General features: G+C 43.1%; 43 protein-coding genes, 2 pseudogenes and 2 riboswitches. Of the genes and pseudogenes, 12 read left to right on the top strand and 33 right to left on the bottom strand.

The genetic code is table 11. The features are described 5' to 3' along the window. Window positions 1-256 precede the first annotated feature (256 nt). Together scpC and H525_RS0120045 are read right to left on the bottom strand one after the other, a co-directional pair. Window positions 257-1,789: a succinyl-CoA:acetate CoA-transferase ScpC gene (gene scpC / locus H525_RS0120050; protein ID WP_027417660.1), complete on the bottom strand. Its 1,533-nt coding sequence runs from the start codon at window positions 1,787-1,789 to the stop codon at window positions 257-259. Window positions 1,790-2,218: 429 nt separating this feature from the next. Beyond that, on the bottom strand, window positions 2,219-2,890 hold the full coding sequence (locus H525_RS0120045; RefSeq protein WP_027417659.1) for a LytTR family DNA-binding domain-containing protein: 672 nt from the start codon (window positions 2,888-2,890) through the stop codon (window positions 2,219-2,221). Window positions 2,891-3,097: 207 nt separating this feature from the next. Between H525_RS0120045 and H525_RS24935 the strand changes: the two genes are divergently transcribed. After that, window positions 3,098-3,688, top strand: a complete 591-nt coding sequence (locus tag H525_RS24935; RefSeq protein ID WP_051331186.1) for a GerMN domain-containing protein — start codon at window positions 3,098-3,100, stop codon at window positions 3,686-3,688. Between the two features lie 71 nt (window positions 3,689-3,759). Here the strand turns inward: H525_RS24935 and H525_RS0120035 are convergent, their stop codons facing one another. Beyond that, window positions 3,760-4,866 (bottom strand): YheC/YheD family endospore coat-associated protein, encoded by a 1,107-nt coding sequence (locus tag H525_RS0120035; protein WP_027417658.1) that lies wholly within the window; start codon window positions 4,864-4,866, stop codon window positions 3,760-3,762. 264 nt (window positions 4,867-5,130) lie between these two features. On the opposite strand from H525_RS0120035, the gene H525_RS0120030 reads away from it, so the two are divergent. Then, complete coding sequence (locus tag H525_RS0120030) at window positions 5,131-6,684, top strand: ABC-F family ATP-binding cassette domain-containing protein (protein ID WP_027417657.1); 1,554 nt, start codon at window positions 5,131-5,133, stop codon at window positions 6,682-6,684. Between the two features lie 40 nt (window positions 6,685-6,724). On the opposite strand, the gene H525_RS27650 is transcribed toward H525_RS0120030, so the two are convergent. From H525_RS27650 to cidR, 3 genes are all read right to left on the bottom strand, one after another. Then, a complete protein-coding gene (locus H525_RS27650; RefSeq protein WP_155837469.1) occupies window positions 6,725-6,892 on the bottom strand; it encodes a hypothetical protein in 168 nt (55 codons plus the stop codon). Between the two features lie 200 nt (window positions 6,893-7,092). Continuing rightward, window positions 7,093-7,695: an acetate uptake transporter gene (locus tag H525_RS24930; protein ID WP_035102115.1), complete on the bottom strand. Its 603-nt coding sequence runs from the start codon at window positions 7,693-7,695 to the stop codon at window positions 7,093-7,095. A 474-nt stretch (window positions 7,696-8,169) separates the two neighbouring features. Further along, window positions 8,170-9,069: a cidABC operon transcriptional activator CidR gene (cidR, locus tag H525_RS0120015; protein WP_027417656.1), complete on the bottom strand. Its 900-nt coding sequence runs from the start codon at window positions 9,067-9,069 to the stop codon at window positions 8,170-8,172. Between the two features lie 111 nt (window positions 9,070-9,180). Between cidR and H525_RS0120010 the strand changes: the two genes are divergently transcribed. From H525_RS0120010 to dpaL, 3 genes are all read left to right on the top strand, one after another. Then, window positions 9,181-9,549, top strand: coding sequence for a CidA/LrgA family protein (locus H525_RS0120010; protein ID WP_027417655.1), 369 nt, complete (start codon window positions 9,181-9,183; stop codon window positions 9,547-9,549). Further along, window positions 9,549-10,232, top strand: coding sequence for a CidB/LrgB family autolysis modulator (locus H525_RS0120005; RefSeq protein ID WP_027417654.1), 684 nt, complete (start codon window positions 9,549-9,551; stop codon window positions 10,230-10,232). Before H525_RS0120010 ends, H525_RS0120005 begins: the two co-directional genes overlap by 1 nt. Window positions 10,233-10,354: 122 nt before the next feature. Continuing rightward, a complete protein-coding gene (gene dpaL, locus H525_RS0120000) occupies window positions 10,355-11,578 on the top strand; it encodes a diaminopropionate ammonia-lyase (protein ID WP_027417653.1) in 1,224 nt (407 codons plus the stop codon). A gap of 7 nt (window positions 11,579-11,585) precedes the next feature. On the opposite strand, the gene H525_RS24925 is transcribed toward dpaL, so the two are convergent. The 3 genes and pseudogenes from H525_RS24925 to H525_RS26750 form a co-directional block, all read right to left on the bottom strand. Next, window positions 11,586-11,972 (bottom strand): DNA-3-methyladenine glycosylase family protein, encoded by a 387-nt coding sequence (locus tag H525_RS24925; protein ID WP_051331185.1) that lies wholly within the window; start codon window positions 11,970-11,972, stop codon window positions 11,586-11,588. Further along, window positions 11,962-12,423: a YfmQ family protein gene (locus tag H525_RS0119990; RefSeq protein ID WP_027417652.1), complete on the bottom strand. Its 462-nt coding sequence runs from the start codon at window positions 12,421-12,423 to the stop codon at window positions 11,962-11,964. Before H525_RS0119990 ends, H525_RS24925 begins: the two co-directional genes overlap by 11 nt. Continuing rightward, a pseudogene (locus H525_RS26750) lies at window positions 12,323-12,822 on the bottom strand (DUF1572 family protein). The gene H525_RS0119990 and the pseudogene H525_RS26750 overlap by 101 nt, the downstream one beginning before the upstream one ends. Before the next feature lie 199 nt (window positions 12,823-13,021). Next, window positions 13,022-13,164: riboswitch (FMN riboswitch) on the top strand. A 7-nt stretch (window positions 13,165-13,171) separates the two neighbouring features. On the opposite strand from H525_RS26750, the gene H525_RS0119980 reads away from it, so the two are divergent. Beyond that, complete coding sequence (locus H525_RS0119980; RefSeq protein ID WP_027417651.1) at window positions 13,172-13,762, top strand: ECF transporter S component; 591 nt, start codon at window positions 13,172-13,174, stop codon at window positions 13,760-13,762. 586 nt (window positions 13,763-14,348) lie between these two features. Here the strand turns inward: H525_RS0119980 and cbpB are convergent. The 9 genes from cbpB to H525_RS0119935 form a co-directional block, all read right to left on the bottom strand. After that, a complete protein-coding gene (cbpB, locus tag H525_RS0119975; RefSeq protein WP_035102109.1) occupies window positions 14,349-14,783 on the bottom strand; it encodes a cyclic-di-AMP-binding protein CbpB in 435 nt (144 codons plus the stop codon). 71 nt (window positions 14,784-14,854) lie between these two features. After that, complete coding sequence (mscL, locus tag H525_RS0119970) at window positions 14,855-15,334, bottom strand: large conductance mechanosensitive channel protein MscL (RefSeq protein WP_027417649.1); 480 nt, start codon at window positions 15,332-15,334, stop codon at window positions 14,855-14,857. Between the two features lie 267 nt (window positions 15,335-15,601). Continuing rightward, window positions 15,602-16,654, bottom strand: a complete 1,053-nt coding sequence (locus H525_RS0119965; RefSeq protein WP_035102140.1) for a BMP family lipoprotein — start codon at window positions 16,652-16,654, stop codon at window positions 15,602-15,604. A 146-nt stretch (window positions 16,655-16,800) separates the two neighbouring features. After that, entirely contained in the window at window positions 16,801-19,359 is a 2,559-nt protein-coding gene (locus H525_RS29100; protein WP_425387763.1) for an FtsK/SpoIIIE family DNA translocase, read from the bottom strand. A gap of 263 nt (window positions 19,360-19,622) precedes the next feature. After that, a complete protein-coding gene (locus H525_RS0119955; RefSeq protein ID WP_027417646.1) occupies window positions 19,623-19,958 on the bottom strand; it encodes a L,D-transpeptidase in 336 nt (111 codons plus the stop codon). A gap of 138 nt (window positions 19,959-20,096) precedes the next feature. Continuing rightward, a complete protein-coding gene (locus H525_RS0119950; protein WP_027417645.1) occupies window positions 20,097-20,426 on the bottom strand; it encodes a DUF4383 domain-containing protein in 330 nt (109 codons plus the stop codon). Window positions 20,427-20,460: 34 nt separating this feature from the next. Further along, window positions 20,461-20,808 (bottom strand): phage protein Gp36 family protein, encoded by a 348-nt coding sequence (locus tag H525_RS0119945; protein WP_027417644.1) that lies wholly within the window; start codon window positions 20,806-20,808, stop codon window positions 20,461-20,463. A 92-nt stretch (window positions 20,809-20,900) separates the two neighbouring features. Then, window positions 20,901-21,128, bottom strand: coding sequence for a YlzJ-like family protein (locus H525_RS0119940; protein WP_027417643.1), 228 nt, complete (start codon window positions 21,126-21,128; stop codon window positions 20,901-20,903). Then, window positions 21,125-21,919 (bottom strand): ClpP family protease, encoded by a 795-nt coding sequence (locus tag H525_RS0119935; protein ID WP_027417642.1) that lies wholly within the window; start codon window positions 21,917-21,919, stop codon window positions 21,125-21,127. The genes H525_RS0119940 and H525_RS0119935 overlap by 4 nt, the downstream gene beginning before the upstream one ends. A 272-nt stretch (window positions 21,920-22,191) precedes the next feature. Between H525_RS0119935 and H525_RS0119930 the strand changes: the two genes are divergently transcribed. Next, a complete protein-coding gene (locus tag H525_RS0119930) occupies window positions 22,192-22,764 on the top strand; it encodes a beta-class carbonic anhydrase (protein WP_027417641.1) in 573 nt (190 codons plus the stop codon). A 199-nt stretch (window positions 22,765-22,963) separates the two neighbouring features. Beyond that, a complete protein-coding gene (locus H525_RS0119925) occupies window positions 22,964-23,215 on the top strand; it encodes a hypothetical protein (RefSeq protein ID WP_027417640.1) in 252 nt (83 codons plus the stop codon). Between the two features lie 9 nt (window positions 23,216-23,224). On the opposite strand, the gene H525_RS0119920 is transcribed toward H525_RS0119925, so the two are convergent. Continuing rightward, on the bottom strand, window positions 23,225-23,767 hold the full coding sequence (locus tag H525_RS0119920; RefSeq protein ID WP_027417639.1) for a hypothetical protein: 543 nt from the start codon (window positions 23,765-23,767) through the stop codon (window positions 23,225-23,227). A gap of 470 nt (window positions 23,768-24,237) precedes the next feature. On the opposite strand from H525_RS0119920, the gene H525_RS0119910 reads away from it, so the two are divergent. Continuing rightward, window positions 24,238-24,717 (top strand): GNAT family N-acetyltransferase, encoded by a 480-nt coding sequence (locus H525_RS0119910; protein WP_027417637.1) that lies wholly within the window; start codon window positions 24,238-24,240, stop codon window positions 24,715-24,717. A 215-nt stretch (window positions 24,718-24,932) separates the two neighbouring features. On the opposite strand, the gene H525_RS29765 is transcribed toward H525_RS0119910, so the two are convergent. The 4 genes from H525_RS29765 to H525_RS24915 all read right to left on the bottom strand — a co-directional run bounded on the left by H525_RS29765 (window position 24,933) and on the right by H525_RS24915 (window position 28,398). Continuing rightward, on the bottom strand, window positions 24,933-25,070 hold the full coding sequence (locus H525_RS29765) for a hypothetical protein (protein ID WP_155837467.1): 138 nt from the start codon (window positions 25,068-25,070) through the stop codon (window positions 24,933-24,935). Window positions 25,071-25,254: 184 nt separating this feature from the next. After that, on the bottom strand, window positions 25,255-25,965 hold the full coding sequence (locus H525_RS0119905; protein WP_162142521.1) for a copper amine oxidase N-terminal domain-containing protein: 711 nt from the start codon (window positions 25,963-25,965) through the stop codon (window positions 25,255-25,257). A gap of 102 nt (window positions 25,966-26,067) precedes the next feature. After that, window positions 26,068-26,814: a YdcF family protein gene (locus tag H525_RS0119900; protein WP_027417635.1), complete on the bottom strand. Its 747-nt coding sequence runs from the start codon at window positions 26,812-26,814 to the stop codon at window positions 26,068-26,070. A 207-nt stretch (window positions 26,815-27,021) separates the two neighbouring features. Beyond that, complete coding sequence (locus H525_RS24915) at window positions 27,022-28,398, bottom strand: copper amine oxidase N-terminal domain-containing protein (RefSeq protein WP_051331184.1); 1,377 nt, start codon at window positions 28,396-28,398, stop codon at window positions 27,022-27,024. Window positions 28,399-28,624: 226 nt separating this feature from the next. Here H525_RS24915 and H525_RS29760 point away from each other — a divergent pair, with 226 nt between their 5' ends. Then, window positions 28,625-28,957 (top strand): hypothetical protein, encoded by a 333-nt coding sequence (locus H525_RS29760; RefSeq protein ID WP_425387760.1) that lies wholly within the window; start codon window positions 28,625-28,627, stop codon window positions 28,955-28,957. A gap of 35 nt (window positions 28,958-28,992) precedes the next feature. Here the strand turns inward: H525_RS29760 and H525_RS0119885 are convergent, their stop codons facing one another. Together H525_RS0119885 and H525_RS0119880 are read right to left on the bottom strand one after the other, a co-directional pair. Next, complete coding sequence (locus H525_RS0119885) at window positions 28,993-30,306, bottom strand: ABC transporter ATP-binding protein (protein ID WP_027417633.1); 1,314 nt, start codon at window positions 30,304-30,306, stop codon at window positions 28,993-28,995. Window positions 30,307-30,318: 12 nt separating this feature from the next. Next, entirely contained in the window at window positions 30,319-32,049 is a 1,731-nt protein-coding gene (locus H525_RS0119880) for an ABC transporter permease (protein ID WP_211237046.1), read from the bottom strand. 197 nt (window positions 32,050-32,246) lie between these two features. After that, window positions 32,247-32,413: riboswitch (M-box (ykoK) riboswitch) on the bottom strand. A gap of 189 nt (window positions 32,414-32,602) precedes the next feature. Between H525_RS0119880 and H525_RS0119875 the strand changes: the two genes are divergently transcribed. Next, entirely contained in the window at window positions 32,603-33,214 is a 612-nt protein-coding gene (locus H525_RS0119875) for a manganese efflux pump (protein ID WP_027417631.1), read from the top strand. 325 nt (window positions 33,215-33,539) lie between these two features. Beyond that, window positions 33,540-34,418, top strand: a complete 879-nt coding sequence (locus tag H525_RS24910; RefSeq protein WP_081413527.1) for a polysaccharide deacetylase family protein — start codon at window positions 33,540-33,542, stop codon at window positions 34,416-34,418. Window positions 34,419-34,501: 83 nt separating this feature from the next. Here H525_RS24910 and H525_RS0119865 read toward each other — a convergent pair whose 3' ends face one another. From H525_RS0119865 to H525_RS24900, 8 genes and pseudogenes are all read right to left on the bottom strand, one after another. After that, window positions 34,502-35,809 (bottom strand): Nramp family divalent metal transporter, encoded by a 1,308-nt coding sequence (locus H525_RS0119865; RefSeq protein WP_027417630.1) that lies wholly within the window; start codon window positions 35,807-35,809, stop codon window positions 34,502-34,504. A 524-nt stretch (window positions 35,810-36,333) separates the two neighbouring features. Further along, window positions 36,334-36,471, bottom strand: a pseudogene (locus H525_RS26745) (transposase); the annotation flags it as partial. 141 nt (window positions 36,472-36,612) lie between these two features. Beyond that, window positions 36,613-38,001, bottom strand: a complete 1,389-nt coding sequence (locus H525_RS24905; protein ID WP_051331181.1) for an aspartate ammonia-lyase — start codon at window positions 37,999-38,001, stop codon at window positions 36,613-36,615. Between the two features lie 16 nt (window positions 38,002-38,017). Next, a complete protein-coding gene (locus H525_RS0119855) occupies window positions 38,018-40,078 on the bottom strand; it encodes a methyl-accepting chemotaxis protein (RefSeq protein ID WP_035102107.1) in 2,061 nt (686 codons plus the stop codon). Window positions 40,079-40,081: 3 nt separating this feature from the next. Continuing rightward, a complete protein-coding gene (locus H525_RS0119850; RefSeq protein ID WP_027417628.1) occupies window positions 40,082-40,609 on the bottom strand; it encodes a DUF2179 domain-containing protein in 528 nt (175 codons plus the stop codon). A gap of 35 nt (window positions 40,610-40,644) precedes the next feature. After that, window positions 40,645-41,763, bottom strand: coding sequence for a Zn-dependent alcohol dehydrogenase (locus tag H525_RS0119845; protein WP_027417627.1), 1,119 nt, complete (start codon window positions 41,761-41,763; stop codon window positions 40,645-40,647). Window positions 41,764-41,777: 14 nt separating this feature from the next. Next, complete coding sequence (locus H525_RS0119840) at window positions 41,778-43,277, bottom strand: aldehyde dehydrogenase family protein (protein ID WP_027417626.1); 1,500 nt, start codon at window positions 43,275-43,277, stop codon at window positions 41,778-41,780. 2 nt (window positions 43,278-43,279) lie between these two features. Further along, a complete protein-coding gene (locus tag H525_RS24900; protein ID WP_035102105.1) occupies window positions 43,280-44,569 on the bottom strand; it encodes a lyase family protein in 1,290 nt (429 codons plus the stop codon). Between the last annotated feature and the right edge of the window lie 372 nt (window positions 44,570-44,941).

Below are 44,941 nucleotides of genomic sequence, written 5' to 3'. Positions count from 1 at the left end.
AACTTCTCCGCTCAACAAGCTGGCGGGTTTGCTGGCGCTGCTGGGGCTACTGGTGGCCAAGCCATCTTCCAGCCTGGATTCGCCGGTACAAACGCACAACAGGTAAGACAGGATATCGCTAATGAAGTTGGATTCGCCGGACAAGGCGGTTTTACTCAATAAACGAGCACGCCGCAAATAAAAACGTCCTTTAGGATACACTAAAGGACGTTTTTTGATCGTGTGGCACATTACTATTTTACCGCGAACTCTGCTCTTAAACGTGAACCGTGGTTTTTTTGTCAGCATACTGTTCGTCAAGCATAGTGCCATTTTCCGCAAATCTCACATGCCAGGAAAGCGCTTTTTCAATAACATGAGGCGTCTGCCCGCCCCGTTTGCAGGCTTCTTCAAAATAAGCGCGCAGCTGCGGACGGTACATTGGATGCACGCAATTATCAATCATTCGTTCCGCCCGTTCCCTTGGTGCAAGTCCCCGCAAGTCAGCAATTCCCTGTTCGGTTACAATGACATCCACATCATGCTCCGTATGGTCTACGTGAGAAACAAATGGGACAATGCTGGAGATTAACCCGTTCTTCGCCGTTGACTTCGTTACAAAAATCCCCAAACGCGCGTTGCGGGCGAAATCGCCTGAACCCCCAATTCCGTTCATCATTTTCGTTCCCATTACATGAGTTGAATTCACATTGCCATAGATATCTACTTCAAGCGCCGTATTAATAGCGATAAGTCCAAGGCGGCGCACAATTTCCGGATGATTCGAAATTTCCTGCGGGCGTAGAATAATGTAATCCCGGTACTTATCAAAATTATTTAATACTTTATCGATTTTATCGGGCGACAGCGTAATCGAACAGCAGGACGCGAAACGTACTTTGCCAGCATCAATTAAATCAAATACGGCATCCTGCAGCACTTCAGAATACACTTCAAGATCGGTGAATTCGGAATCAAGGAACCCGTGGAATACAGCATTGGCAACCGACCCTACGCCTGATTGCATAGGAGCCAAGTTTTTCGAAAGGCGCCCTGCTTCTACCTCTTTGCGCAGGAAGCCAATCAGGTGCTGGGCCATAACGGCCGTCTCCTCATCGGGTTTCACAATTTTTGAAGTAATGTCACGCTTATCGGTGAAGACAATTCCTTTAATTTTTTCTATTGGAATGGGGAGATAAGGCGTTCCAATACGCTGATCCACCTTCGTTAATGGGATCGGCTGGCGCTCGCCTTGCAGGCCCGGATCATACAAATCATGAACCCCTTCCAACGCTTCCGGCTGGGCAAGATTAAGTTCAACAATAACTTCTTTGGCCTTTTGAACAAAGCTATATGAATTTCCAACAGATGTACTAGGAATAATATAGCCTTCCTCCGTTATTGCAACCGCTTCCACAATTGCTATATCAATACTGAGAACGTCGGACCGAATCAGTTCCGCTGTGTGCGACAAATGCTGGTCGACAAAAAGCACTTCCCCTTCGTTAATCTTATCCCTCATTCTTTTCTCGGATTGAAAAGGCAACCGTTTATGGACAATCCCCGCTTCCGCCATAATTCCGTCTACATCCGAGTTAATGGAGGCACCTGTATATACGTTGATTTTAAAAGGATGGATGTTTTCTCTTTTTACACGTTCAACGAGTGCCCGTGGAACTACCTTTGCATCGCCAGCCTGAGTAAATCCGCTCAGACCCACTGTCATCCCATGTTTAATCCACGTCGATGCTTCTTCCGCTGTCACAATCCGCTGACGTAAATTTTCATTTCGTAAACGTCTCTCTACCATGTAAGCCTCCTGTGTTTCGATTTGCTCGAAATCTTTGTATAATTGTAATTAAACAATAGCAAGCTTGATAGAATAACGCCTTAAATTCGCTTTAAAACAGAAAAATTGTCGATAAAGCAGCATTTTTGTCAGGTAAGCCCTTACATAAGTTAACTAAAAACCTACTCACAGTATCCCTTTTTCCTCATAATTTATCCCTGGTAAGCCCTTACATAGGTTAACTAAAAACCTACTCACAGTATCCCTTTTTCCTCATAATTTATCCCTGGTAAGCCCTTACATAGGTTAACTAAAAAACTCGCCAAGCGGCATCACTTGGCGAGTTTTTGGTCTTTTCTTATTTTCTCCATCATCGGCGGGCGGAACGTAAAACAGTAAGTCGATTGCCATGGCCCACCACTGCTTAGTTTTTTACGTTCGGCCGTTCGCTTAAAACCCCATGAGGCGGCGAAATAAACTGGCGTACTTCTGGCTTACAGGTACCCGGCTTCGATTCGCATCTTTCATCACCAGGACGAAGGTAGAGTGAAAATCCGGCTGAATTTCCGCAATGGCATTCACATTTACCACATAGGCGCGGTGACAGCGGATGAATTGCTCCTGCGGCAGCATTTTCTCCAGCTCAAGCAGGGTGTACTTATTCATGTAGATACCACTATCGGTACATAAAAGCGTCTTGCCTTTTTCCGATTCAATGAAATGGATGTTCGTCAGCGGAATCGGAATCCAACGGTCTTCCGCTTTCCCTATTAAGAAATTATGCTTGGGAAGCTTCCCACCTTCTACTGCGTTAAAAGGCGGGAAAATGGTAGTAATACAGCATTCCGCATCCCCATCCTGTAAAATAGGTGTGCTCATCCCATAATAAGGCGTTCCAAACAACCGTTCATCTATATATTCAGCAACCTTTTGCCTATTATGAATCGCTTGGAAACTGATACTTCCTTCTTTAAGTCTATCGCCGGGACGAATCTTAAGGTCTATGCTTTTGCTTGGTTTGTAATAAACAAACTGTGATTTGTCTGCAATGGCAATGGAAGCTTCCTGCGGGAACACTTGACTGATAGTCTGTACGATTTTTAAAATGGATGATTGCTCCACCTTTTATTCTCCTCCTACACTTCTCTCCTTATTTTATCATATCAGGTGTTTTGCGTAAGAAAAATATTTTTGGCTGGCAGAGCATCTAATTCTTACCGGAAGCGTCTAATTAAGTGAAGAGAGGATAATAGGACTTATGAAGGTTTATAATGGTAACGGATTATGTAAGAATAAAGAGTAATCTTGTAAAAGGAGAGGACAAAAAACATGCGTTTATCCCGACTACTGTACTTCCTACTACTGGCTTTTTTGTTAATAACAGGGTGTTCTAACGCACCTGCAGCAAATAGTGGCGTTCAATCCCAACAGAACAATCCCGCTCCTGCACCGGTTCAGAAAGAGAATACACAGGCTAATACACAACCAACTTCAGTCCAATCGAAAGAAGTCGCGCTGATTTTCAGCGATGATAACCTTATGGAGCAATATAAAGAAATGCGTACTATCAAGTCCGCGCATGAAGAGGATCTGCCGATGGAAGCACTGAAGGAGTGGCAGAAGGGGCCAAAAAACAACAAGCTGATTGGATTGCTACCGGCTGACGTGGAAATCCAGTCGGTTAAAAAAGATGGAGACAATGCCGTCGTCAGTTTTTCATCGAATATAAAGAAAGCAAATCTTGGTTCAACCGGCGAAGAAATGTTATTGCAGCAGGTTTCGACGATTCTTTCTCAATTTGGCTATAAGCAAACAAAATTTCTGATCGATGGTAAAGAAGTGGATTCTATTCTGGGGCACGAAGATACTTCCAAACCGGTTAATCCCCTTTCCCTTGACCAAATTAAAGAAATGAAGTAGAAATTCTTGTGTTAAAAAGGACCCGCCGTAATGGAAAGTGAGCACTCTTTTCTTCGGCCGGTCCTTTTTATTCACGTTTGGTTATCTTCCGGTACGTCCAGATTTTCCATCAGATATTTTGCATACCCCATTGGGTTCGCATACGTCTCTTTCCATTCTTTAAGCATACGCCCGTTTCTGAACGCGTAGCGCTGGTCACGGCCGTTGCATTCAATAAAATAAGGAAATCCTTCTTTGGTAATGCCGATATCGAGTCCTACATCTGCCAGGTGCGGCAAATGCCCACTAAGGTAATCCGCGATCCGGACGGAAAGTTTCGCAATGTCCTCCCGGACCTTATCGGGATCCAGCGCCGGGTATTCCCTTAGCAGGTAAGGAACTTTATAAACCTTGCCTCCCTGGGCGACATTGCTGAGAAAATGACCGCTCCGGGCTACTTTGCCGACCATCCCGGTAACGTGCCAGTCACCTTCTTCATTTTTTTGCACAGAAACACGAATATCAAATGGACGTCCCTGGTAGGTGGCAAGCTGCAGTTCCTCCTGGATAAGAAAGGACCGCTTAAGAAAAGCCTGTTTAATCCGATTGGGAATTTTTTCTTTAAAAGATAGTGTACGCCACTTTTTCCGTCCATTTTCGATACTGGCGTACGTGAGAACCCACAGATCATCTTTTTTTGTCAACCGCATAATTCCTACCCCGATACTGCCGCTGTTCGGTTTAAGAAACAATGTGGGATACTTTCTCATCATCTTCCGCAGGTTGCGAATCGTCCCACTTTCCGAGTGCGGCAAATGGGGTACAATTCGCGGTTCATCGACTAGCAGTGAATGAATATGATGCTTACTGTAACGGTTCCATTGATTAAATAAAACAACCCCCTGCTCAACAAGGTTGTCAATTTTGGAACGGGCAGACTGCGTAAAGTACAGCGCGCGGTTATGAATAATCTTTGGGATAGGGACCGAAGCTTTACAATACGAGCCTTTTTCTTTAATGTATACTGTTACTCTTGCAGCATTATAATGAATGTCTTCCAAGCGAAAATAACAGGGCTTCACCCCGTATCGTCGAGCTCCTTCTTCATAGAAGTCCAACACCTCAGTCTGTGTTTTGCCAGTGGGGATTCCCTTATACATCGTTCGATTAAGAAGTACACCAACGTAAGGAACACTCATAGCACGCCCCCTTAAGCGACCAACAATTTTACCCTGTAATAGGCGTTAACCAAACGTTTTCAGTATACGATATGTCAGGGAAATAGGGATTGTTCCTTCTATGGAATCTATAGGCGTAGATAAGCGTTCCCTTTGCAGGAAGTCCCATCAAATCCTTGTCTTTCATGGGATGATATATTTATTTATTACGCGGTATCTAGTATGATGAAGAGATGGATAAAGTAAAATCAGCATTTGCTACTATCAGGAGGAATTACGTACCTTATGAGTCTTTTGACTGTTGAAGACCTGAGCCATAGTTTTGGCGACCGGACACTTTTTAAAAATGTTTCTTTTCGGCTTCTGCCCGGCGAGCATGTAGGTTTAGTCGGAGCCAACGGTGCCGGGAAATCCACACTGATGAATATTTTAACCGGCCAGCTTATCAGCGATACAGGCAAAATAGAATGGACTCCGCGGGTGCACTATGGCTATTTGGATCAGCACAGTGTTCTTACTCCGGGCAAGACCGTTCGCGATGTGCTAAAAGACGCTTTCCTTCCACTCTTTGAAAAAGAAAAGGAAATGCTGGATATCACAGAAAAAATGGCCGAAGCGACACCGGAAGAACTTGAAGCACTGCTTGAACAAATGGGTGAAATTCAGGAGATACTTGATGCGACAGGCTTTTATTTGCTTGATGTAAAAGTCGAGGAAATGGCAAATGGCCTTGGGTTAGACGCCATCGGACTCGATCGGGATGTGGCCAGCCTCAGCGGCGGACAACGGACAAAGGTACTGCTTGCCAAACTTTTGCTTGAAAAACCAACTGTTCTGCTTCTGGATGAGCCAACGAATTACCTTGATGTGGAACATATTCAGTGGCTGACGAATTATCTAAAGGAATACCCGTTCGCGTTTATTCTCATTTCACACGATACGGATTTTATGAATGAAGTGGTCAGTGTGATTTATCATCTCGAATTTGCGAAGCTTACCCGGTACAGCGCCAATTACGAAAAGTTTCTTGAGATGGCTGATATCAATAAAACCCAGCATATCAACGCATATGAAAAGCAGCAGGAACATATCAGGAAAACCGAGGATTTTATCCAGCGCAATAAAGCGCGTTATTCAACGTCAGGCCGGGCAAAAAGCCGCCAGAAGCAGTTGGACCGGATGGAGCGGATTGATCGGCCTGAGACGGCACCGCCGCCTACCTTTCAGTTTCTTGAAGCCCGGGCAAGCAGCAAAACCGTTTTTGAAGCGCAGGATCTTGAGATCGGCTACAGTTCTCCCCTGCTTCCAAAAATGAACATGACCATTGAACGAGGGGAAAAAATCGCTATTGTCGGCTGCAATGGCGTGGGGAAATCCACGCTGTTAAAAACGATTATGGGTACGATTCAGCCTTTAGGAGGCAAAATATACCTGGGCGATTTTCTCCACCCCGCTTATTTCGAACAGGAGGTTAAAGCGGGTAACCAAACACCTATTGATGCGGTGTGGGATGAATTTCCCAGCATGAACCAGCACGAAATACGGGGAGCTCTGGCCCGCTGCGGCCTCAAAAACGAACATATAAACCGTCCACTTAACATGCTAAGCGGAGGAGAACAGGCTAAAGTTCGCCTCTGCAAGCTCTTGATGCGTGAGAGTAACTGGATACTATTTGACGAGCCGACCAATCACCTGGATATCGCGGCCAAAGCTGAGTTAAAAAGGGCGCTAAAGGCCTACAAGGGAACAATTTTACTTGTGTGCCATGAACCTGATTTCTACGAAGATTGGGTGTCAAAAGTGTGGAATGTAGAAGAATGGTCCCTGCAAAAAAAATAAAAACCAGGGAGAGAGCGGCCCAGACAGAGAACTTGCACTTCTAACGCAGCTCTGTCTGGGCCGCCTTTTGTTTAGTCGAATATTCAACCCCTATTTTGATTCCGAGAAGGATGCAGGTATAAATTAACATGGAAGCAATAATCATTCTGCCCAGCCTTCTCGCCTTTTGTTTCCGGTACCATTCCAGGTTAATAATTTTCCCTTTCATAGCGATCCCCTCGAAGTGTTAATAATATAAAACAATACTTATAGGGTATTGATCATCTTGGTATTTCATACATTCTTACTCAAATCGAGATTCGCCTGTGCTTTGGTTATGCTCGAATTAAACTCGCTTTTCCCGATAAATATGGTAAAAACCCTTCTATATATCTAGAAGGGTTTTTTTGCGGTTCTTTTATGCGCGTTTTATGCGCTTTTTTGATATGATTTCGGTTTAGGTGCGCCGACAGGTAGAACTTCGCGGCCATATAAAGGATTTAAAATTCCTGCTGCTGAACCATACCAGGCAAAGAAAGCGGTTATTAAGCCGAAAATTCCTCCAAAAGTGCTTGGGATAAATTTAAATTCAGCTAAATCTAACAAAATAAACGTAATAAGCAAGCAGCCGAACACGATATTTAATATGCGGGTTAACTGGAATGTTCCGAGCCACATATAGAATGTAAAAATGGTCCAGGCAACTAAGAAAAGACCCGTAGCAATGTTGCCGTCTGTACCAAATTTCAATATACCGTTTAATTCAAGGTACACCATGGAAGCTAGCGCAATCCAGAATGCCCCGTAAGAAGTGAAAGCGGTTCCAGCAAAAGTGTTTCCGTTCCGTAATTCCCACATCCCGGCCAAAACCTGAGCCAGTCCACCATAGAATAATCCTAAAGTTAGAAATGTACCTGCTATCGTAGCGGGCACAAGGTGTGCGTTAATACAGCTTAAAACGAATGTTGTAAGCGCGAATGCTGCCAACCCTAATGGACCGGGATCCGCAATGGTAATTTTCTGTTCACTCATTCTATTCTCCCCTTTCTTCTAACTCCCCATTTTTTTCTTTCATCCCCATTAACTAGTGTAATTTCCGTTTGGGCCCAATCGGTCTTTACTCTTGTATTATAACAGGAACCTTATCCAAATTTCAATCAGAATTATATAAAATATCAGATAATTTTTTTATTGTGCTTATTTATTTGATGTTTTCTTTTCGTAAAGATATTTATTATATTGTTAAGATAGTAAAATAATCCGTGTAGAAAAAGGCTGGGATAAAGCTCCATAGTAAACAAGTTTATATTAGAGGTTTGGAACTAAAAAATTATTTAAAGATTAACGGTTCCTGGGAAGACCGCAAAATTTACGCTAATTGGGTACAAAAAAAGCCAACGATAGACAAACTCGCTGACTCTCAACCAATCTCCCTATGATAGGGCTCCTTACTTCATACTATATCAGGTTTATTCGTAATTTTTTAGAGGTAAATGATGTAATTTTCTACAATCTATTCATTCCCTGCTGCAGCAAGGATTGGGTAAAACGAAGCCACTCTCTGGCTGCGAAGGAAAGATATTTATCCTTACGCCAAACCATGGCCAGGTGCCACGGGATGGCCGGTTGTATCAGTGGAATGACCGTGATTCTCGCGGCGTCCAAATCCCTGCAAATCGTTTGAGGGAGAAGGGCTATCCCAAGGTTGGCAGCAACCATTTCGCTAATAAAATCCCACTGTGAACTCCGGTACATCACGCGGGGGTGAAAACCAGCCCGGATGCATTCTTCAAGTATTCGATCGTGCAGGGCAAAATCTTCGCGAAAGAAAATGAACCGCTCTTTCTCCAGTTCAGCGAGCCGTACTGCTGACTTTACAGCAAATGGGTGGGTAGGGTGAACGAGCAGCATCAAATGTTCCCGTACAAAAGTAAAGGAGTGAAACACACTTTCTTTTAAAGGAAGCACAACCACGCCAATATCCAAACTTCCGTTTTCGACGGCCTGTTCTACCTTTTTCGCTCCATCCTCAATTAACTCCATGGCTATCTGCGGGTACTGTGCATGGAATTGGCCGAGTACTTTAGGAAAAAAATGCGCCCCTATCATCGGAGGCAGGCCCATGCGGATTTTCCCCTTCTTTATGTGCATTATGTCTGTTAATTCCGCGGACAGATTCTCAAACGATTTGACAATTTGCTGTGCTTGATTGAAAATAATCTGACCCGCATCGGTCAATTCAACCTGTTTAGCCGTTCGTTCAAACAGCGTGACGCCAAGTTCCTCTTCAATATTTTTCACCATTTTGCTGATGGTGGGCTGCGTGATGTGCAGGCTCTGTGCAGCTTTGGTAAAACTTTTGTGCCGGGCCACCTCCACAAAGTAGTTTAAGTGTCGTATATCCATTATAGAGACCTCCTACAGGTCATAGATAAAAGGAATGAAAAGTATTCCATAGATGTATTTTACCTATGATAATAGATAATGTACACTTTTCTACAGAGAGGAGTGAACGTGATGAAAAAAATAGCTACTGCGATCTGGCAGATTTGCTTACTGATTATATTTTCTTTCGCAGGAAATTATATTGCAAATATCCTTCATCTAAAAATATCGGGAAGTATTATAGGAGTGATTCTTGTTTTCTTTCTTCTGTATTTTAAGGTTATCCGCTTAGACTGGCTTGAAACAGGCGCGAACTGGTTGCTTGCCGAATTGTTATTATTTTTCGTTCCGTCTGCCGTTGGAATTGTTCAATACAAGAGTGTCATCATGCTGGACGGCTCTCGTTTTATGCTTGTTATCGTCATCGGTACACTGACAGTGATGGCGTGCACAGGGCTGTCAGCCGAATTCATCAGCCGGAGGAGGGAAAGAAATTTATGATTTTGTCCGGGATTCTATGCTTGGTTTTGACCGTCCTCGCCTATTGGGCGGCAAAAAAATTATACCGTTTTAAAAATATCGTAGTTCTCTCCCCACTTCTCGTCACTCCACTCCTGCTTATCCTTTTTTTATCCGTCAGCCACATTTCTTACGGAACGTATAATTCCGGAGCTAAATGGTTGACGGCCATGCTTCAACCGGCAACCGTAGCTTTTGCTATTCCTCTATACAAATATTTCCAACTGTTAAAAAGGCATGCGGTAGAAATTCTCATAAGTGTTGTATTCGGTTCCTGTATAGCCATCCTTTCCTCGGTTGTATTAGCCGGTTTCGTTCATTTAAATCCGCAAATGGTGGACAGTATCCTTCCCCGTTCGATTACAACACCGATTGCAATGAACGTCTCGCAAACACTCGGCGGAATTCCAACGATGACAGCCGTTTTTGTTATTCTTACCGGAATATGCGGTATGGTCATCGGCCCGTTCGTGATCCGTTTTCTGCAAATACGAAACAGCATTGCCAGAGGTGTTCTGCTTGGTATGGGCGCTCATGGAGCCGGAACATCGAAAGCTTTGGAATTGGGGTCAATTGAAGGCGCCATCGCCAGCCTGGCGATGATTATTGCGAGCATTGTAACGTTATTTATCGCACCGCTGGCAGCACCTTTTTTGGTTAATTAAAAAAGCCTTACCACTTTTCGCCTAATGGCTTTCATTTTATATCCGGGAAAACCATGTAGGAAATTCGATTCGCATGTAGAACTAGTTAAAGTAATGGATAGAACGTTAGCGAGGAGGTTGACATGGAAACTTTTAAATGGAAGGTAAACAGCACAGCCAGAAAAGAAGGAGAAAAAGCTTCCGTTGCATTTTTTACAAAAGAGGTGGCAGAGAAGGTACGAAACTTTCATCAGGGATTCGATCTCTACCGCCCTACGCCCCTTCGTGTTTTAAACCACCTGGCAAAACATATGGGCGTTTCTGGGATTTATGTAAAAGATGAATCTTACCGCTTTGGGCTCAACTCCTTTAAAGCGCTTGGAGGTTCGTATGCCATCGGCCGTTATTTAGCGCAGCAGCTTACTATGAATATGCAGGACGTGTCGTTTGAAATGCTTCGCTCGCCTGATGTTAAACAACAGATAGGCGACATTACCTTTGCGACGGCGACGGACGGCAACCATGGACGAGGCGTTGCATGGGCCGCCCAGCAGCTCAGGCAGCAGGCCGTTGTCTACATGCCAAAGGATTCCGCCCAAATCAGGCTCGATAACATAAAAGCTACCGGCGCGCGGGCTTCTATTACAGACCTGAATTACGATAATACCGTCCGCTACGTAAAACAAACCGCCCGGGAAAACGGTTGGGTTCTTGTTCAGGATACTTCATGGGAAGGATATACCGATATCCCCACTTGGATTATGCAAGGTTATCTGACCATGGTAGCTGAAGCGCTGGAGCAAATGCAAGAAGTTGGGGCAGACATGCCGACGCACGTGTTCATCCAGGTTGGTGTCGGTTCGATCGCCGGTGCAGTCCAGGGACTTTTTGCGTCTTTATTTAACGAAAAGCGGCCGATTACGGCGATTGTAGAACCGAACAAGGCGGACTGCCACTACTTATCTTCGATGGCAGAAGACGGAAAAACAAGACATGTCACCGGGAGCATGGATACGATTATGGCAGGGTTGGCCTGCGGTGAACCCAATCCTATATCGTGGGGCATTATGCGGGATTACAGTGATATGTTTATTTCCTGCCCCGATTATGTATCCGCCAAAGGGATGCGCATGCTTGGCAATCCGCTGGGGGATGATCCCCGGGTTATTTCCGGAGAGTCGGGAGCGGTAACGACCGGCCTTATCAGCTTCCTGATGAAAGAAGAAATTTTACAGGAAGCGCGTGAACGCCTGCAGCTTGACGAACATTCACGTATCCTCGTTTTTAATACGGAGGGAGACACTGACCCGGAAAACTACAGAAGAATTGTATGGGACGGTGCTTATCCTGTTCCCGGGATCGAATAAAGATTATTTAAACAGAAGGCTTGTTGTTAAGGCTTTGCCACAGATAAAGACAAACTATAGACTCGTACGGTGCCCATGCAGCGCCGATTTGTTCCATCTCTGCTTTGGATGGCAGGTCTTCCATACCGTACTGGATTTGTATTGCCCTTTTTATTCCCAGGTCGTCTAACGGAAAGACGTCCGTTCTCCCAAGGGCGAATAGCAGGAACATCTCGGCCGTCCAGCTGCCGATGCCTTTCACCTGTATAAGCTCTTTAAGAATCGACTCATTCGGTAACCCGGCGATTTTATCCAGTTGCAAACGGCCATTTCCATATTCCTTAATTAAAGCAGCTAACAACGGGTCCGCTTTCTTCAAGTGTTCCGTTCCTTTTTGAAAGACTTCAGGTTTCATAAGATACCTCACCTTCTCGTTGTAGTTCGGCCATTAGCCGGGATATGTCCCCTTGTTTAGCCCAATAGATAACAGGAGCCATATGGCTTTCCCCGCTTCGCACGACCAAAAAATCATTTTTATATGGGGACATCCTAATTTTTTCTCCGTTTGTTAAGTCGATTTGTATCAATGCTTCCTTCTCCTGTTGACCAGGTATCTTTACCTCCTCAACAAGGCCTGCTTGATTAAACCAGCCAACCAGCTGTGTTCGTTTGCTTTCATCCGCTGCTTCCTGTTGGGCAATCACGATGGTATCCACTTCTTCCCATGTGATTTTTTTATGGAGATGGTCACTCGAAAAGTATTTCTCAAACTTTTTTAAAATTCCGTTTGGAAGACTCACCACGATGATTCCGATTACTCCAATAATATATCCAATCCACTCCCAGTACGAAATGTTCCAGAACACCTACGCCTCCCCCTTTACTGATGCTGGTTTCGTTTTTGTTCCAGTTTTTTTGTTCCAGGTACTCCAACGATTTTCCTTTCGGAACACTCAGGGCCGTAAACAGGGTGTGCCCGCCAGTTTCCCAAAATTCCAATAATTCTTTTTTGGTGATAAGCCCTGACATAAACTCATCGTCCCTGTTGCGATCCGGCTTTTCCCTATCGGTTGTCAAAAAATCAGTCCATCTTGAAATCATGTTTCCGCTCAGATGCTTGATGATGATCGCTGTACTATTTAATTCCTCACCCGTGTCCAGTTTATTTCCTCATCGTTAAGCTGGGCAATCGTCTTCTCCCCTAACTCTTTTACATCTTTAAATTTTTCGATTGTACTTGTCAAAAACTCGATAGCAAAGTTCATATGGCTCCCCTCTTTCTTCCCCGATTTGATGAAGTAAGTACCCCTGATTTCTTCTTATTTCTTTCCCCTACAATTGTAATCGGAAACAAGTCCCAAACGCCATAAATATTACATACATACCTTCCCTAATTATAAACAATGTATTGACCTTGTTTGATTTTCATGGCATTATTTTTAATATGGTTGTGAAATAATTAACAAAAACCTTCGGGGCAGGGTGAAATTCCCGACCGGCGGTGATGGATGATGCGTCATCCTCAGTCCGTGACCCGCATGTCAGCATGCGGTGGACCCGGTGCAATTCCGGGACCGACAGTATAGTCTGGATGGGAGAAGGGGGAATATGTAAATGAAAGGTAAAGTTAGAAAGACAGCTTTGCTCTCTTTGCTGTCTTCGATTGGTTTTTTATTGATGTTCGTGGAAATTCCACTGCCAATGTTTCCATCGTTTTTACAAATCGGTATTAGTGAAATCCCCGCTCTGCTTGGTGCGATTCTATTCGGTCCCCTGGCGGGTGTTATCGTTGAATTGGTTAAAAATCTGCTGCACTTTTTGCTGTTTAACCGCGGTGGCATGGGAGTTGGCGAGTTCTCGAATTTTATCGCCGGCAGCACCTTTGTCGTATGTTCGGTTTATTTTATCCGCAGATCCACGAAGAAAAGTCATTTTTGGGTTGGCCTTACCGCAGGGACGTTCGCGATGGCCGTTGTGATGACCATTGCCAATTACTATATTTTTATCCCGGCCTTTGCTTACATGATGGGCAAGTCGGTCGGCGATATTGTGGCATGGTCCCATGGGGTAAATCCCGGGATCAGCAGCCTTTGGACGCTTGTGTTTTATGCGGTTTTTCCTTTTAACATTATCAAAGGCATTATTGAAGCGTTTATTGCTTACCCGATCTATAATCGTCTTCGGCCTGTGGTGCAAAACCAATAACGTTCAATTGTCACAACCATAAAAATGAAGTATTTCTTCGCGCGACATTGAGTGTATCCAAACGTAAACTCCAAATGGTGGCGGCATTGGAATAGAGCGTTTTTATTTAAGAAGCGAGACTACAAAGAGAGTTGACGAGATCAAGTTTAAACGAGGATTGGGTAAGAAACAGAAACGTTCGAAATGGATCGAAATCCGTTTATTTCTGCTTTTTTCTGCCAGGCTGTATCGGAGCGGAAAGAGATAAAGGGTGTGTGTCGTTAGATTACGCTCAATGGGAAATGCATATCGTCGGTTTCCCCGCCACATAGGAGCGCGTGGCACGAAATATTGGAGGAAGTGTGCAATGGAATGGTTCGTTTCTTATTTTTTGTTTTCTTTCCGTTACCCAGTGTTAGAACAAAAAGGGAGACGTCTTTCCTGTCCGACTGTCTCCCTCTTCGAGCTGCCCAGGTGTTTCGGACAGGGTTTCCCTTTTTGTTCTAACACGGACAGTTTACGCTTCCTTGCAAGGAAAGACCCCACAAAAAATAAAACGAACCATTCCATTCGCACCCACCCAGATGTTTTGGGACGCCCCCGTGCATTAGTTTTTTAAATGACGGTGAATAACGGCGAGAATCGATTTGCGGGTCAGTAGGCCGACAAACACGCCTTCTTCATTTTCTACGCACAAAAAAGGATGGTTGATGGAAAGTTCAAGCGCACGGAAAAAAATGCCGTTCTCGTTGATACGGGCTACCTTTGTCATCATAATTTCTTCTACTTTGTGTTCTCCCAGTTTCTCGTATTCGATTTTCTCAAGGCCAAGAATACTGTCCATAATGATCGTAGTGCTGATTAATCCCCGCAGTTTGTAATCATGGTCAAGAACCGGTATGGCGGAGTATCCTGATTTAATAAGGACAAGCAGTGCATGCTCCAAAGAATTCCCTATCTGAACGATCGCTACCTTATGAGCCGGGATTATAAGCTCGCTAATTTCATTGTCGAGTATGCTCTCTTTTTCTTCATTGATCATAAGTTAATCGCATCCCTTTATCTATAAAAGTTTTCTTATATTTTATCATTCAGCCGGGCGTACATGTAGGATCATTTTTTCGATTCGCCTGTCTCAAAAAATGAAGTGCAGGCCGGACAGCGGGACGCATTGAAAAGCACATCAGACAGACAGAACGGACATTCTTTTTTATCCGGGTTTTTTGCTTCCTTTGCCGCCTTATCCCTAAACTCGGCTAATTCAACGAGTCGTGTGTAAGCCCGTACAATAAAAAAAAGGGTGAGCGCAATAATTAAAAAACGCAAAACATTGTTTAAAAACAACCCGTAGTTGATGGTCGCAACCCCGGCTTTTTTAGCGTCGGCAAGCGTTGCATACTTATGAGAAGACAGATTGATGAACAGTTCCGAGAAATCCACCCCGGATAATACTTTCCCGAGCGGCGGCATGATAATATCATTGACCAGGGAGGTGACAATATTATTAAAGGCTGCACCCATAGCAACTCCTACGGCAAGGTTTACAACATTTCCTTTACTTATAAATTTCTTAAAATCATCTATAAACTTCATACGTCATCATGCCCTCCAGCTCCGATATTTACCACAAAACATGTTGTTAATCAGGATGGTAAAATATCAAGCATGCTTATGCCCCCTCCTTCTTCCGGCGTGTAAAGAAGCCGAGCAAGCCGCGAGCAATGCCGTTAGCAACCACAAATAATATAATGAGTGCAATAATAATCCTAACCACTTCTGTATTCCATCATTTTCTCCCCTTTAATTGACTGCACGATTGATGGTACATGCTTACGGACAGAAAAGAAGGCTAGTATAAAACTAGCCTTGATTAGGGAATGCCGCCTTGAATTGTTCCGGCGTGCTAGGTACTTTAATATCACCTTTAATAATTTTCTGCTTGTAATCATCAACTAATTTCAATACATCAGCCGGTACATTATTTTTAGTTGTCGGCGCAGGTCTAACCCCGCCTTCTTTCAGCCCAAACGTTCTAACCTGCCCGCCGGGGAATTTGCCATCTTTTGTTTCCTTCGTTATGTCATATACCGCAACGCCTACTTGTTTTACCATCGAAGATAAGGTTACATCCGGGCCCATGAAGGCCTGGTCTTTGTCTACCCCGATTACCCAAACCTTTTTCCCGGCTTTGCGCTGCTCTTTCGCCTCAGTAAAGAGTCCGTCTCCCGTTTTGCCAGATGCGTGGAAAATAATATCAACGCCCTGGCCGTACATAGTGTTGGCAAAAGTCTTACCTTTATCAGGCGTGTCAAACGTTCCTGCGTAGTTGGAAATGACTTTGATCGAAGGGTCGACAGTAGCAATGCCAGCTCTAAAACCATATTCGAATTTTTTAATGAGCGGAAATTCCGCTCCGCCAAGGAATCCGACTTTTTTCGTTTTTGTCATTTTGGCGGCGATAACACCCATTAAGAAAGATCCTTCTTCTTCTTTAAAAGTCACGCACACCACATTTTTCGGGACTTTGTCCCACGCTGAGTCAACCAGACCGAATTTCGTATTGGGGTTAGCCTGAGCGATCTGCTTCATATCCCGGTCCATTTTATAACCAATACCCCAGATGAGGTCGGACTTCGCATGTACAAATTGGTTAAGGTTCGACGCATAATCTGTTGTCGCTTTACTTTGCAGGTAATCCACTTTAATCCCTAAATCAGATTGTGCCTTTTTCAAACCCTCCCATGCGGACTGGTTGAACGAGTTATCATCCACACCACCTGTATCCGTAACCATGGAAGCATGGAAGCCACCCTGGTTTCCGCCGGCCTGATTTCCACCGCTGGATGTGCCACCTGATGTATTCCCACCGCAACCTGTAAGCATGGCTGCCATAACCAGCACTAATGCCAGCATAGATATAATAACGCGCTTTGTTTTTACCACGTAATTTACCCCCTATACTAGGAATCAATCTTAGTATGTAACCGGTTCCACCATAAGCACAAAAATCTTAATATGAATTTCCATAACTGGTAAGGTGTTATTCCATTTTCTGTCTTTTAAGAAATTTGCGTGTCGGTTCTTGGCACAAGCACTTCCCGCGGTTTACTTCCCTCATATGGACCGACTATCCCACGGGCTTCCATCATATCGATCAGCCGTGCCGCACGGGCATAACCGACGCGCAGCCGGCGCTGGATGAGTGAAACGGAAGCGGTTTGCGCCTCACGGACAAGCTGAACCGCCTGGTTATATAATTCGTCCTCCGGCTCATGATTAGCGGCAGATGTCTCTTCCTCTGGAATCATGTCCGACTGATAGCACGCCTCTAACTGATCTTTCACGTATGCAACCACTTTTTCCACCTCATGATCGCTGATAAACGCCCCTTGTATTCGAGTCGGCTTCGAAGCTCCAACCGGCAGATACAGCATGTCCCCCCGGCCCAGAAGCTTTTCGGCGCCGCCCATATCGAGAATGGTGCGGGAATCAGCCATCGACGAAACCCCAAACGCAATCCGCGAGGGGATATTAGCCTTAATTACCCCGGTAATCACGTCGACTGATGGGCGCTGCGTAGCGATAATCAGGTGAATTCCAGCGGCACGGGCCATCTGGGCGAGCCGGCAGATTGCATCTTCCACATCACCCGGCGCCACCATCATCAAATCAGCCAGCTCATCGACAATGACAACGATAAGCGGCAGCGGAACCCCGCCCTGCCCTGTCACGAGCTGATTGTACCGCTCCAGATCTCTTGTACCCGCCTTGGCAAACAGTTCATAGCGTCGCTCCATCTCCTGCACAACTTTTTTTAACGCGAGCGAAGCCCGGCGTGGGTCGGTGACGACTGGAGACAATAAATGCGGAATGCCGTTATAAATATTAAGTTCTACCATTTTGGGGTCTATCATCATGAGCTTGACTTCACTCGGTCTTGCTTTAAATAGTATGCTCATAATAATGCCATTAATACAAACGGATTTTCCGCTCCCGGTTGCACCGGCGACCAGCAAATGCGGCATTTTCTCCAGATTGCCGATGATAGGTTGTCCGGAAATGTCCCGACCCAAAGCGATGCTAAGGCGGTTATCCGAATGCTGGTATTCTTCACTTTCAAGCACTTCGCGCAGCGTCACAAGGGATATTTCATCGTTAGGCACTTCAATCCCAATGGCGGACTTGCCCGGGATAGGTGCTTCTATACGAATACCACGTGCGGCAAGGGCTAATGCAATATCATCTGTTAAATTTACAATTCGGCTTACTTTAACCCCAACAGCCGGCTGAATTTCATAGCGGGTAACGGTCGGCCCGCGCTGCACGCGGAGCACCCTGGCCTGAACACCGAAACTTTCAAGCGTTGCTTCCAGCTTATTGGCATTGTTCTGGGCACTTTTGTTGGAAGCCGATAACCGGTTTGGTTTCGGACGGTCCATTAACGTAAACGTCGGCAGCAGATAATGCGCGTCTTCCTGTTCCCCTGCAAAAAGGGCCACGTCGGAAATTACCCCTTCTACCACAGGGGCAGCAGGTGGCTCTTTAAGTTCAGGCGTTCTTCGTTGCTGCAGTGTAACCCTAATGCGGGATTCATCCGGTCTTACCTCCATATTCGGAAATACGGCTTCAGGTTCACTGTATACGTTGCTCGCAAAATCATCGATAACAAGGTCTGTTGGTTGTTCTGACTCATTGATTGGAAAAAATGCAGGGGATGGCAATTCTCCGCTTGTCGCCCCTTGTTCCTGTGCATGGATTTGTTCTCCCTGCACCGTGGACCGGGCCTGTCTCTTTCTAGTGAAGCGACGCAGTAAACCTCCTCCTTGACCTTCACTGTCTCCTTCGGCCGGCGCCTCTGTACTGCCTCCCGTTTCTTCCCCTTCTTCTATTTCATCGCCTCTTTCATTTTCTATCGCCTCTTCCCGGGCGTGAAGCCGTTCTTCCCTTCTCTCACTCATTAATACGAGAGCATCTTGTACGGCTTCGGACGCGCGATTTCCAAACCTGCTGAACAAAGCTTTAATTGAAGCAAGAATTCGGACATAAGATATTTGAAAGGCAAGCATAAGGCCAATCAGAGTCATAAAGACAATAATCAACATTGTGCCGGCACTTCCAACCAGATTGAAGAATAAGGCGTAGCCAATCGCGCCGATCATCCCGCCGCCCACGTCGGTAGTCGAGGGTTTCCCCTTCATCACCTGCAGTTTTTCTCTCAGCATTTGCTCCCATGTAACCGATATAACGGAACGCGACTCGAATTTTCCACTTGCGGTAAGCTGTTCAAACAGCAACCGATGGTCCCATACCAGAATCGAGAAAAAAAGCAGCCCCGCGCCAACCCACCTTGCGGAAAGAACGTTCGGCCATTTTCTCTGTACCATTAAATACAGCCCTATCCCAATTCCAAACAAAGGAATAACAAAATCCCAGGAACCGGCAGCAATACGGAACACCCAGGAAAAGTATCTTCCAAACCAGCTTGCATTCGAAAATGTTAACAGCACAAGCAGAGATATGGCAATGACTACCAAACCATAAAGCTCATAACGCAGTGTTTCCCGCATGTTTTTTTGCGGCTTGCCAGTTCCTTTTTTCACTTTCTTTGTTTGAGCCACTGCCTCTCACTCCCGATGTCAAAAATTTAAAGAAAAACTTGGCTAGCGCCACGCCAAAGGCGCAGGCGACAGACTTAGTTGCACGTATGCGTGTAAGACAATTTACTTTCTTATATGTAAAAAAAGCAGCCGAACTCTAGGCTGCTTGACTAATCGTACCGTTCGTAATGAATATTATACCATAAGAACATTCAGATGGTCATTGCTGGATATGTATTTGTATTCGTGCGAAAAAATGCAGGGTTTTTTAGTAGAAAAACTAGTTATGATTTAATAATGACAGTAGTTCCAATAGGTACAAGCTGCGATAATTCCAACACATCATGATTATACATTCGTATACAGCCTTTCGAGACTCTTTTTCCAATGGACCATGGTGCATTTGTTCCATGAATCCCATAATGTGGACGGTTCAATCCCATCCACATCGCACCAAACGGTCCCCCCGGATTTGGCGCTTTATTTATGATGGTATATACACCCGTTGGCGTTTCGGTTAGTATTTTTCCTATTCCAATTGGATATACTCGAATAACATGGCCATCCTCAAGCAGATATAATTTTCGCTTTTTTAGCGACACATCAATAGAACGCCTCATTGTTCACCTCTCCCCGCTCAATTTCATCCCGGAACAAATTTGGCTTTGGCTATTTACCACGCAGAAATGAAAGTTTTACATTTGCGGAAAAAAGAGCACCCTTTTGCTGATTACTTCTATCCAAGGATATACCGGCTCTTACCATTTGCTTTTGAAACTCACAACAAGGGCTGCGATCCCGAGAATAAAGTTTAGTACCGTATCCAAAGGCATCAACATCATACCAAGCGCATGCTGAGTAAACAACCCGGCGATTCCTAAAAGCGTATACACGATTCCTATTACTTTCGCTAATGTGATGCTGTTCTTCGTATTGCCGCTAACAGCGAGCGCCAACAGGCCTGTAACTAAATAAACGATCGTGTGAGTAAAAGTTAAGTCAAGAACTCCGGTAAAAGGCACGAAAACTCCCATGATTCCAACGAGAAGCAGCAAAACCCCTACAACACTCATAAATTTCTTAGGCATTATTTTCACCCCTCTCTGACCTACTTGCTTCATATTATGAATATTGTGTGGAAATTGCCCACTTTTGCAAACAAAAAAACTTCGCAGCGGTCGCCGTCATATGTTGGTCAAAGATAAAGCTTGCCGCTAAATCAGCGCATAGATTCGTAACAATGGCGGGTACCGGTTCTGGAATCGGGGTCATATAACGACAAGAAAGGCGGCTATCTATGAAAACAACCGCCTTTCTAATATAGAGTTCAAAAAATGAAACCTCGTCCGACATCCAATTTTTCTTAAAAGAAAAACCGTCCTCTTCAGGAACGGCCCTTTCGCTTTTTTTCTGGCATACACTAGCTAAAAACTTTGATAACGCGCTGAAAAGTCGTTCAAAACAACCCAAGTAGACTCCATGTGGTCAAAATGTGGTCAAATAACTACGTAACAGATGGTACGTAAATAGTGGAAAACCACGGTTTTACAGCACTTTTTTAATTACCGATCCAAGTTCGGCCGAAAATAAATCTTCTGCCCCGGAGCATACGAGGGATTCAAGTAATCCTGCGGATTGGGGCTGATCAATCTCACAATCTTTGCCTCATTCACTCCTGTTGCCTGTACGACCATTGTTACGGCGCCTACCTGAATTTCCTGGCAATCGTACGCATGACTGTCCTCATTTTGAAAAATAAGTTCAAGCGGCATCGCCGAATAAATAATCATTGAACCACCTGCTCGGTATCTTTTGACCTGTTCGTTTCAATTCGCTTGTTCAATTCGCGAAGAGCCTGGCCAAGCCCGCCCACTTCATCAATGAGCCCGTATTCAACAGCTTTCGTACCGACTACATTTGTCCCGACATCGCGCGTTAATTCACCAACCTTCAGCATTAATTGCCTAAAATCCGGTTCGCTTATTTTCGAATGCTGCGTAACGAATTTCACTACGCGATCCTGCATTTTTTCTAAGTATTCGAAGCTTTCCGCCACCCCGATTACAAGCCCGGTCAGACGCACCGGATGTATCGTCATCGTGGCTGTTTCGGCGATGAAACTGTAGTCAGCAGAGACCGCTATCGGTACACCAATCGAATGCCCTCCGCCCAGCACAAGTGCTACAGAAGGCTTCGACAGCGAGGCGATCATCTCGGCTATCGCAAGGCCAGCCTCCACATCGCCGCCAACTGTATTGAGGATAATGAGTACGCCTTCAATATTTTGATTCTGTTCGGCAGCTACCAGTTGGGGAATGATATGTTCATATTTCGTTGTTTTGTTCTGAGGCGGCAGCTGCAGATGTCCTTCAATCTGTCCAATGATGGGTAAACAAAAAATATTGTTCTCAGACATCGTCGGGACATTCGTCTGCCCAAACTGCTGGATCATTTCGGTAACTGCTTTACGTGGAGGCATAGGCATACCTTCAGGCATAATTTCAGGTTGTGCCGGCGCAGCAGGCGGTTGTCCCGGAGCCATCGGCGCCTGTTCTGGCATAACCGGCTTCTGCGGGTCCATGCTCTGCTGAAAAAACTGGTGCTTATCTGACAATATTCTTCCTCCTCCTTCCTAACTACCCATAGTATGGATTCGATGGAGAAAAACAATGCATGAATTACCTTATATATGATATGCATAACTTTTTTATCCAACGCAGACGGAATTGGCAAAGCCGGTGAACTGACCAGTACAATGTTTATTTGCTTTGTAAGCTTCCTTAATTTTTTCACTTCATTTATGATATAAATATAGCAGCGAATTTCGATTCGTAATGGAAGGAGGGAATGCCTGTGAACGGCCTATCTGATATTCTGGCCTATAACCGCTCTTTTGTTGAAAATAAATCGTATGAGGAATTTAACGCTACCAAATTTCCGGACAAAAAGATGGTGATTCTTACCTGTATGGATACCCGCCTTATCGGGCTTCTTGAACGAGCGATGAACCTCCGGACTGGAGATGCGAAAATTGTTAAAAATGCCGGGGCAATCGTTTCCCACCCTTTTGGTAGTATTATGCGCAGCATACTGGTGGCACTTTACGAATTGAGTGCCGAAGAGGTGTATGTCATTGGCCACCGTGATTGCGGCATGACCGGGCTCAGTTCAGAATCTATACTGGAAAAGGCCAGAGAACAGGGGATATCCCAAGAAAAAATTGACACGCTGGTGCATGCCGGCATTGATTTAACCGAATGGTTAAAAGGTTTTAGCTGTGTGGAAGAAAGCGTGGCAGACAGCGTAGCAAAAATAAAGTCCCACCCTCTTCTTCCACCAAATACGCCGATTCATGGCCTAGTGATTGACCCTAAAACAGGGCAACTGGACCTTGTGGTCAACGGTTATTCCGCTAATCGCGTATAACGTACTTGGCCTTCTCCCCTCCGGGATTTTTATTATTCTTATGAGGGGAGAGGATTTTTTTTACCCTTTTTCTACATTTACATATTCTTTTCCCATTTTTTTAATGATACTATTAAACTATATGCAAAACGATTCATATAGTTATTAAGACGGTATTACATACCCGAAATATAACGTTTGATAAACGGGAGGGGTAGTTATGTGGGGGGTTATTGGCCTTATCGGGCTATTCTGTGCTCTTGTGTTCGGGGGATTTACCATTCTTTCGGTTTTGAGTTTTAGGAAAAAAGGCAGCCTTAAAAACGGGGCAATCGCTATTGTCCTTTGTTCGGCATTTTTCGCCCTCTTTGTCCTTGGCGCTGTAAAAACGCAGCAGGGTATACAGATGAGCAGCAATAAAATGGGTGGAAATGCTGTCACAAACCAAAAAGCAGGCCACCCGCAAAAATAACGGATGGGCCTATTGTTTTATGACTACCGGGTAGTCATAAATCTGGAATTTGTTTTTCTCCGGCAGATATTCGAGAGGAAGCCCAATGTGCAGTGTGCCCGGTCCGTTTGCCAACTCACCGGTGACGGTAAGGTCAACCACTCCTTTAAACTGGCTTTTGCTATAGACTTGCGTTACGTTTATCCTGCTGATTTTTTTGAACCGGTAGTCTTTCAGCCTGTTAGCGTTCAGCGACGGTTTAAGCCGGGGTTGAATCACCGTATACTCCGCGGAAGGCCCCAGCCAATCCGCGACAAACTTTTCGGCGAACGATCTCGCCTCCGGATTCTCTACCGAACTTAATTTTTGGGACGAAATGTGTGAATTCTGCAGGTAAGAAACATTCACATGTAAGAGAAGTAAAGCGCCTTTATATATAAACAGGAGCGAGGTGGCAATCAGCACCACCTGGATACATCGCAGCCATGCCTGGCTCTTCCTTCGCTTTTCCCTTCTCTTCTTTTTGAAGTCAATGATCCGGCTGCCTTCTTTCGCCTTGCGTTGACCGTTCATAATACAGCACCCCGCCAGTCCTTTTAGTGTAATTATAGTTTATTATATTGTACTATGACCGAGTTGCGAGTTCACAACTATAGGGCCCGTATCTATTTGCATTTTATCCCCTTCCTCTTTTTTACATGATTGAAAGGTAGTCTGTTTGAAAATTAGGTAAAAAGGATCTGATAAGATGGGTGATATATTGTTTTTGCTGTTTTTTTCCTGACAACTTTGCTATCAGGGATTTGGCTGTTTTTCAACACCAGTAAATTCAATGACAAATTTGTAGATACCGCTAAGAAGTTACATGAAATCAGCAAAGAAATTAGGACTTCGTTCACCGAGGAACCTCACATCAGCCCTACTAAATGGAATTTTTGGTTTAAGGTAATGAATATTACTCTTATAGTGATGGGTCTATTTACATTATTTCCGCTATTTCACCTTCTCATTGGGTAAAATTAAATACAGAAGGAAGGGATTTAATGATGCCAGCATGCTGGACAAAAAATGCGTTTACGATTTCAACGGATAAAACGTATCTTGATTTAGATGTACTACACTCTTTTTTGAGTGGAGAATCATACTGGGCAGCCGGGGTGCCGCGAAATATACTGGACAAGTCCATACGCAATTCCGCTTTATGCTTTGGTGTTTATGAAGGGAATCCGGCAGGTGGACAGGCTGCTCAGATTGGATTCGCCCGGGTGATTTCCGATTTGGCGACGTTTGCCTATCTGGCCGATGTATTTATTTTACCGAATTATCGAGGGATGGGGCTGTCAAAATGGTTAATGAGCATTATTGTCGGACACCCTGAACTCCAGAACCTGCGCCGGTTTATGCTCGCCACAAACGACGCGCACGGATTATATGCGCAATATGGATTCAGCCCTATTGAAAACCCACAGAACATGATGGCGATTGTCCGCCCGTCCGGTATGTTATACAAATCCAACTTTTAAGAAAAAACGCGGTACAAAATAAGTACCATGTCATGCACATTCCCTTCACTTTCTTCATCTTTATCGCACGTACTGACAGAAAAACTCGCGAGAGTACAAAATATACCTCGCGAGTTTTTCTTGCGTCTGTGCCCGTTTTTATCTGGTTAACTGCGTTGGCTTCTCTGCAAATTCGTCACCGGCTCGTTTATAAATGTTGAACGGAATGTTCCCAGCTAGGGATTCAATCCCATCAATGGATTCAATCCTGCAGCGTTAAAGATAGGCATTGCGTTCATAATTTTATCTTTTGAAGTTAAATCAATCACACTCTTTGCCTGCTCAACATTGGCGTAAAGGTTGCGGTGAGTCAAAATTATGCCTACGTTTGAACGCCCATCGAAAAATTGAAAACAGCCGGCGTGGCGCCTAATTTGAAGAGGGCAAACAACGTAACCGCGTGGCCGATTGAATTGGGAAGGAAAATCCCAACCGGTTCTCCTTTTGGAAGCAAGGTATGGAATTTCTCTGCAAACAGATACGGCTATTTTGAGAAAATTACTTTTGCGTGAAAATGCCGATGGTACGCGTAGCTCCGTTCCAATCAACTCTTGCACCAAGCGATTCACTTACAAAACGAAGCGGTACCATTGTTCGCTTGTTGAGGATACGTGATTTTTGTTCGAGCTTCACTTTTTTTCCATTTACAGTGGCTATATCGGACCCTACTTTAAAAGCAACCACCTTATTCCCTTTCACGGCGACTACCGTGTTGGTTTTCGCATCCCAATCGATTTTCGCTCCCAGCGCTTCAAAAATACTGCGCATAGGAACTTCTGTTCTTCCACCGGTGATGACCGGCGCCTGATCTAATGCAAGCTTGCTGCCGTTAATCGTAATGTTGATACTAATATTCACCGAAACCGGATTCACATTGATCGTATCACCCGTTGTCACAGGCGATATAACCTGAATTGAATCATCGGTTGTTGTTGTCGGAGGGGTAACCTGAATGTCATCATCGGTAGTAGTAACCTCCCCCTGCTGCTTCATAATATTTCGCAGAATCGCTTGTCTTGCCTTTTCATTCTTAACATGCTTAAGCGCATTTTCCAAGCCATGGTCTTTGTTTACTTTTACTTTGGCAAAAACGTATGTACTATCATTCTTATGTTCTTTCTCTTGTTCTTTTTCGGAGTGCGCAAATACAGGCGTAGCTCCCAAAACTAACGATGCCGAAAGTAAAGCTGCAACAATTTTTTTGTTCATTTTCATTGCTCCTTCTCTTTTTTATTTACTTTGCTGTCATATACTTCGACTTTCCTTCATAAAATTGTGGGGGGCGTTTAAACAATTGAAGTAAAATTTTCTTCAAAAAGATAAAGCTGTCATTCCGATATATTCTTTTACTGCGATAGCCACCTTGGACAGCGCATCAGAAGAAGGTGCAAACCGATTGGTGTACACTCCGGGATGTATATCGCTTTTATAATCTGTAGGATACGGAATGACACGAATTCCATCTTTTGCGAAATTGCGGACGGCGCGTTCCATGTGAAAAGCGGACGTAATCAAAACCGCCCTTGTAAAATGGTATTTTTGCAAAAGAAGTTTCGTGTACCGGGCATTTTCTGCTGTATTTAAACTCTTGTTGTCGGTGAGAATTTTTGCCTCTGGTACCCCCATCGTGATTAACTGCCTCTTCGCGATGAGCGCTTCACTCCCCGAATCGCTGTACACTTGCCCTCCCGATAAAATAATCGGCAGTCCCGTTTGTTTAAAAAGCCTGACCGTGGTAAGCAGTCGATTGGCTCCGGAACCGGATAGCTGCCCCGTCCCATCTGCGTCCGGTGTATCGGCTGTCGCTCCTCCGCCAAGCATCACCAGCACATCGCCGTCCATTGCCGCAGGTGGATGGTAACGTTTCTCCAACGATTGGATAAACATATCGCCCACGTACGGCGTTGAAAAAACATACATCACAATCGCGAACAGCAGCGACAAACAAGCGGCCTTCCTGTCACGCCGGAATAACCATCCTCCCAGTATAAGCAGGAAAACGATAAAAATTCCTGGAGGCAAAAGAAAACTATATAAAAATTTGACTACATACATCATCCTTCATCTCCTCCTTTTGCTCCCAACTGTCATAGCCCGTCCATCTCCCGCATATAATGAAATATCCAAGATTACCCATGAACCATAGCCTGGTTCCCTTATAAACGCAGACACCTCCTTTGCTGATTTCTTAGTAACAGGAGGTGTGTATATGCTGGTTGTTGGATTCTACATGCTCGTTGTTAGCTCTATTCTTTGCCGTTTATTCTATGGAAGCTGCACCGTAATTTCCTGCGCCGCGGGATCCCAGTCTACCTTGGCGCCAAGCGCCGTGGCAATAAATCGATAAGGCAGCATCACGCGGTTGTTGGTATCGTTTTTATTGCGAAGGATAGGGACAGGGATGGAAACTTCCGCACCGTTTACAGTTAATTTTTTATCTCCCACCTTCATCTGGATCACGCGTGAACCTGAGAAAATAATCACTGTATTTGACTTCTCATCCCATTGGATATCCCCTGAAGAAATCCCCAGGCTTTGCGCGATAAAACGTACAGGAACGTACACCCTGTCATCTTTAATAAACGGGGCGATATCCATCTGAACCTGCTTCCCATTCTGCCAGTATGTCGTACTTCCCGGTTTAAAGATGACAGAATTAGCTGGCAAAGAAATCGAACTCTGTGCAGGCGCGGAAAGTGCAGCGGGGGTAGAATGCGAAGTCGGGATGGGCGGTATAGAAGAAATGGGAAGGGAATTCTCATCATATCCTAACGATATTCCCAGGTCTCGATAAATCGCGGCATGCGCCGGGTCGTTTTTGATTTTGTTTGCTAAATCCGCCTGATACGACGATACAGCGGCAGGAAAATTTTTCACCCATGTATGGTTGAGGTGTTTGATTTGGTCATCCGTGAGATTATAATATTTGTAACTTACTTTACCGGGTCTATCCGGTACCGGATCATCCCATGTCGTATCCAGGTGGTACCATTTGCCGTCTATATTTACCAGATTCCACCCGTGATTCTGTCCATCAGCCTGGCCATCGACCATATAATTTTGAATTCCTGCCTCTGTCAGCATCTTATAAGCAAGCATGCTGTACCCCTGGCAAACCGTTGTCCCTTCTGCAAGCGCATTATAAGGCGAATATTTCGTTTCTGTTTCATCGTACGCCACATGCAATACGATGTAATCATGGATCGCCTTTTCTTTTTCATCGTCTGTCATTCCCGGATGAATAATTTGCGACAGAATTTGCTGCACTCTCTCGTTTACGTAGTCTTCCTGCGCTTTTGTATCCCAATAGTTTACCGTGAAAGTAAGCTCTGCATCTCCTTCCACGCCCGATATTCTTACTTCCCATCCCTTTAATGAAAATCCTAAATACGCGTCTTTGTCCTGAATATCTTTTTGAATATCATCGACCTTTTGTTCAATGACATTCGCGTCTCCTGTGTAATGAACCGTGAAATTCGAATCCCTGTCAGTAAAATGAGCCTGCAGGAGTGTTTCAAGTTCCTGTGGACTGGAAGCCGTTTCGGCAACAGACGACGCATAAGCCTTTGGTGTCAGCACTATCGGCAGGAAGACTGTTGATGCAGTCAGTGCCAATACTCCTTTTACAAGTAATCGTTTCATTATATAACCCGTCTTCCCTTTCATGGTGTAATTGTCCAGGTGTCTTTTTTCCGAGAGCCTATCATTTTCTATATTACTAGATTTTAGAAAGATAGAACAATACTTTCTTAGTGTCAAAAAGTGCCCCTCCTTACAGGAAAAATTGCTCTTACCCTGGCGGAATCATTGTATAACCGTATAAAAATGAGCTGATAAGGTGTTTTTGCAGTGGGGACTATTATATACGATGAAACTGCGAGGTGATTTTATGTTAGACGAGCCGATTAAACCACAAGGCTTGATACGATTTTTAATCATTCTGCTTCCATGCATCCTCCTTCGCTTTTACATCGGGGGGATCAAAGGAAGTTTTTTATGGTTTATTGTTTTGTATTTTCCCATCATTAATTGGAGTACCTATTGGACGATGGGGACCATTCGAATGGGACTCAACAAAACGCGCGGAAATGAGTGGATTCCAATTTCCAAACTTCGTAAATTCTACAAGTGGTACTCAAACTTCCCGGGTGCTCGCGCGCTCTCGGAATTGGTTTATCAAGGTTATCTTTTTAATCGTTGACGCTCACACGGGGGCAAGCCCCGTGGATTTTTGCGTCATCGACCTTGCAACCTACCCTTTATGAAGTCATGCTCCTTATCCATATATAGCTGTTTTGCATCTTCATCATAATCGAACAATTCCGCATAACGTCCCCAATCAATCGTGTAATCAAGCTGGTGACTGGACTCTTCTTGATCAAAATGCTGGTTGAATATCTCAAGGAAAAACTCTCTTGGCATCGTCAAGTTAGCTTTAGATTGCAACACAAAAATAATCTTTTTCATCATCGGTAAATATCTAACCGCCTGTGTTCTAAAGATCACTTTGCGATCCCCAACCGACGCATCTGCGAACATTTTTCCTATTTCTGTTAGTTCAATGTCCCCTTCGTGAATATTGGCAAAACGAAGAAGCTGCGCAGCATCCACCAACGGCAAAAATTCTTCTAAATCAAGATGAAGAGAATCTGCAAGCCGATACAAATCCGTCTTCTCCCCTACATCATCCAATAACTCGATAAATCCCGTTAAAGCCCCTGCAGGAACGCCCGCTGGGATTTTGTCAAGGCGCCGCTTCTGTTCCAGTTCAGCGGATTGCTGAACGTCTCTTTTTGTTAAAATGGAGTATATACGGTCCACCAATTGAGAAAAGGCCGGCAACTCTTTTTCACGTGGATGAGACAATGGATTCATAATGTCGGCAATCACACGTGCAGGATCCCTTGATAATACAATGGATCGATCAGAGAGATAAACGGCTTCTTCAATGCTGTGCGTTACAATCACAATCGATTTTGTGGGAATCTTTTTCTCCAACCATAAATCCAAAATATCCCGCTTTAAGTTTTCGGCTGTTAACACGTCTAAAGCTGAAAAAGGTTCATCCATCAGCAGAATATCCGGTTCCATAACCAGCGCACGCCCGATCCCTACACGCTGCTTCATTCCACCCGATAATTCTTTCGGATAGGCATTTTCAAACCCATTAAGTCCAATCATGTCGATAATTTCCTGAACCTTTTTTTCCTTTTCTTCAAGAGTCATTTTCTTATTTTCAAGTCCAAGCTCTATATTTTCAGACACCGTAAGCCAAGGAAATAAAGCAAAAGATTGAAATACCATGCTGCATCCAGGATTAATTCCTTCAAATGGCTTTCCGTCATATAGAACAGCACCTTTTGAAGGTGGCACTAATCCGGCGATGATGCGAAGAAGAGTAGATTTACCGGAACCAGAAGGACCTAGAATGGATACAAATTCTCCCTCATGAATTTTGAGATGGATGTCTTCAAGTACCGTCATATTTTGGGAATTTGGTTTATCATATAGCTTTGAAACATGCTGCAGATCAATTAATACGTTTTTCATGTAATCCCCCCCTTACTCGATATCGAATTTATTTTCGGCCAGCGTATAGAGCCTTCTCCAAACCAAACGATTAAATAACACAACGAGAACTGACATGACAAAAATCCCCCATATAATTTGTGCCCAATTCCCGGAAGTTGTAGCTTGAGAAATATAGGAACCCAATCCTGTAGCTACTAAGCCCTTTCCTTTCCATGAGACGATTTCTGATACAATGCTGGCATTCCAGGCTCCCCCACTTGCTGTAATCCCCCCTGTGACAAAGAAGGGGAAAATGCCAGGTAAGATAAGGACCTTCCATTTTTTAAGTGTGGATAGGTTATGAATAGCCGCTGCTTCCCGTAAATCGGAAGGGATGGCCATAGCACCGGCAATTACATTGAATAGAATGTACCATTGTGTTCCTAACATCATCAGAGGGATCGCCCCCCACTCAAAGTTAACCCCTAATTTTAAATACACAAGGGTCAAAAAAGGAAACACCATATTAGCAGGGAAAGAGGCTAAGATTTGGACAATAGGCTGGGCAATCCGTGCCAACCGAGGGTTAAAGCCAATTGTTACCCCAACGGGAATTGTCCATATCGCGCCGATAAACGTCGAAACGAATACGCGTAACGATGTCAAAAGTCCAAGCCAAACAACATGAACAATTTCACGAAAACTGAGCTGGCTAACGAGAATGGCCCCCTGATACGTAAGGTATAAAACATAACCTGTTACGATAACGGCAGCAATCCATTTAGCCAACAAGTCGACACGAGACCTACTTTGGATTTTGCTCTCTTTATTTCGGATAAGAAAGCGATTTTGCAGCTGGTTCTTTACTCTTTTGGAAGTAAGTTTAATTCGATCCACGATCGACTCTACCATGTGAGCCCGTTGAATCAGAAGCAGCACCCACGACGTTGGAGCATCTCCCGATTGAGTCTGTTCATTCTTAAACTTTTGAGCCCAAGCTACAATAGGCCGCCAAAACAATTGATCCACAAGAATAATCATTAAGACCATTACAACACTGGCATAAACAACAGCACGCATATTTCCTTCATCAATTGCGGTTGCAATATAAGAACCAATTCCCGGGAGTTGAATATGATTGTTCAGAACCGTTATCGTTTCGGATGCAGCCAAGAAGAACCAGCCTCCTCCAAACGACATCATGCTATTCCAAATTAGCCCAATCATTGCATAGGGAACTTCCAACTTCGTAAATCGGGTCCATCCACTGAGTTGACCCATCATCGAGAATTCATGCAGATCTTTCGGGACGGTACGAAGCGAATAATAAAAGCTAAAGGTCATATTCCAAGCCTGCCCCGTGAAAATGGCGAAAATGGAGGCACATTCCACTCCAAAAAGACTACCGGGAAAAAGCGAGATAAACCCCGTAACGGTCGCGGATAAAAAGCCTAAAACAGGTACGGATTGCAAAATATCAATCAAAGGAATCATAATTTTTTCCGCTGTTCGACTATTGGCAGCAATTCTACCGTAAATCAGCGTAAAAACAAGCGAGGCACCAAATGCCAAAAACATACGCAGCAAGGAACGTCCTGCATAGTAAGGCAAATACCATGGATTTAAACTAATCGTTAGCTTCTGTGTAGGTGTAAAAGGTACCTCCATACCCGCACCGAGACGAATCATCGCATATAATAGGCCGAATACCACGAAAAGCACAAGCACGTCAGCCCATCCAAAACGCTTCGTATTCATCGAAGAAAAAAGAGGCATCTTCATTTTTATTTCCTCCTTCCAATTACTACATAAAAAACTCTCCGCTGGATCGATCATAGGGAGAGTCCATTTTTCACCGAACATTCTTTTATCTTTTTTTCAGTAAAACATTCTAAGTTTTACTGAAAAAAAGATAATGAAGAAAAGGATGAAAAAAAACCCTCTATACCAGAGGGTTTTTACGCATCACAAAAAAAGCTGATTTTCCCCCTGGTTGAGCTTTGGCACTATACAACGTAGAGGAAAACCCTCAGCCACCTTATGGAAAGCCTTAATCCGACAGTCCCTGTTCTACCCATTGGCGTCTTTCGACGTTTCCGGGCAGTGGCCTTTGTTTGTATAGGAGCCTCGCCTAACGAGGAATATTTACTTGAAGTACATTATAAAAATACTCTCATAGTGAATTCTTGTCAATTCTTTTCTTACACATAATTTCAGACAACCTTTCTCAAGTTAAATCCTTATTTTGGATGATAACAACCGTAAGTTTCTCTCAAGAAACACATACAAGTTATCACGCATATGCCTAATAGAAAAGGAAAAGGGAGGAATCACACTGGATTTGCACAGCTTAATAGCCATCCTTGCGATTGGAGTAGCTTCTAATCTTGATAATGCAGGGGCTGGCATTGCATATGGAGTGAGGAAAGTTTGCATCCCGTGGTTTGCTAATTTCATTATTGCATTGATGGGATTTTTATTAGCCCTCATAGGGGGGATTTTTGGAAAGTGGCTCGCTCTTTGGACGACACCTTTTCTGGGTAATTTAATTGGCATGATCGTGCTGTCTTCTATCGGAATTTGGGTATTATGTCAGCCATTTCTGACTCCCCCTTCAGAACAAACCAAATCTAACAGCAACTCTTTCCTCCGAATTTTACGAAATCCTGAGGAGGCGAATTTAGACGGATCAAAAACAATTAGTTTTACGGAAGCAATCATACTCGGAATTGCCTTATCCGTAAATAATTTAGCAGGTGGATTTGATGCGGGTATCACACATCTTAATGTTTGGGCAACTTCATTTATTTATGGTGTGCTAAGTTACCTGTGTGTTGGTCTATGTACTTATCTTGGATCAAGGTTTGTTGCCGATAAGTTAGGAAAACAAGCGACCGTTGTTGCAGGTATTTTACTTATCCTTGTAGGTTTGCACCAAATGTTTTGAACGAGTAACTTTATTATTTAAATGACCTGTTTTTTCATACCAGGTGTTATTGAACATCTCTAGTCTAAAGGCAAAATACAGACTAAAGAAAGAGTCGTTTCCTTATATTGCAAGTGAACTTGCTCCAATAGAAGAAAAAGCAGCAAAATAAATTGAGCGTTTATTGGACAAGATATATATTCAACAACTCTTTAAAGAATTACGCGATAGATAATGCAATAGGTTTGTAATAAAAAACGACTTACTTGCATCTTGAATCAAGTTATTAGACTTAAATAAAGCCGGCTTGGAACGAGGCAGGCTTTCTAGAAACGGAGTGAACAACATGCAAAAAATAAGACATATACTCGCCTGTTTCCTTATAGTATGTATGCTTCCTGCTTATAGTAATATCGATAACACCGGAACGGGGACTCCTGAAAGGTCTCCCGTTCATGCTATTTCTAATAATTATTCTCTTTTCCCATCTCGACCTTACGAGAAAAGCAATATCGACACGCCTGCTCGAGGAATTCCTGTTCTTATGTATCATCATTTACTAAAGCCAAGCGAAAACAAAAAGTTTCGTAATAATGCAGCTGTAATTACACCTCAAGCGTTTGCCGCCCAAATGAAAGTTCTTCATGATAGTGGCTACCAAACGATTCAGCTCCATACACTTGAACAATATGTAGATAAGAAAATTCGGCTGCCGAAAAAAATAGTCGTTTTAACATTTGATGACGGTTATTTATCTAATTTTATTTACGCTGCACCCATACTCAGAAGTTACCACTATAAAGCAACCATATTCCTAATGACAGGACCCATGCAGCAAAAGCCTGAGAAGTTCAATCCAAATAAACTGAACCATGTCAGCTGGTCTGAGTTGCCTAAATACAGTGATGTATTTGAATTTCAAGCTCATGCCCATAAGTTCCACCGTCTGCTCGGCAAAAAAAGCTTTATGGCAGTGAAGCCGCTTGCAGATGTTAAAAAAGATATTCACTCTGTCAAGGAATTAACGCATGCTCATTATTTTGCTTATCCATTCGGTCAATACAATCCAAACACGATAAAGATTCTAAAAGAAGAAGGTTTCCATATGGCGTTTACGACCCATTCAGGAAGAGTATATCCAGGCAGTTCGAAATTTGAATTAAATCGAATAGCCGTCTTCCCATATACAAGCCTTAAAGAATTTAAAAAGATCATCGATTTATAAAATGAGGGAAAGCTTCTTGTAAAAAAGTCAAAGAGGCCATGATTCACCCCCTTGTGAATCATGGCCTTAGCCGAATTGCAAGTTTACCCCCAGATTGTCTGGTAAATAAGGAACAAGTTTAATGCCAAAATGACAATCGCACAGAAAGTGGATAAAATTGTTATAATCTTTTTGTTGACCAATACACCCATGATGTCTTTACGTCTGGTAAAGTAAATTAATGCGGTGATAGGAATGGGTAGTACAATACTTAATACAACTTGACTAATGACCAGTGTTTGTGTTGGATCCACTCCCAGAGCAATAATCACAACAGTAGGAGCCATAGTAAGGACGCGGCGCAACCAAACAGGAATCGTAAAGCCTGCAAATCCTTGCATAATAACTTGCCCGGCCATCGTACCCACAACCGAACTTGAGATACCCGAGGCCAGAAGAGATACCAGAAAAACACTGGCGGAAGCTGAACCAAGTAAAGGGGTTAACGTTTTATAAGCGGATTGAATATCGCTTATTCCATTATGGCCGGATGTGTTGAAAACAGCTGCCGCCATATACATCATGGAAATATTTACAAATCCGGCAAAGGACATGGCAAGAATAATTTCTTTTGTACTGTATTGATGAATTTTAATCTTTTCCCGATCATTTCGGGGCACAATCCTATTTTGCGTTAAACTGGAGTGCAGATAAATAGCATGGGGCATTACTGTTGCACCAATGACTCCAACAGCAAGGATAATACTATCCTTATTTCCTAACCACGGGACGACACTATGATAAATGACTTGCGATAAAGAAGGCTTAGATATAAGAGTTTCTACCAGGTAGCAGAGACCGATTAAAACAGCAAAAGAAACAATAAATTTTTCGAGGGGCCTAAAACCAAAACGTTCCAGCATAAGGATGAGGTAAGTAGCGATCCCCGTTAAAAGTGTTGCATATAACAAAGGAATGCCAAACAATAGGTTCAACCCTAAAGTAGCCCCTAAAAATTCAGCTAGATCTGTCGCCATCGCCGCAACTTCAGAAAATACCCACATGGTTATCGTCATCCACCTGGGCAGATAATCGCGGCAAAGCTCCGGCAAGTTTTTACCCGTGGCAATCCCCAGCTTCGCTGACAAGTTCTGCAGCAGTAAAGCCATTAGGTTAGCTAATACCACAACCCACAGCATTTTATAACCAAATTGAGAACCACTTTGAATATTTGTGGCAAAATTACCCGGATCAATATACGCGATTGAAGCGATAAAAGCAGGTCCTAAGAATGGGAGTAAGGCGCGAATTCCTCGACTCTTCCCCATAATAGCAGCACGGGCAGCTTCTACCGTCTTATTGGGCACTGATGGCTGTACTAAAGTTTCAGTACTCGATATCTCAGGTTGCAACATTAAACTCCCTCCTTGATACTTTTAGAAACACGCTGTTTTTTTGCCGAAGGCCGGCATTTATGCCTAATAAAATCTTTTATACTGTATGAAAAAAGATTACAAGGGGGAACTACTATTGTTGTCCTATTCTAAAAAAGTTTCCTTAAGGAAAGTTCCGTATGTATATCTTACTACATGAACGTTTTTTATGGCAAGTCAGAAGGTATAATCTGCTCTCGATAAAGAAAACTTGGCTGGCGCCAAGCCGTAGGCGTGAGTTCTAGCCTTAGTTGCCCTTATGCGTGTAAGAAAGGTTATACCAAACTTATCTACGGATGCCATATGGCCAAAAGTTTGGGAAATAGTTTGGAATACATTTTTCACTTCTGCATGGAATGATCTTTTGGCAACTTTCCATGTACTTGATTAATTTAAAATTTGCCCACCTATGATAATCCATTAATTGTTGTATGAGCTCATTTCTGTGCACAAGCGATTGTGAAAGCCCTCCTGTAACCATAAGGAGAAAAATTAAATGTATGTAGGCGCTTGCATAGATCCGAAACGGTGGATTTTGAAAACTCAGTACCGCATAGTTCCTCTGTAATCTGAGAGACTTTGCGGGTTGATACACCGTTTATGACCATCTCCATCAATGCTAATACTATCGCCGCCGGGCTCACACAAAAAAAGATCCGACTCAAAAGGTTATGAGTCAGACCCTCTTCCTGTTTAGAAGTGGAAGACTTCTTTCGGGTATACGTTAAAAATTGAATGAGCTGCCTATCGACTTTTTATTTTTTCACAGAACTTTGTTCTGTTCATTTATCCAATCCAGTTAGAATGATTGGATTTAGTAACTGTTCTGCTTCCTCTGCCATAAGCATTTCTTTTTCAATAGCTAACTCCTTAATCGTCAGTCCTCTTTCATAAGCCTCTTTTGCAATATCACAGGCTGTTTCATACCCAAATAATGATGATAATACCGTTGAAAGTGATAAGGAGGTCTCTGCGTATTGTTTACAAATCTCCTTGTTAGCTTTAACTCCTTCAATACATTTATTTGTAAACAATACAATGCTGTTGGTTAGTAGCTGAAATGATGCAAATAAATTTTTCAGTATGATAGGTTCCCATATGTTTAAATCCAACTCACCTCGATCAACAGCCAGTGTAATCGTCTGGTCATGTCCATACACTTCAAAACAAACTTGAATCACCATCTCCGGTATACAAGGATTTATTTTCCCTGGCATAATCGATGATCCTGGTTGTACTGCTGGTAATGTAATTTCGGCAAATCCCGCTCTAGGCCCTGATGATAGCATCCTCAAATCACTGGCTAACTTGGATAGTCCTGTTGCTAGGCATTTTAATGCAGACGAAATTTTAAGGTACACATCGGCATTCTGAAGACCATCAAAGAAATTATTTTCTTTTGTAACGGGTATCCCTGAAATATGGGGTAAATATTGATATATCTTTTCCATATAACCCGGATAGGAACCGATTCCTGTTCCAACAGCAGTAGCTCCCATAACGAGAGGAAGGCACACCTTTTTTAATGTTTCCACCTCTTCAATTTGTCTACAAAAAAAAGAGTGATATCCACTAAACTGTTGTCCAAGTGTAATAGGTACGGCATCCTGTAAACAAGTCCTAGAAATTTTAACAACGTCACGAAATTCGGTTACTTTCTTTGCCAAGGCGTTCTCAATTATATGTAAGCTTTGAAGTAAATCTTGTATATAAAGAAAGCAGGCAAGCTTAATCGCGCTCGGTAATACATCATTTGTAGATTGAGACATGTTGACATGCACATTAGGATGCACACGATCATATCCTTTATGTCCAGTCAGCATCTCATTTGCTCGATTGGCAATGACCTCATTGATATTCATGTTTACAGAAACCCCGCCACCTGCTTGATACACATCGACGGGAAACTGCGACTTCATACGCCCGTTCATAATTTCGTCTGCCGCCGCACAAATAGCATCCGCTATCTCACTTTCAAGAACACCAATATCTCGGTTTGCAAGCGCTGCTGATTTTTTAATAACTGCCATACTCCAAATCAATTTAGGATACATCTCTATACTCTGCCCGGAGATCGAAAAATTCTCATAAGCTCGTACTGTTTGAATGCCATAATAAACATCATCATCTATTTCCAATCCACCTAATGCATCCTTTTCCATCCGCATCATCTATAACCCTCCCTGATTACAATTTAAAGTGATTAACCATACTTCGTAAATCATATGCCGTTTTATTAAGTGACTCAGCTGATGATGCGATTTCTTCCATCGATGCATACTGCTCCTCCGCTGCTGATGCAATATGTTGAGTATTTACTGCTGATTGCTCCCAAATCAAGTTCGCATTCCCTATCATATCGACCATATGTAGCGAACCTGTATTGGCTTCTTCAACCACTACAAAAACTTCTTGCGTTTGCTTCGATACTTCTTCGACCATTTTCACAATATCCGCAAAAGAATTACCTGTCTGTTGAACCATTTCTAGTCCTTGATAAAATGCAGCTGAGCTATCATCAATAAATCGTACAGCTTTCCCTGATTCCGTTTGAATCTCTTCAATAACTTTTCGAATTTCATCTGTTGCTAAACCCGATTGTTCTGCTAATTTTCTGACTTCATCTGCCACAACTGCAAATCCCTTTCCTTGCTCCCCGGCTCTTGCCGCTTCTATAGCAGCGTTTAAAGCGAGTAAGTTTGTTTGGTTCGCAACTTCAGTGATGATCGTAGTAATTCCCCCGATGCATTTAGACTTCTCTTCGAGTGTTCGTACCACGTTGGCTGTTTCTACTACCTTTTCATTTATCTTATTCATTTGCTCGATCGTCTGATTTACAAGTTCTAATCCTCTCCTTGCTTTTTGATTTGTAGTAAGAGAAAGGGTAGAGACACCTTCTACTGAAATCGCCGCTTGTTCCATTCCGCTTGAAATACCTGAAACAAATTCACGAGTTTTGCTTGTACTTACAACCTGTTTTTCAGTACCTGCCGCTAGCTCCTGAATCGAATTGGTAATTTGCTCTGTGGCCTTACTCGTTTGCTCTACAATTGTATTGAATTGTTGAGATGAAGCAGCTACTTGTTCAGAAGTTTCTTTTACTCGTTCTAATAGATGTCGAAGTTTACACGTCATCTGATGAATTGAATTTGCCAAGTTTCCAAATTCGTCTCTTCTCTTGAGTAAACTCTCGGGGAACGGCTGAGATAAATCCCCCGTTGCAATGACATTTAAATATTTTTCTGTTAACACAATTGGGTTGGAAAATTGTAACGACATACGATAGGCGACAATAAGAGCGAGCAAAACAAATACGATCGTAATAAGTAAAATAATCATATTAATATGAGCAGAGTTTTCATTCAGTTCCGACTTTTCGATGAAGGAAATATATTTCCAGCCTATTTTAGGAGAAGTAAAGATATTAGCTACATAATATTTTCCATTATATTGAACTTCAAGTAATTTTTTATCAAGTGAGGATACATTATTGAATCCGTTAATTTTTAAATCTGTAATATTCTTAAAATTGGTAGCAAGGTTCTTTGGATTAGCCAAAATCGTCCCATCCCCCTGTACAACCATAAGAAAGCCTGTTTTACCAATATGAATGTTTTTTATAATATTTGTAAAATTAGAAAGTGAGACGTCTAATCCTTGAACACCAATAATTTCTCCCCGCTCATTTTTTACAACGCTAACTGTACCTATAATAACAGAAGGATCAGGGACAGATTGATAAGCGTTTGTCCGGATAACATCTGACGGGTGTTCTTTAGCTGCTTTATACCACGGTCTCTGTCTAGGATCATAAAATTCAGCATTCATTGCCTCTGGATATTGAACATATCCCCCATGTTCTGTTCCCATGTATACAAAAGCGATATTAGGATGAGAAGTAGCGAAATTTTTATACACGTTATAAATGGCTGATTCAATGCCTCCATTCTTAGACGGGGTCATTTTATTACTTTTCGCTTGTACATAAGAGGTAATAGATTGATTAGCCTGCATAACTACAGGATTCGTAGAAAGCAGTTTTGTATTTTCTTTTATTGTCTCAAGATACAATTCAATCCCTTTATCTACTTGGGCGGTTTCCTTTTCCGTTGTTCTTATAAAATCATCCTTAATTTGATCGTTGATCGTTTTATAGATAAAGGAACTTATCGTTAAAATGGGGACTAACGTGATAAGCAAAAAAGCTGCAATCATTTTTGTCTTTATTTTTATTTTTCTTCTTTTCATAATTCATTCCTCTCCTAGTCCATTATGCGGAAAATGATAAAATCCCCCATGGAAGTGTTTCGGTTCATAGCTAACAATAAATGCTTCCGGATCCATTAAAAGAATCTCCTTATAAAGAATGAATTGTCGCTTACGATGAGTCACGATAGACAAAACAGTACGAGGCGAGCCTTCTCGTCCCTCTCCTTGCCAAGTTGTCACTCCATACCCTTTTTTACGCAATTGTTCTGATATGAATATGTCTGTCTTTGTCGTAACCACTTGAATCGTCGCATAGCCCAGAGCAAGGCGCTCCTCTATCTTGGTGCCAATCAAAATCCCTAGTCCATAACTCAAGCAATATACAATAAGACTTACGGGATCATTTAAATTGTCTAATACAATTTTAAACCCAACTACATAAATACCGATTTCGACAGCACTGATAAATGCCGCCATATAACGGATTCCTTTAACCATTAAAATAAATCGTACGCTCATCAATGAGACGTAGACAACTTGTAAAAAAACGATAAAAAGTAACTGTTTCATATGAACAAAGAAGATATAGGGCAAAACGCCCTATATCACTTTCCTCCAAATTCAATCACTGTGCGACCTACATTAACACAACATTGATTGTGGAAACTGTCAAATGCCTTATTGATATCTTCTAACTGAATGCGAGAAAGAACTAACTCATCCAATTTGAACTTGCCATCTAAATAAAGTTCAGCAATAATCGGGAAATCAAGGAAAGGATGAACATCACCATAGAAACTTCCTTTCAAATTTTTCCCTACACGATGGAATCCGTTTGCCGGAAGCGTCAACTCTCTTTTTGGGTTAAAGGCACCGACCACAACGGTTGTTCCACCTTTTCTTGTTGCCTGCCAAGCAGTAGAAGCTGCATTGGTGTTTCCTGAGCAGTCGATAGCGAAATGTACGCCAAAGCCTCCTGTTAATTCTTTCAACATTTCTACTACGTTGCCTTCCCCTACATTCACAGTGTGAGTAGCACCAAACGTTTTCGCAATTTCTAAGTTTTGCTCTTTTAAATCACACGCAATAATTTTCGATGCTCCAGCAATGCGAGCACCTTGGATAGCATTAACACCTACGCCACCAATTCCAAATATAGCAACGGTTGAACCCGGTGTTACTTTTGCCGCTTTGACTGCTGCTCCGTATCCAGTTGCTACCCCGCAACCAATCAAGGATGCTTGAGCAAAAGGCATTTCATCAGGAAGCTTCACGCAGCTCATTTCGGGTACGACTGTGTACTCAGCGAAAGTGGAAAGCAACGAGTTATGATATACTTTTTCACCGTTTAAGCTCAGACGAGTTGTTCCATCAAGTAGCGTTCCTTCAAACATCGGACCAAAGGCAGACTCACAAAGATTGACCTGTCCGGTCTGGCAAAATTCACATGTACCACAGAACGGAACCCAGCTAAGTGCTACTTTATCGCCAATCTTAACATTTTTTACGTTTGGTCCTACTTCCACTACGATACCGGAACCTTCGTGCCCAAGAATCGTAGGGATTGGAGTAGTTTCATCATGCAGGGCATTTAAATCACTATGGCAAACCCCTGTCGCTTCGATTTTAACGAGAACCTCATTCGCCTTTGGCTCTGCAAGTTCGACCTCTTCAATACGAAGTGGTGCTCCAATTTCTGTCATAACAACTGCTTTCATCTTCATGCTGTTTCTCTCCCTTATTCTGCTGTGTAGATCCAAATCGCTTTTGTTTTTGTATAAGACTCTAAAGAATGAATCGCATATTCTTTGCCCCATCCACTTTGTTTAAATCCGCCGAATGGACTTGCGAAATCATAGCAACCATAACGGTTAATAAATACTTGACCCGCTTCTAGTTGATTTGCAACCCGTTGTGCACGGGCAATATTTCTTGTCCAAAGCCCTGCTGCTAAACCATAAATCGTATCATTGGCCATTTGTACCACTTCTTCTTCCGTATCAAACGGAATAATACAAAGAACAGGACCAAAAATTTCTTCTCTAGCAATTTTCATATCGTTTGTAACATCAGCAAAGATCGTTGGCTTGATATAGAATCCATTTGCTTTTTCACCTTCTACATCACGCTCTCCACCAACAACGACTCTAGCCCCTTCTTCGATACCGCTTTGAATATAGCCAAGGATGCGCTCCATATGTTCTTCTGAGCATTGGGGTCCTTGATCACTTGTTGGATCAAACGGATCGCCCAGCTTATACGAGCTGGCAAATTTCACAATTCCGTCTATCACTTTGTCATAAATGCCGCGTTGTACAAACAGTCTTGTCGGCGCCGAACATTTTTCGCCTTTATGAGTAAAGAGTCCATAGAAAGAGCGTTCAATCGCAAAATCTAGATTTGGCACGTCATCAAAAATGATATTTGGTGACTTTCCACCTAACTCTAATGTAACCGTTTTTAAGTTTGAATTAGCGGAATCACGTACCAGTTGCTTACCGATGTTTGTGCTTCCTGTAAAGGTGATTTTATCAATTCCATTGTGGTTACTAATAGCAGAGCCTACTTCCGCTCCCCCTAGAACCAAGTTGATAACACCTGGCGGCAGGATATTCGCTTCATCCACAAGTTCGAAGAATCGAATCGCAGAAAACGATGTTTTATCCGAAGGTTTTAAAATAACCGTATTTCCCATCGCAAGTGCAGGAGCAATTTTCCATGCTGCCATTAACAATGGGAAGTTAAACGGAACAATTTGACCGCAAACCCCTACAGGTTGACGTACGGTATAGCTTAGAAAATCTCCATCCACCGGATTATTTTCACCATAAAATTTATCTGTCCATCCGGCATAATAGTCGAAAATATCAGCTGCTTCGCCCATATCATCAACAAAAGCTTCTTTATATAGCTTTCCGTTATCTAAAGACTCTAACGTCGCTAACTCTGCTTGATGTTCACGAATCACAGCAGCAATCGCATGCAGTTTTTTCGCTCTTTCTTTGCGGCTCATTTTTCCCCATTCTTGGCCTGTAAAAGCCTTTCTTGCTGCTTCAACTGCTTGATCGACGTGTTTTGGAGTACTATCGTAGAACGTCCCTACCTCTTGACCATTGGCTGGATTAATCGAGCTGGATGTTGTTATGCCCTTAATCCATTGACCTCCAATGTAAAACTTTTTTGTGTCCTTTAACCATTCCTTGGCCCATTCTAGTTTTGCTGGTTGGATTGTGCTCATGTTTATTTCTCCTCTCGTATTTTTCTTCTTAATTCATCATGGCTCATTTCTTTCAACCACTTCGATACCTGCTGGTATCCATACTTTTCCTTCAACTCCACTACTACTGGAATAAAACTTGTTGCATATGTTTCACATTGTTCTGTGTTCGGCTGAATGCCTGCCACACATCGCTCATGGAAGATTTTTGAAGCTTGGGTGAGCATCTTAATGTTTTGCATTAACAAAGCCCCTATCATCCCTTCCCAAATATTGAGATGAACTTCTCCCATTTCCACAGCTGATTGAATGACAGAATCATTACCTGCAATAAGCATGCTACACTGCATCATCGTTTCAGCGATCACCGGGTTTACCTTCCCAGGGAAAAAGGAAGAACCAGCTTGTACAGCAGGCAAACATAATTCTGATAATCCCGTTTCGGGTCCCGAGGACAAAAGACGAAGATCGTTCGCAAACTTCATGAGAAGGCTTCCAAGAATCCTGACTTGTGAAGAAAGATGCGCTATATCATCTGGATACTGTGCAGCATCATATAAATTCTCTCGCCATTTAAGTGAGCGATTTGTAACGTTTCGTAGTTCACGTATAATCGCTGATTGGTACTCTTTTTTAGCCCCTACTCCTGATCCAATCACCGTTCCGCCCAAATTAATGGAATGGATATCATCTGACGAGCACATGAGCAATCTTCTTCTTCGTTTTAGAGCAGAAGACAATCCTTCAAACAAACTGGATAACGGAACACTCATCCCATCCTGCCAGCATGTTCTTGCAATCGTCCGAATCGATTGAAAAGATTCCGCTTGTTTGTCCAGTGTAGCGATAAGTTCCTTTACCACCTGGTCTAACGGTTCGAGCATTGCTATGAGTGCAATACGAAGACCGGTATGACATACATCCGCTGTGGATTGCGAAGCATTCACATGATCAAAAGGGTGGACATCATCTCCTGCAAGATGCGCGATGACCTCATTCACATTCATATTGACCCCGATACTACCGCCACCATGAAAAATATCAACAGGAAATTGATCATGATGTTTGCCTTGAATGAGCTGGTCACAGGCAGTGGTAATCTTGTTACAGTGTTCCTCAGAAATCACTCCAGCACTCAGATTCGCCAAAGCACAAGCTCGCTTAACTTGAGCAAGTGCGCGAATGTACTCAGGGAATTCTGACAACCTTTTACCGGAAAACGACATATTTTCCACAGTACGAACCGTTTGAATTCCATAAAGCACTTTATCGGATAATGACACTTTACCGAAAGCATCCTGCTCGATTCGCATACTCTCACCTACTGCACAGTTGATTTAAATTTTATTTGTACTACACATTCTCTTACTATCCGTTTTTTGTAAACGAAATGATTTATTGAAATTTATCCCTTCAAATGCGAGCCTGTACAACTAGGTATTTAAATTCATTCCCCCTCCTTTTTGTTCGTATTACGAACTTTGTGTTCATATAAGGAAATACAATGTGATTATAAAATGAGCTAGTATTTTAGTCAAACAAGTTTTATTAATTTTTTTCGTTAGACAAGGTATTAACTATGGCCCCCACATTGTTATTGATACCCGAAAACAACCTAAAGTTGATGGGATTGCCTGTCCGGAAGTTGACGAGTATAATGTCCTCGTATCATTCTGGAGAAAGGA

The organism is Aneurinibacillus terranovensis DSM 18919 (genome assembly GCF_000430625.1).
Taxonomy (GTDB): domain Bacteria; phylum Bacillota; class Bacilli; order Aneurinibacillales; family Aneurinibacillaceae; genus Aneurinibacillus_B; species Aneurinibacillus_B terranovensis.
Note: the sequence above shows the minus strand (reverse complement) of the source record. Positions and strands in the feature narration are given on the sequence as shown.

Excerpts from the sequence above, each read along its gene's own strand:
- H525_RS0119840 (WP_027417626.1), bottom strand. The coding sequence starts at position 43,277 with ATGAGCACAATCCAACCAGCAAAACTAGAATGGGCCAAGGAATGGTTA.
- H525_RS24930 (WP_035102115.1), bottom strand. The coding sequence starts at position 7,695 with ATGAGTGAACAGAAAATTACCATTGCGGATCCCGGTCCATTAGGGTTG.
- H525_RS0119880 (WP_211237046.1), bottom strand. The coding sequence starts at position 32,049 with ATGAAGATGCCTCTTTTTTCTTCGATGAATACGAAGCGTTTTGGATGG.
- H525_RS0119925 (WP_027417640.1), top strand. The coding sequence starts at position 22,964 with ATGTGGGGGGTTATTGGCCTTATCGGGCTATTCTGTGCTCTTGTGTTC.
- H525_RS0119940 (WP_027417643.1), bottom strand. The coding sequence starts at position 21,128 with ATGATTATTTATTCGGCGATGCCGCTTGAACTTATTTTTCAAAATGAG.
- H525_RS0119885 (WP_027417633.1), bottom strand. The coding sequence starts at position 30,306 with ATGAAAAACGTATTAATTGATCTGCAGCATGTTTCAAAGCTATATGAT.
- H525_RS0119935 (WP_027417642.1), bottom strand. The coding sequence starts at position 21,919 with ATGGACCCGCAGAAGCCGGTTATGCCAGAACAGGCGCCGATGGCTCCG.
- H525_RS0119980 (WP_027417651.1), top strand. The coding sequence starts at position 13,172 with ATGAAAGGTAAAGTTAGAAAGACAGCTTTGCTCTCTTTGCTGTCTTCG.
- H525_RS0119950 (WP_027417645.1), bottom strand. The coding sequence starts at position 20,426 with ATGCCTAAGAAATTTATGAGTGTTGTAGGGGTTTTGCTGCTTCTCGTT.
- H525_RS0119845 (WP_027417627.1), bottom strand. The coding sequence starts at position 41,763 with ATGAAGATGAAAGCAGTTGTTATGACAGAAATTGGAGCACCACTTCGT.
- H525_RS0120035 (WP_027417658.1), bottom strand. The coding sequence starts at position 4,866 with ATGAGTGTTCCTTACGTTGGTGTACTTCTTAATCGAACGATGTATAAG.
- H525_RS27650 (WP_155837469.1), bottom strand. The coding sequence starts at position 6,892 with ATGAAAGGGAAAATTATTAACCTGGAATGGTACCGGAAACAAAAGGCG.
- cidR (WP_027417656.1), bottom strand. The coding sequence starts at position 9,069 with ATGGATATACGACACTTAAACTACTTTGTGGAGGTGGCCCGGCACAAA.
- mscL (WP_027417649.1), bottom strand. The coding sequence starts at position 15,334 with ATGAAGTTTATAGATGATTTTAAGAAATTTATAAGTAAAGGAAATGTT.
- H525_RS24915 (WP_051331184.1), bottom strand. The coding sequence starts at position 28,398 with ATGAAACGATTACTTGTAAAAGGAGTATTGGCACTGACTGCATCAACA.
- H525_RS24925 (WP_051331185.1), bottom strand. The coding sequence starts at position 11,972 with ATGAAACCTGAAGTCTTTCAAAAAGGAACGGAACACTTGAAGAAAGCG.
- H525_RS24910 (WP_081413527.1), top strand. The coding sequence starts at position 33,540 with ATGCAAAAAATAAGACATATACTCGCCTGTTTCCTTATAGTATGTATG.
- H525_RS0120010 (WP_027417655.1), top strand. The coding sequence starts at position 9,181 with ATGAAAAAAATAGCTACTGCGATCTGGCAGATTTGCTTACTGATTATA.
- H525_RS0119965 (WP_035102140.1), bottom strand. The coding sequence starts at position 16,654 with ATGCTGGCATTAGTGCTGGTTATGGCAGCCATGCTTACAGGTTGCGGT.
- H525_RS0119850 (WP_027417628.1), bottom strand. The coding sequence starts at position 40,609 with ATGAAACAGTTACTTTTTATCGTTTTTTTACAAGTTGTCTACGTCTCA.
- H525_RS24905 (WP_051331181.1), bottom strand. The coding sequence starts at position 38,001 with ATGATGCGGATGGAAAAGGATGCATTAGGTGGATTGGAAATAGATGAT.
- H525_RS0119910 (WP_027417637.1), top strand. The coding sequence starts at position 24,238 with ATGATGCCAGCATGCTGGACAAAAAATGCGTTTACGATTTCAACGGAT.
- H525_RS0119955 (WP_027417646.1), bottom strand. The coding sequence starts at position 19,958 with ATGAGGCGTTCTATTGATGTGTCGCTAAAAAAGCGAAAATTATATCTG.
- H525_RS0119905 (WP_162142521.1), bottom strand. The coding sequence starts at position 25,965 with ATGAACAAAAAAATTGTTGCAGCTTTACTTTCGGCATCGTTAGTTTTG.
- H525_RS24935 (WP_051331186.1), top strand. The coding sequence starts at position 3,098 with ATGCGTTTATCCCGACTACTGTACTTCCTACTACTGGCTTTTTTGTTA.
- H525_RS24900 (WP_035102105.1), bottom strand. The coding sequence starts at position 44,569 with ATGCGAATCGAGCAGGATGCTTTCGGTAAAGTGTCATTATCCGATAAA.
- dpaL (WP_027417653.1), top strand. The coding sequence starts at position 10,355 with ATGGAAACTTTTAAATGGAAGGTAAACAGCACAGCCAGAAAAGAAGGA.
- scpC (WP_027417660.1), bottom strand. The coding sequence starts at position 1,789 with ATGGTAGAGAGACGTTTACGAAATGAAAATTTACGTCAGCGGATTGTG.
- H525_RS0119900 (WP_027417635.1), bottom strand. The coding sequence starts at position 26,814 with ATGATGTATGTAGTCAAATTTTTATATAGTTTTCTTTTGCCTCCAGGA.
- H525_RS0119855 (WP_035102107.1), bottom strand. The coding sequence starts at position 40,078 with ATGAAAAGAAGAAAAATAAAAATAAAGACAAAAATGATTGCAGCTTTT.
- cbpB (WP_035102109.1), bottom strand. The coding sequence starts at position 14,783 with ATGATCAATGAAGAAAAAGAGAGCATACTCGACAATGAAATTAGCGAG.
- H525_RS0119920 (WP_027417639.1), bottom strand. The coding sequence starts at position 23,767 with ATGAACGGTCAACGCAAGGCGAAAGAAGGCAGCCGGATCATTGACTTC.
- H525_RS29760 (WP_425387760.1), top strand. The coding sequence starts at position 28,625 with ATGAAACTGCGAGGTGATTTTATGTTAGACGAGCCGATTAAACCACAA.
- H525_RS0120030 (WP_027417657.1), top strand. The coding sequence starts at position 5,131 with ATGAGTCTTTTGACTGTTGAAGACCTGAGCCATAGTTTTGGCGACCGG.